This window comes from Pseudarthrobacter cremeus (assembly GCF_051857465.1).
Taxonomy (GTDB): Bacteria; Actinomycetota; Actinomycetes; order Actinomycetales; family Micrococcaceae; genus Arthrobacter.
In genome coordinates this window covers 168823-214567 of the sequence record NZ_JBPZHC010000010.1, presented here as the reverse complement: position 1 = coordinate 214567, position 45745 = coordinate 168823, and the positions used below count along the sequence as shown (strand labels likewise).

41 protein-coding genes and 1 pseudogene are annotated in these 45745 nt (G+C 66.6%); 20 read left to right on the top strand and 22 right to left on the bottom strand.

All coding sequences use genetic code 11. From position 1 onward, the window contains the following. Window positions 1–211: 211 nt before the first annotated feature. The 6 genes from abc-f (at window position 212) to ACS5PJ_RS18115 (ending at window position 7583) form a co-directional block, all read left to right on the top strand. Window positions 212–1894, top strand: a complete 1683-nt coding sequence (abc-f, locus tag ACS5PJ_RS18140; RefSeq protein WP_439436247.1) for a ribosomal protection-like ABC-F family protein — start codon at window positions 212–214, stop codon at window positions 1892–1894. A gap of 107 nt (window positions 1895–2001) precedes the next feature. Next, the gene (locus ACS5PJ_RS18135; RefSeq protein WP_439436246.1) at window positions 2002–2565 is read left to right on the top strand and encodes a dihydrofolate reductase family protein; all 564 of its coding nucleotides are present in this window, start codon (window positions 2002–2004) and stop codon (window positions 2563–2565) included. A gap of 129 nt (window positions 2566–2694) precedes the next feature. Continuing rightward, window positions 2695–3042: a molybdopterin oxidoreductase gene (locus ACS5PJ_RS18130; RefSeq protein WP_439436245.1), complete on the top strand. Its 348-nt coding sequence runs from the start codon at window positions 2695–2697 to the stop codon at window positions 3040–3042. Next, window positions 3042–5570 (top strand): nitrite reductase large subunit NirB, encoded by a 2529-nt coding sequence (gene nirB, locus ACS5PJ_RS18125; RefSeq protein WP_439436244.1) that lies wholly within the window; start codon window positions 3042–3044, stop codon window positions 5568–5570. The genes ACS5PJ_RS18130 and nirB overlap by 1 nt, the downstream gene beginning before the upstream one ends. A gap of 26 nt (window positions 5571–5596) precedes the next feature. Further along, complete coding sequence (locus ACS5PJ_RS18120; RefSeq protein WP_439436259.1) at window positions 5597–5947, top strand: Rieske (2Fe-2S) protein; 351 nt, start codon at window positions 5597–5599, stop codon at window positions 5945–5947. Window positions 5948–6122: 175 nt separating this feature from the next. Beyond that, window positions 6123–7583, top strand: a complete 1461-nt coding sequence (locus ACS5PJ_RS18115; RefSeq protein ID WP_439436243.1) for an amino acid permease — start codon at window positions 6123–6125, stop codon at window positions 7581–7583. 124 nt (window positions 7584–7707) lie between these two features. Here ACS5PJ_RS18115 and ACS5PJ_RS18110 read toward each other — a convergent pair whose 3' ends face one another. Both ACS5PJ_RS18110 and ACS5PJ_RS18105 read right to left on the bottom strand, forming a co-directional pair. Then, the gene (locus ACS5PJ_RS18110; protein ID WP_439436242.1) at window positions 7708–8442 is read right to left on the bottom strand and encodes a dienelactone hydrolase family protein; all 735 of its coding nucleotides are present in this window, start codon (window positions 8440–8442) and stop codon (window positions 7708–7710) included. 88 nt (window positions 8443–8530) lie between these two features. Continuing rightward, the gene (locus tag ACS5PJ_RS18105; RefSeq protein ID WP_108597748.1) at window positions 8531–8707 is read right to left on the bottom strand and encodes a CsbD family protein; all 177 of its coding nucleotides are present in this window, start codon (window positions 8705–8707) and stop codon (window positions 8531–8533) included. Window positions 8708–8845: 138 nt separating this feature from the next. On the opposite strand from ACS5PJ_RS18105, the pseudogene ACS5PJ_RS18100 reads away from it, so the two are divergent. From ACS5PJ_RS18100 to ACS5PJ_RS18080, 5 genes and pseudogenes are all read left to right on the top strand, one after another. Next, a pseudogene (locus tag ACS5PJ_RS18100) lies at window positions 8846–9010 on the top strand (pentapeptide repeat-containing protein); the annotation flags it as partial. A 120-nt stretch (window positions 9011–9130) separates the two neighbouring features. Next, window positions 9131–10342 carry a thiolase family protein gene (locus tag ACS5PJ_RS18095; protein ID WP_439436241.1) on the top strand — a complete coding sequence of 404 codons (1212 nt, stop codon included), beginning with the start codon at window positions 9131–9133 and terminating at the stop codon, window positions 10340–10342. Continuing rightward, window positions 10342–11169 (top strand): enoyl-CoA hydratase/isomerase family protein, encoded by an 828-nt coding sequence (locus ACS5PJ_RS18090; RefSeq protein WP_439436240.1) that lies wholly within the window; start codon window positions 10342–10344, stop codon window positions 11167–11169. Before ACS5PJ_RS18095 ends, ACS5PJ_RS18090 begins: the two co-directional genes overlap by 1 nt. Beyond that, a complete protein-coding gene (locus tag ACS5PJ_RS18085; protein WP_439436239.1) occupies window positions 11166–12041 on the top strand; it encodes a 3-hydroxyacyl-CoA dehydrogenase family protein in 876 nt (291 codons plus the stop codon). The genes ACS5PJ_RS18090 and ACS5PJ_RS18085 overlap by 4 nt, the downstream gene beginning before the upstream one ends. A 157-nt stretch (window positions 12042–12198) precedes the next feature. After that, complete coding sequence (locus tag ACS5PJ_RS18080) at window positions 12199–12807, top strand: GNAT family N-acetyltransferase (protein ID WP_439436238.1); 609 nt, start codon at window positions 12199–12201, stop codon at window positions 12805–12807. Window positions 12808–12852: 45 nt separating this feature from the next. Here ACS5PJ_RS18080 and ACS5PJ_RS18075 read toward each other — a convergent pair whose 3' ends face one another. Continuing rightward, on the bottom strand, window positions 12853–13701 hold the full coding sequence (locus ACS5PJ_RS18075; protein ID WP_439436258.1) for an SGNH/GDSL hydrolase family protein: 849 nt from the start codon (window positions 13699–13701) through the stop codon (window positions 12853–12855). A 240-nt stretch (window positions 13702–13941) separates the two neighbouring features. Here ACS5PJ_RS18075 and ACS5PJ_RS18070 point away from each other — a divergent pair, with 240 nt between their 5' ends. Further along, complete coding sequence (locus ACS5PJ_RS18070) at window positions 13942–14655, top strand: tyrosine-protein phosphatase (RefSeq protein WP_439436237.1); 714 nt, start codon at window positions 13942–13944, stop codon at window positions 14653–14655. A gap of 102 nt (window positions 14656–14757) precedes the next feature. Further along, the gene (locus ACS5PJ_RS18065) at window positions 14758–17373 is read left to right on the top strand and encodes a S1 family peptidase (RefSeq protein WP_439436236.1); all 2616 of its coding nucleotides are present in this window, start codon (window positions 14758–14760) and stop codon (window positions 17371–17373) included. Between the two features lie 16 nt (window positions 17374–17389). On the opposite strand, the gene ACS5PJ_RS18060 is transcribed toward ACS5PJ_RS18065, so the two are convergent. After that, window positions 17390–17815, bottom strand: a complete 426-nt coding sequence (locus ACS5PJ_RS18060; RefSeq protein ID WP_439436235.1) for a PaaI family thioesterase — start codon at window positions 17813–17815, stop codon at window positions 17390–17392. Window positions 17816–17970: 155 nt separating this feature from the next. Here ACS5PJ_RS18060 and paaZ point away from each other — a divergent pair, with 155 nt between their 5' ends. Both paaZ and ACS5PJ_RS18050 read left to right on the top strand, forming a co-directional pair. Beyond that, entirely contained in the window at window positions 17971–20079 is a 2109-nt protein-coding gene (paaZ, locus tag ACS5PJ_RS18055; RefSeq protein ID WP_439436234.1) for a phenylacetic acid degradation bifunctional protein PaaZ, read from the top strand. Window positions 20080–20292: 213 nt separating this feature from the next. Next, window positions 20293–20703: a VOC family protein gene (locus ACS5PJ_RS18050; protein WP_439436233.1), complete on the top strand. Its 411-nt coding sequence runs from the start codon at window positions 20293–20295 to the stop codon at window positions 20701–20703. A gap of 104 nt (window positions 20704–20807) precedes the next feature. Here ACS5PJ_RS18050 and ACS5PJ_RS18045 read toward each other — a convergent pair whose 3' ends face one another. The 6 genes from ACS5PJ_RS18045 to paaI form a co-directional block, all read right to left on the bottom strand. Further along, window positions 20808–21095: a hypothetical protein gene (locus tag ACS5PJ_RS18045; RefSeq protein ID WP_439436232.1), complete on the bottom strand. Its 288-nt coding sequence runs from the start codon at window positions 21093–21095 to the stop codon at window positions 20808–20810. Window positions 21096–21118: 23 nt separating this feature from the next. Continuing rightward, complete coding sequence (locus ACS5PJ_RS18040) at window positions 21119–22240, bottom strand: S1C family serine protease (RefSeq protein ID WP_439436231.1); 1122 nt, start codon at window positions 22238–22240, stop codon at window positions 21119–21121. 82 nt (window positions 22241–22322) lie between these two features. Further along, window positions 22323–22928, bottom strand: a complete 606-nt coding sequence (locus tag ACS5PJ_RS18035; RefSeq protein WP_439436230.1) for a TetR/AcrR family transcriptional regulator — start codon at window positions 22926–22928, stop codon at window positions 22323–22325. A gap of 95 nt (window positions 22929–23023) precedes the next feature. Continuing rightward, a complete protein-coding gene (locus ACS5PJ_RS18030) occupies window positions 23024–24376 on the bottom strand; it encodes an MFS transporter (RefSeq protein WP_439436229.1) in 1353 nt (450 codons plus the stop codon). 125 nt (window positions 24377–24501) lie between these two features. Beyond that, window positions 24502–25869, bottom strand: a complete 1368-nt coding sequence (gene paaK / locus ACS5PJ_RS18025) for a phenylacetate--CoA ligase PaaK (protein ID WP_439436228.1) — start codon at window positions 25867–25869, stop codon at window positions 24502–24504. A 7-nt stretch (window positions 25870–25876) separates the two neighbouring features. After that, the gene (paaI, locus tag ACS5PJ_RS18020) at window positions 25877–26326 is read right to left on the bottom strand and encodes a hydroxyphenylacetyl-CoA thioesterase PaaI (RefSeq protein WP_439436227.1); all 450 of its coding nucleotides are present in this window, start codon (window positions 26324–26326) and stop codon (window positions 25877–25879) included. A 184-nt stretch (window positions 26327–26510) separates the two neighbouring features. On the opposite strand from paaI, the gene pta reads away from it, so the two are divergent. After that, window positions 26511–28589, top strand: a complete 2079-nt coding sequence (pta, locus tag ACS5PJ_RS18015) for a phosphate acetyltransferase (RefSeq protein ID WP_439436257.1) — start codon at window positions 26511–26513, stop codon at window positions 28587–28589. Between the two features lie 105 nt (window positions 28590–28694). Here pta and ACS5PJ_RS18010 read toward each other — a convergent pair whose 3' ends face one another. The 3 genes from ACS5PJ_RS18010 to ACS5PJ_RS18000 form a co-directional block, all read right to left on the bottom strand. Beyond that, window positions 28695–29210 carry a DivIVA domain-containing protein gene (locus tag ACS5PJ_RS18010; protein ID WP_439436226.1) on the bottom strand — a complete coding sequence of 172 codons (516 nt, stop codon included), beginning with the start codon at window positions 29208–29210 and terminating at the stop codon, window positions 28695–28697. Beyond that, window positions 29197–30372 carry a globin domain-containing protein gene (locus ACS5PJ_RS18005; RefSeq protein ID WP_439436225.1) on the bottom strand — a complete coding sequence of 392 codons (1176 nt, stop codon included), beginning with the start codon at window positions 30370–30372 and terminating at the stop codon, window positions 29197–29199. Before ACS5PJ_RS18005 ends, ACS5PJ_RS18010 begins: the two co-directional genes overlap by 14 nt. A 244-nt stretch (window positions 30373–30616) precedes the next feature. Continuing rightward, window positions 30617–30919, bottom strand: a complete 303-nt coding sequence (locus ACS5PJ_RS18000; protein ID WP_439436224.1) for a hypothetical protein — start codon at window positions 30917–30919, stop codon at window positions 30617–30619. A gap of 153 nt (window positions 30920–31072) precedes the next feature. Between ACS5PJ_RS18000 and ACS5PJ_RS17995 the strand changes: the two genes are divergently transcribed. After that, window positions 31073–32239: an acetate kinase gene (locus tag ACS5PJ_RS17995; RefSeq protein ID WP_439436223.1), complete on the top strand. Its 1167-nt coding sequence runs from the start codon at window positions 31073–31075 to the stop codon at window positions 32237–32239. A gap of 150 nt (window positions 32240–32389) precedes the next feature. Next, on the top strand, window positions 32390–33088 hold the full coding sequence (locus ACS5PJ_RS17990) for a hypothetical protein (RefSeq protein WP_439436222.1): 699 nt from the start codon (window positions 32390–32392) through the stop codon (window positions 33086–33088). A gap of 35 nt (window positions 33089–33123) precedes the next feature. On the opposite strand, the gene ACS5PJ_RS17985 is transcribed toward ACS5PJ_RS17990, so the two are convergent. The 3 genes from ACS5PJ_RS17985 to ACS5PJ_RS17975 all read right to left on the bottom strand — a co-directional run bounded on the left by ACS5PJ_RS17985 (window position 33124) and on the right by ACS5PJ_RS17975 (window position 36865). Next, a complete protein-coding gene (locus ACS5PJ_RS17985) occupies window positions 33124–34326 on the bottom strand; it encodes an NAD(P)/FAD-dependent oxidoreductase (RefSeq protein WP_439436221.1) in 1203 nt (400 codons plus the stop codon). A 5-nt stretch (window positions 34327–34331) separates the two neighbouring features. After that, the gene (locus ACS5PJ_RS17980; protein ID WP_439436220.1) at window positions 34332–34538 is read right to left on the bottom strand and encodes a hypervirulence associated TUDOR domain-containing protein; all 207 of its coding nucleotides are present in this window, start codon (window positions 34536–34538) and stop codon (window positions 34332–34334) included. 77 nt (window positions 34539–34615) lie between these two features. Then, the gene (locus tag ACS5PJ_RS17975; protein ID WP_439436219.1) at window positions 34616–36865 is read right to left on the bottom strand and encodes a S9 family peptidase; all 2250 of its coding nucleotides are present in this window, start codon (window positions 36863–36865) and stop codon (window positions 34616–34618) included. Window positions 36866–37605: 740 nt separating this feature from the next. On the opposite strand from ACS5PJ_RS17975, the gene ACS5PJ_RS17970 reads away from it, so the two are divergent. Next, complete coding sequence (locus ACS5PJ_RS17970; RefSeq protein ID WP_439436218.1) at window positions 37606–38028, top strand: Hsp20/alpha crystallin family protein; 423 nt, start codon at window positions 37606–37608, stop codon at window positions 38026–38028. 473 nt (window positions 38029–38501) lie between these two features. Here ACS5PJ_RS17970 and ACS5PJ_RS17965 read toward each other — a convergent pair whose 3' ends face one another. Further along, window positions 38502–39236 (bottom strand): hypothetical protein, encoded by a 735-nt coding sequence (locus ACS5PJ_RS17965; RefSeq protein WP_439436217.1) that lies wholly within the window; start codon window positions 39234–39236, stop codon window positions 38502–38504. A gap of 560 nt (window positions 39237–39796) precedes the next feature. Beyond that, on the bottom strand, window positions 39797–41095 hold the full coding sequence (locus ACS5PJ_RS17960) for a Y-family DNA polymerase (protein WP_439436216.1): 1299 nt from the start codon (window positions 41093–41095) through the stop codon (window positions 39797–39799). Window positions 41096–41177: 82 nt separating this feature from the next. Here ACS5PJ_RS17960 and ACS5PJ_RS17955 point away from each other — a divergent pair, with 82 nt between their 5' ends. Beyond that, window positions 41178–41771 (top strand): GNAT family N-acetyltransferase, encoded by a 594-nt coding sequence (locus ACS5PJ_RS17955; protein ID WP_439436215.1) that lies wholly within the window; start codon window positions 41178–41180, stop codon window positions 41769–41771. Here ACS5PJ_RS17955 and ACS5PJ_RS17950 read toward each other — a convergent pair. The 4 genes from ACS5PJ_RS17950 to efeU all read right to left on the bottom strand — a co-directional run bounded on the left by ACS5PJ_RS17950 (window position 41746) and on the right by efeU (window position 45717). Further along, complete coding sequence (locus tag ACS5PJ_RS17950; RefSeq protein ID WP_131683787.1) at window positions 41746–42177, bottom strand: LexA family protein; 432 nt, start codon at window positions 42175–42177, stop codon at window positions 41746–41748. The genes ACS5PJ_RS17955 and ACS5PJ_RS17950 overlap by 26 nt on opposite strands. Before the next feature lie 132 nt (window positions 42178–42309). Beyond that, the gene (gene efeB, locus ACS5PJ_RS17945) at window positions 42310–43662 is read right to left on the bottom strand and encodes an iron uptake transporter deferrochelatase/peroxidase subunit (RefSeq protein ID WP_439436214.1); all 1353 of its coding nucleotides are present in this window, start codon (window positions 43660–43662) and stop codon (window positions 42310–42312) included. Next, window positions 43659–44822 (bottom strand): iron uptake system protein EfeO, encoded by a 1164-nt coding sequence (efeO, locus tag ACS5PJ_RS17940; RefSeq protein WP_439436213.1) that lies wholly within the window; start codon window positions 44820–44822, stop codon window positions 43659–43661. The genes efeB and efeO overlap by 4 nt, the downstream gene beginning before the upstream one ends. A 43-nt stretch (window positions 44823–44865) precedes the next feature. Then, window positions 44866–45717 carry an iron uptake transporter permease EfeU gene (gene efeU, locus ACS5PJ_RS17935; protein WP_439436212.1) on the bottom strand — a complete coding sequence of 284 codons (852 nt, stop codon included), beginning with the start codon at window positions 45715–45717 and terminating at the stop codon, window positions 44866–44868. Window positions 45718–45745 lie beyond the last annotated feature (28 nt).

Sequence of the window (45745 nt, the reverse complement as noted above, 5' to 3'; positions counted from 1 at the left end):
CGCCAACAAACTCAACAACCGGCCACGCCCCACACTGAACCTCGAGACCCCCAAACAACGTATGCGCCAACTCATCGCCGCCGCAGCCTAGCCCCAAAGTTGCAACGACCCATTGACTTTGAGAGGGAATAATGGGCCGTAAGTGACCCCGCGTTGCTTGACGGGCCTGACCTGAACCGGCAGGCCGGCCCGGGAAACCCGAGGACTTACTTTGACTGAACATCTCCACCTGTCCGGCGTTTCCCATGGCTATGGGGACCGCCAGCTTCTCGAGCGCATTGATCTGGTGATCAACGCCGGCGAACATGTGGCCATTGTGGGTGAAAACGGTGCCGGCAAATCCACGCTGCTCAGGATCCTGGCCGGACTCGAAGCGCCGGACGAAGGCACCGCGGGCAGCCACGGCCGTGTTGGCTACCTGGCCCAGACCCACGGACTGCCTGAGTCTTTCACCGTGGGCGCCGCCATCGACGCGTCCCTGGCCTCGCTGCGCGCCCTCGAAGCGGAGCTTGACCGGCTGGAGGCGGGGCTGGCCGATGCGGAGGACGAGGAGCTGGAGACCTACGGCAGGCTGCAGACCGAATACCAGCTGCGCGAAGGCTACGCGGCGGAATCCCGGGTGGAGGCCGCGCTGGACCGGCTGGGCCTGGGCGGCCTGGACCGGAACCGGACCCTCGGATCGCTCTCGGGCGGCGAGCAGGAACGCGTAGCGCTGGCCTGCGTCCTGGCTGATCCGGCGGACATCCTGCTCCTTGACGAACCCACCAACCACCTCGATGCCCGGGGAACCGCGTGGCTCGAGGACAGGCTCGCGGCCCACCGCGGCACCGTGGTGGTGGTCTCGCACGACCGCGTCCTGCTCAGGAAGGTCGCCACCACCATCATCGAGGTGGACGCCGAGCGCCGGGCCGTGACCCGCTACGGCAACGGCTATGACGGCTACCTCCGCGAGAAGGCAGCCGAACGCGAGCGCTGGGTCCAGCAGTACCATTCCTGGATCGATGAGATGGCAGCGGAAAAACGCCAGGCCGAGACCGTGGCCGGGACCATGGGCTACGGCCGTCAGCGCGACAACGACAAAGTGGGGTTCGACTTCAAGGCGGGCACCTGGCAGAAAGCAGCGAACAGCAAGGTCCGCAACGCCCAAGAGCGTCTGCGCCGTCTGGAGGCAAGCCCGGTGGACCGCCCGCCTGTTCCGTTGCGGCTGATGGCGGAGCTGGTGGCCGACGACGGCGCGTCACCTTCTGCGGCCGCCGACGATGGCGGACCTGTGCTGGCCGTCCGGGGGGCCCATGTCCCCGGCCGGCTGCGTGCCACAAATTTCCAGGCCGGCGCAGGCGAGAAGATACTCATCACCGGCCCCAACGGAGCAGGCAAGTCCACGCTGCTCTCCGTGCTCGCGGGAACCCTCGAACCCGCCGGCGGCACCGTGGTTCGGCCTGCCCGGGTGGGCTACCTGCAGCAGGAACTCGAACTGCCGCAGCGGCCCAGCCTCCGCCTGCTGCCGGCTTTCGCGGCCGGTCTGGGCGGGAACATCGATGAACATGCCGAAGCCCTCCTCCGCCTCGGCCTGTTCCGCACCAGCGAATTCCACGTCCCGGTGGGCAGCCTGTCCGCAGGCCAGCAGCGCCGCCTGGCCCTGGCCCGGTTGCTCCTGGGCGGCTACGGCACCCTCATCGTGGACGAACCGACCAACCACCTGGCTCCCGTTCTGGTGGAGCAGTTGGAGGAAGTGCTCGAGGGCTTCACCGGGACCCTGGTCATGGTCAGCCACGACCGCGCCCTGCGTGAATGGTTTGCCCGGTGCGCGCGGAAGAGCGAAAAATCGCGGACCGATGATGCCGGCCGCTGGCTCAGGTATTCAATGGACCAGGGCGTGCTCGCCCCGGCCTGAGCGCGGCCTGGCCTGGTGGTCAACTGGCCCTCGGTGCGGTCTGACCGGTGATTCTCCGCGCCGTGCTGGTCTGTACAACGGATACCCACGCACGGGAGACTGACGCCATGCGCAACCTGACCTTCGCGATGAACGTGAGCCTGGACGGCTACATCGCCGCTCCCGGCGACAACCTCGGCTGGAGCGTACCGAGCGACGAGCTGTTCCAATGGTGGTCCGACCGGGTGGGGGCGACGGCCCTGTCGCTGTACGGGCGCAAACTGTGGGAGACCATGAGCTCCCACTGGCCGACCGCCGACCAGCAGCCCGGCGCCACGCCGGCGCAGATCGAGTTCGCCCGCCGCTGGCGGGACATGCCGAAAATGGTGTTCTCCTCGACGACCAGCACGGTCGACTGGAACACCCGCCTGGTCACCGGCGACGCGGTCACCGAGATCACCCGGCTGAAGGCCGACGACGGCGGCTCCATGGACATCGGCGGTGCCACACTCGCCGCGGCGGCCATGCGGGCCGGGCTGATCGACGAGTACGCGATCGTCGCCCATCCGGTCTTGGTAGGTGGCGGCACGCCGTTCTTCACAGCCCTGGACCACTGGGTGAACCTGAGCCTGCTGGAGACCCGGAAATTTCCCGGCGGTGTGGTCCTGACAAGGTACGGGACCAGGCGCTGAGCACCCGGCGCCGCCCGGAGGCGGTGAGGTTTGCGTAAAGGAAAAGTTACGGGGTGACCGGCGTCCGGAAACATCGGCGGAGCAGGATAAGGCTGTGCCACTCTTTCCGCCGGCCGAAAGGATCCTGACGTGATCACCAAGAACCTTTTCCTGCAGGGCATCTACCCGTTCCAGGGCGTGGGCATGGAGAAACCTGTCCCCATCCACAGCGAGCTCTCCCACTACGTCCCCGACGGCGTCATCAACCAGACGCTCTACTTCCGGGGCGGGAACTCCAGCAGTGAACTTGTCACCGTGGTGCTGATGCGGAACGGCGTCCCCATGCGCTACTTCCCGATCGGGGCCAAGGGTGACGTCCATGTCCCGCTCCGGGTGGTGGAGGATATTGAGGGCGGAACGGTGATCGAGCTGTACCTGGTGGCGCCCGAAACGGCAGCCGGTTCCCTGGTCATCGACCTCGGCATGGTGGAGCACTGATGACCAGCCTCGCGGAACGGCACCGCGCCCGGCCGCAGGCAGTCAAACCCAACCGGGATACCCGGCGCCGCCTGGTGGTGATCGGCAACGGTATGGCCGGTGCCCGGGCAGTTGAGGAAATCCTGGCCAGGGGCGGTGCCGACCAGTTCAAGATCACCATGTTCGGCGATGAGCCGTACGGAAACTACAACCGGATCATGCTCAGCCATGTCCTGTCCAGGGAGGAGAGCGACGCTGATATCTTCCTCAACGCCCTGTCCTGGTACCGGGAGAACGGCATCGACCTGCACGCGGGTGTCCGGGCCGAGAGGATCGACAAGGCGACCAAGCATGTCTTTTCCAACGACGGCCGGGTCACACCCTATGACGTCCTGATCATCGCCACCGGCAGCAGCTCGCACATGCCGCCAATGGACGGCCTGTACACGCCGGGCGGCTCCGTAAAGCACGGCATCTTCGGCTTCCGGACCATCGACGACACCCGCAAAATGGTGGCCCACGCCCAGCAGGAGCACCACCGCCGGGCCGTGGTGATCGGCGGCGGCCTGCTCGGCCTCGAAGCAGCCTACGGCCTGCGGAGCTTGGGGCTCGAGGTGGAGGTGGTCCACTCCGCCGGTCACCTGATGAGCGCCCAGATGGGGCCCGACGGCGGTGCGGTGCTCCGCCGCAGCGTGGAGGCCCTTGGCATCGGGGTGCACACCGGAAGCCGCACCACCGGTGTCCTGGGAACCGACAGGGTCACCGGCGTCAGCCTCCGGGACCGGCCCGACATCGAGTGCGACATGGTGGTGGTGGCCGCGGGCATCCGCCCCAACGTGGACCTCGCGGTGCTCAGCGGCCTGCCGGTGGAACGCGCCATCGTGGTGGATGACCAGCTGCGCGTCCAGGACGAGGACCACATCTATGCCGTGGGCGAATGCGTCCAGCACCGCGGGCAGGTGTACGGCCTGGTGGCACCGCTCTGGGAACAGGCCGTGGTGCTGGCCAACCACGTGACCGGCGCCGATACGTCGTCGGCCTATCTGGGTTCCCGCACCGCCACCAAACTGAAGGTGGCAGGCGTCGAGGTGGCATCCATGGGCCTGCACGGTCCGGAACGGGACACAGACGAACAAATCGTTTTCTCCGAGCCCAGCCGGGGCATCTTCAAGTCCATCGTGGTCCGGGACAACAAGATGGTGGGCGCCACCCTGCTCGGCGACAGCCGCAAGGTGGCCTTCCTGACCCAGGCCTACGACCGCGGCATGCCCCTGCCGGAGGAACGGATCGGGCTGATGTTCGATCTGGGGACACCGGCGGAGGACGTCGGCGTGGCCGAACTCGACGACGACGCCCAGGTCTGCAACTGCAACGGGGTCAGCAAGAAGGCGCTGGTCGGCGTCGTCAAAGACGGCTGCAACACCGTGGCCGGCGCCATGGATGCCACCCGCGCCGGCAAAGGCTGCGGCTCCTGCAAGCTGCTGGTGAAGCAGGTGGTGGAGTGGGCAGCGGACGGTGCCGTGGAGGAGGACCCGGCCGCCAGCTACTACGTGCCCGGTATCCCGCTGGACAAAGCCGCGCTGATGGCGGAAATCCGTAAACGAGGGCTAAGGTCCGTCTCCTCGGTGTTCCAGGCCCTGGCCCCGGGGAGCGCCGAGGATGCAAAGTCCAAGATGGGGCTGGCCTCGCTGCTGAAGATGATGCTCGCGGACCAATACATCGACGAACGCGATGCCCGGTTCATCAACGACCGCGTCCACGCCAACATCCAGCGCGACGGAACCTTCTCAGTGGTCCCGCAGATGAAGGGCGGCGTCACGTCCGTCCAGCAGCTCCGCCGCATTGCCGACGTCGCCGAGAAGCACAACGTCCCGCTGATCAAACTGACCGGCGGGCAGCGCATCGACCTCCTGGGCATCCCCAAGGAGGACCTGCCGCAGGTCTGGGCGGAACTGGACATGCCCTCCGGCTACGCCTACGGCAAGAGCTTCCGGACGGTGAAGACCTGTGTGGGCAAGGACTTCTGCCGCTACGGGACCGGGGATTCCACCAAGCTCGGCATCGAGATCGAATCCCGGTTCCAGGGCATCGAAGCACCGGCCAAGCTGAAACTCGCCGTGTCCGGCTGCCCGCGGAACTGCGCCGAATCGCTGGTCAAGGACGTGGGGGTAGTGGCCGTGGAGGGCGGCCGCTGGGAGATCTACGTCGGCGGAGCTGCGGGCGCTCACATCCGCAAGGGCGACCTGCTGGCCACCGTGGATGACCCGGAGGAGGTCAAGGTCCTGACCGGCCGCTTCATGCAGTACTACCGGGAACGCGCCAACTGGCTGGAGCGGACCTACGCTTTCGTTCCCCGGGTGGGCATCGAACATCTCCGGGCCGTGATCGTGGAGGACTCCGAGGGCCTCGCCGGCGAACTCGACGCCGCCATCCAGGCCTCGGTCGATGCCTACGTGGATCCCTGGAGCGAGCGGGACGATCCCCTCACGCCGGGCCAGTTCCGAACGTCCCTGCCGCTGACGGTCCTCCCGCAGGTGCCGGTCCGATGAGCACCGGTCCGATGAACACCGGCCCGATGGACACCAGCCAGGCAAGCACCAGCCAGGCAAGCACCGGAACGCACGTCCTGGGGCCTGTTGACCAGATTCCGCTGGGCGAGGGCCGGGCCTTCGCCGTGGACGGCGAACAGGTCGCGGTCTTCCGCCTCCGGGACGGTTCGCTCCGCGCGCTCGGAGCAGTCTGCCCGCACCGGGGCGGCCCCATCGCGGACGGCACCATCGACAACGAGGTGGTGATCTGCCCGCTCCACCAGCGCGCCTTTGAGCTGGCCACGGGCTGTTCCACCACCGGCACGGACCCGCTGCGCGCGTACCGGGTGGGCACGGATGGGGACCGCAATCTGGTGCTGAAGACGGACCCGGTGTAGCCCGCGTCACGTACCACCCCACCCCGTCTTGTAGGATGGATACGCCGCGTGAAGCTTCGACAACACGGAAGATTCCGATCGCAATCGGTGGCCGTAGGCCCAGAAAACCGAATTTTGTGATCGGAATCATTCATGTTACGGCTGCGGCCAATCCCCCTACCCACAAGGAATTGTTGTGCCCCAAAGTACCCCCACAGAACTTGAGAGCCGCACGGCGCAACCCGCCGTCGTCGACTCCACCCTCAGCGCCGAGGGCTACGCGAAGTCCCTGAGCGGCCGCCAGGTCACCATGATCGCCATGGGCGGCGCGATCGGCGTCGGCCTCTTCATGGGAGCCGGCGGACGCCTGGCCTCCACGGGCCCCGCGCTCATCTTCTCCTACGCCATTGCCGGCGTCATCGCCTACCTGCTGATGCGGGCACTGGGCGAGCTCATCATGTACCGCCAGACGTCGGGTTCGTTCGTCAGCTATGCCGGCGAAATGTTCGGCAAAAAGGGCGCGTACCTCTCCGGCTGGATGTACTTCATCAACTGGGCCATGACCGGCATCGCCGAGCTCATCGCGATCGGACTGTACTTCCAGTTCTTCTTCCCCAACGTCCCGGTTGAACTGTCCGCCATCGCAGCGCTGCTCCTGCTGGTGGGCGTGAACCTCCTGAGCGTCAAGGCTTTCGGCGAATTCGAATTCTGGGCCTCCTGCCTCAAGGTGGGCGCCATCCTCATCTTCCTGGCCGTAGGCACCTTCATGGTCATCACCAACGCCCAGGTGGGCGGCGGCAACGCCTCGGTCAGCAACCTCTTCGCAGCCGAAGGCGGCATGTTCCCCAAGGGCGCCCTGGTGATGATCCTGGTCCTGAACGCCGTGATCTTCGCCTACAACGGCATTGAGCTCGTGGGCATCACCGCCGGCGAGATGCAGGACCCCGCCAAGGAAGTACCCAAAGCCATCCGCGCTGTCGTCTTCCGTATCTTCGTGTTCTACGTCGGGTCCGTGACGCTCCTGGCCATGCTGCTGCCCTCCGACCAGTACGTGGCCGGCACCTCGCCGTTCGTCACCGTGTTCGGCCAGATGGGCCTCGGCTGGATGGGCGACGTCATGAACATGATCGTCATCACCGCCGCGCTGTCCTCCTGCAACTCGGGCCTGTACTCGATCGGCCGGATCTTCCGCACCATGGCCAACAACGGGCACGCTCCGGAGTGGCTGACCCGGATGTCCAAGAGCCACGTGCCGTACGCCGCCATCCTGGCCATCGGCGCCGTCTACCTCGTGGGCATCCTGCTTAACATCTGGCTCGGCGGATCCTACGCCTTCGACCTCGCGCTGAACTCCGCGTCGATCGGCGTGATCTTCACCTGGGGCGCCATCTTCGCCAGCCAGATCGCGCTGCGCAAGAAGAAGGGGAAGGTCTCCTCCCTGCCCGCACCCGGCGGAACCTGGAGCAGCTGGGCCGGCCTGATCGCCCTGCTGGCCATCACGGTCCTGATCGGCTTCGACACCATGACCAGCAAGTCCGGCGAGGTCTTCCACCTGGGCCTCTGGACCCTGGCCACCATCCCGTTCTTCGCGCTGGTCCTGTGGCTGGGCTGGCAGAAGGTCCGGAACAACGAACCGAAGAGCGAGCTCTTCTGCTAGGTTCCGCTCCAGCGGAACAGCACCAGGCAGTACCGCACTGAGCAGTACGACGACGGCGGGTCACCCTCGGGCGGCCCGCCGTCGTCGTCGGTTCAGGCTGCCGGAACCGCGCACGTTGCCCGGGTCAGGAGTCTGCATCCTTGAGGTACCGGGCGAAGTGGTCCTCGATCCGCTGCCAGGCCTCGGGAGCGGATTCGGGGTCCGGGCCGACGCCCATGACCCGCATGAGCGGCCTGAGTAGCGCCGGGCCGGCGTCCGTGTCGTTGAGGAACGCGTGGCCGGCGGTGGGGAATTCCTTGACGCTGTGTTCGATGCCCAGGCCGGTCAGGGCAGTCTCGAGCCTGGCGGCGGCGCCCTTGAAGGCGGTGTCGCGGCCGCCGTAGTTGGCCACGATGGGGCAGGCCCCGCGGAGGGCCTCTTCGAGGTCCCGGGGCAGGCGGCCGTAGTTGACGGAGGCGGCGTCGAAACCGTCGCGGGCTGCCAGCAGGGCGAATCCGCCGCCCATGCAGAAGCCGATGACTCCGGTTTTTCCGGTGGACAGCGGCGAACGTGCGAGCCAGGTCCTGGCCGTCGCGATGTCCGTGAAGGCCCGGCCGGTTCCCCGGACCATGCTCTGCATGGTGCTGACCAGGCATCGCCGCGTGCCGCCCTCGCTGAAGAGGTTCACCGCCAGTGTCAGGTAGCCCGCGCGGGCCAGCCGGTCCGCATGCCGCCGCATCTGGTCGTTCAGGCCGAACGCCTCGTGAATCATCACGACGCCGGGAAAGGGGCCGGGCCCCGTTGGCGTTGCGAGATACCCGCCGAGGTTCTTCGAGCCCCCCATGACGGTGCTTTCGGCGCTCAGGTCGATGTAGGTCATGGGCCCAAGACTAACCGGGGACACAAAAAAGAACGGCGGCGAACCCCCCATGGGAATCCACCGCCGTCCGGTCGTTGGCGCTACGGGACTAGTCCCGCTTGAAGGTGTCCTTGACGTCCTCGCCGACCTTCTTTGCGTCAGCCTTGACCTGGTCAGACTGACCCTCGGCGCGCAGCCGGTCGTTATCGGTGGCGTTGCCGGCAGCTTCCTTTGCCTTGCCGCCCAAGTGCTCTGCTTCGTTACTGATCTTGTCTCCGAGGCCCATAGTCTGGCCGCCTTTCGTTCCGGTTGATCAAACAATGCATTTTCACCATAACACCAAAGCATGCTTACTACTTGGGCGGTGGGCCGCCGGCCGCCTGTTGAATTGTCGATCGCCCCGGCTAGGCTCAATGCATGGACCACCCTTGACCTGACCGGCGCACGGCTGAAGGACTTTGACCTTCGCACCACGGACTTCCGGACCATCAGCGGCCTGGGCAGCCTGGCCGGGGTGGTGATCGACGACTACCAGCTGAGCCTGCTGGCCCCTCTCCTGGCCGGGCATCTCGGCGTCGTCGTTCTCTGAAGATGGAAGCCGTTGGTCGGCTGGCGGCGGCAGTGTAGTCTTTACAGAACGAACGGTCGGTAAGTAGGGTCGGTCTTCACCGTCCTGCCGACACAGCTCCCTGGCGTAAAGGATGTTCTCATGGTCGAGGCTTTTCTTGTTGGTGGTGTCCGCACTCCTGTGGGCCGGTACGGCGGCGCGCTGTCGTCGGTCCGGCCCGATGATCTGGCCGCGCTGGTCATCCGGGAAACCGTCACCCGGTCCGGACTTGACCCGGACAGCATCGACGAAGTCATCCTGGGCAACGCCAACGGTGCCGGCGAGGAAAACCGCAACGTCGCACGGATGGCCACCCTCCTGGCGGGGCTTCCGCTCCACATCCCCGGCATCACGGTCAACAGGCTGTGCGCGTCCGGACTCAGTGCCATCATCCAGGCCAGCCACATGATCAAGTCCGGCGCCGCAGACATCGTGATCGCCGGCGGCGTCGAATCCATGAGCCGGGCGCCCTGGGTCCAGGAAAAGCCAACCGCCGCGTTCGCCAAGCCCGGCCAGATCTTCGACACCTCCATCGGCTGGCGTTTCGTCAATCCGCTGTTCCTGAAAGGCGGACTGGCCCGCGACGGCAAGATGACCTACTCCATGCCGGAAACGGCCGAGGAGGTTGCCCGGGTGGACGGCATCACCCGTGAGGATGCCGACGCGTTCGCCGTCCGCTCCCACGAACGGTCCCTCGCAGCCATCGCCGCCGGCCGCTTTGCCGACGAAATCGTGCCCGTGACGGTCAAGACCCGCAAGGCCGAAACCGTCGTGGACACCGATGAAGGCCCACGCGCCGGAACCACCCTGGAAGTCCTCGCGGGGCTGCGTCCCGTGGTGCCCGGGGGCTCCGTGGTGACCGCCGGCAACTCCTCCACCCTGAACGACGGCGCCTCGGCCATCATCGTCGCGTCCGAGGCTGCCATCGAACGGCTAGGCCTGACCGCACGCGCCCGCATCATCGACGGCGCCTCCGCCGGCTGCGAACCCGAGATCATGGGCATCGGACCGGTCCCGGCCACCCAGAAGGTCCTCAAACGGAGCGGCCTCAGCGTCGGTGACCTCGGCGCCGTCGAACTTAACGAAGCGTTTGCCACCCAGTCCCTCGCCAGCATGCGCCGGCTCGGCCTGGATCCGGAGATTGTGAACAACGACGGCGGCGCCATCAGTCTTGGGCACCCGCTCGGTTCCAGCGGCTCACGGATCGCCATCACCCTGCTGGGCCGGATGGAACGCGAAGACGCGAAAATCGGGCTGGCCACCATGTGCATCGGTGTCGGGCAGGGCACCGCGATGCTGCTGGAGCGGGTCTGATGCCGGCTCGGCAAAGCGCCACCGGGCACCTCAGCAGCCTCGACTTCACCACCCTGCTGGTCGAGGAGCGGGCTGACCGGGTGGTGGTCCTCCTCAACCGGCCGGAGGTCCGGAACGCCATCGACCAGCGCATGGTGGATGAACTTCATCTGGTGTGCGCCGCACTGGAGCAGAACCCGAAGGTCCTGATCATCGCGGGCGTGGACGGCGTGTTTGCCTCCGGGGCCGACATCGCCCAGCTGCGGGAACGGCGCCGGGACGACGCACTGCAGGGCATCAACTCCACCATCTTCGTCCGGATTGCCAAGCTGCCGATGCCGGTCATTGCAGCCCTTGACGGGTACTGCCTGGGCGGCGGTGCAGAACTGGCGTACGCCGCTGATTTCCGGATCGGCACGCCCGGTGTCCGGATCGGCAACCCCGAGACCGGCCTGGGGATCCTTGCCGCGGCGGGGGCGAGCTGGCGGCTCAAGGAGCTGGTGGGTGAACCGGTGGCCAAGCAGATCCTGCTCGCGGGCCGCGTGCTCAAGGCCGAGGAGGCTTTGGCCGTCAACCTCATCACCGAAATCCACGAGGCCCCTCAGCTGATGGATGCCGCACATGACCTGGCGGACAGGATCGGCCGCCAGGACCCGCTGGCCGTACGGATTACCAAGTCCGTTTTCCACGCCCCGGCCGAGGCACACCCGCTGATTGACCAGCTGGCGCAGGGGATCCTCTTCGAATCCCAGGCCAAGTTTGACCGCATGCAGGCATTCCTGGACAAGAACGCGGCCAGGAAAGCAGCCAAGAGCGCCCCCGAAGCAGAAAAGGCGAACCAAACATGAGCAACTCAAGACTGCCGGAGAACCTTCCCGCCACCGTAGGAGTCCTGGGCGGAGGCCGCATGGGAGCGGGGATAGCCCACGCCTTCCTGCTCAACGGCTCCAATGTCCTGGTGGTGGAACGCGACGAGGAGTCGGCCGAGGCCGCCCGGGAGCGGGTGGAGTCTTCCGCAGCCAAGAGCATCGAGATGGGCGCAACCGACGGCAACCTGGACGAAATGGTGTCGCGGCTTGCCGTCACCGTGGACTACGACGACTTCGCCGACCGGCAACTGGTGGTGGAAGCCGTTCCGGAGGACTGGGACCTGAAGGTGGCGTCCCTGCGCGGCATCGAGGAGCGGCTGCAGGCTGATGCGTATCTCGCCTCCAACACCTCCTCGCTCTCCGTCAACGGCCTGGCCCGCGAACTCAAACGGCCGCAGAACTTCCTGGGCCTGCACTTCTTCAACCCGGTGCCCGCCTCAACGCTGATTGAAGTGGTGCTGGGGGAGCGGACGTCTCCCGTCCTCGCCGCCGCCGCCAAAAGGTGGGTCGAGGCACTCGGCAAAACCGCCGTCGTCGTCAACGATGCCCCGGGCTTTGCCTCCTCGAGGCTGGGCGTGGCGATCGCGCTGGAGGCCATGCGGATGGTGGAGGAGGGGGTGGCGTCCGCCGAAGACATCGACAACGCCATGGTGCTGGGCTACAAGCACCCCACCGGCCCGCTGCGGACCACTGACATCGTGGGCCTGGATGTGCGGCTCGGCATTGCCGAGTACCTGCAGTCAACGCTGGGCGAGCGTTTCGCGCCGCCGCAGATCCTCCGGGACAAGGTGGCCCGCGGCGAACTGGGCCGCAAAACGGGCAAGGGCTTTTTCGACTGGCCGGCCAGCTGAGGCGTGAGGCTCGGGGCGCGGCTGATGTTGCCCTCCCCTTTAAAGCAACGCGGGGTCACTCCACGCTCAATCCTGGCCGCTCATCGGGCAACAAATGACCCCGCGTTGCTTTTAGTGTGACCGGATAACGCGGCGCGGGTGGGCCTAGGCTGGAGCCGTGACTTTTCTCGAACCTCTGACCCTGACCGGCAGGCACGTCATCCTGGAGCCCCTGCACCCGGAACATCACGATGGCCTGGTTGCGGCAGGCCAGGACGGCGGGCTCTGGAAGCTCTGGTACACCTCCGTTCCCGAGCCGGAGGGGATGGCCGCGGAGATCCAGCGCCGGCTGGCGATGCAGGAGAAAGGGTCCATGGTGCCGTTCACCACGCGCCTTATCGACCCCGCCACGGGCCGCCCGGGCCGCATCATCGGCATGACCACGTACTGCAATATCGACGCCGCCACGCCCCGGGTAGAGATCGGCTACACCTGGAATGCGGCATCGTCGCATGGCACCGGAACCAACCCTGACTCCAAGCTGCTGCTCCTCGGCCATGCCTTCGAAACCCTGGGCTGTCCCGCGGTCGAGTTCCGGACGCACTGGCTCAACCACCAGTCGCGGGAGGCCATCGCCAGGCTGGGCGCCAAGCAGGACGGCGTGCTCCGCAGCCACTCGCGGACCAGGGACGGCGTGCTCCGGGACACCGTGGTGTTTTCCATCCTGGAGCACGAGTGGCCCATGGTCCGTAACGGGCTCGAACACAGGCTCGCCAAGCACCGGTAGGGGTGCTTGGCGAGTTGGGTGGCGTTAGTTGCCGCGGCGCCCCTGTTAGGGGCGGGCCAACTGCTTAAGATTCACTGACGCGACCAGGGCCGCAGCATATTGAGCATGTCCCTCTTGGTTCGGGTGGAAGTTTCGGGGTTCGAAGGGATCCACTTGGGAAAGGAAAAGCCACGGGCTGAGTGTGTTGACCTCGTGGCCTGCAAACCTTGCCGTGACGTCTACATACTGGACCTGCGCCCCGTACAAGGTATTTGCCTCTGCAGCGGCCGATGCAATGGTGGCGTTCAGTCCCGCGGTTCCCGAGTTAATCAGCTCTTGCCGGTCCGCCGGAAGCACTGGGAAGCCGGCTGTATTGAACAGCATGGCGTAGCCAAGGACCACTATTCTGGCACGGGGAGCTTGGCTGTGAACGGCAGTAAAGGCAGCGATGAGGTTTGCGCGAACCTGCGGCAGAGCCTGCTGAGACGCCAGAACGGCTCCGCTGCAAGCATCCGACGTGGCCGCAATGCAGTTGAACAGAACATTGCTCACGCCGGCATCGTTAGCGCCCGCTGTCATGCTGACCAGTTCGGTGTCCTTGGAGAGATTGCCCTGCGCGGTCAGCTGGGCTATCTGATCCTCGACGCTGGTGACCCCGTCCCATGTCGGCTGTGCAAGGAGCGCTCCGTGGCATGCCGCGTTTTTCACCAGTACAACAGGGGTGGCCGTGTCCACCTTGTCGACGTAACCATTGGCAGTCTGCGTGCAGGGCAGCGTCGGCACGAAAGGGCCAGTCGCCGTCGTGCCTACGGTGTCCGCCCCGGTCCCCGCCGAGTACGAATCCCCGATCGCGACGTAATCGACGTCCCGCGGCGGTGGGGCTGTCTGGGCCGGAGCCGCGAGACTGACCGTCATAACAAGAGTGGCGAGGCCGGCCGCAAAGGTCGAGCGCCGCCGTCGTACTGTTGAAGCTGCCATCGAATTTCCCCTTTTTCTGATCAACGGAACAAAATGACACAGGCACGTAGTGTCACCGTACGCCTTCAGTGAGGGCCGGTCACTGGCACCGGGTACCTGATTTTCCTACCGGCTACCTGCCCGGGTACTTGCACGCCGGGCGTGCAGGTGGCTGCGGCCTTGTGGTTAGCTGGCCGAATGGAAAATGCCGGGGGAGCTGTGGGCTGGGACGGTGCCGTGAATGCGTGGCATGTTGCCGGCGGCGTCTTCCGGATGGGCCGCCGTGAGTGGCTCACGGAAACGGGCTGGCGGAACGCGTACGACGACGGCGTCCGCACGGTGGTGGACCTCCGTAACCCCCATGAGGCGCGGCGCCGGGACACCGATCCCTCCGTGGCCGGATCGGCTTGGTCCGGCGTCAGGATTGTCTCGGCCCCCACCGAGGAGCCCGACGATCCCCGGCTCTCCGCCGTCTGCGGACCTTACCTCAACGATCCGGCCCACTACCTGCATAATGTCCGGCTCTACCCGGAGAAATTCGTGGACCTGTTCCGCGCCATCGCGTCGGCACCAGCGGCAGTGGTCATCCACTGTGCGGCAGGCCGGGACCGCAGCGGGATGGTGGCGGCCATGCTACAGGACCTTGCCGGTGACTCTGACAGGCTGATCGCCGACGGCTACACAAAGGCGGCCCGCGGCATCAACGAACGCTACCGGACCCATGGCCCTCCCCACGCCCGCGAACGCTACATGGAGGACGACGAACTGGACCCTTTGCTGGAACGTCGCGGACGGGCGGTGGTGGAGTTCGCCCGGGGGCTGGACACCCGCTCGTTCCTGCTGGAGCACGGCCTGGGCGCAGCGGACCTGGCCGCCCTTCTAAAACTGCTGACACGTCAGGTACGGTTGTGACTGGTGTGACCCATGTGACGCCAGTGAGGTGACGGTGGCCCTGTTCGCGGCCCACGTCAAGGCGGACAGACGTGAGTGGGACGAACGGAAATGACGACCCGAATGAAAAAAGTTCTTGCCGCAGGTACCGTAGCCGGAGTTGCTGTTGCGCTCGGGCTTGGGGCCGTCCCGGCTGAGGCCTTTCCGGCTGCCGCTTTCCCGGTGTCGGCCGTTTCGGAAAGCCCGACGGCGGGCGAAACAGGGGCCGGCGCGACCTCCGTGAGCGCTCCGGAGGTTTCAAAGACAGGCCTTTCGAGCGCGGGCCTTTCAGAAGCCGGCCCTTCAGAAGCCGGCCTGAACGAGGCTGTCCTCCGGGATCTCGGCCTGACTCCTGAGGAGTTCAAGGCCGCCGGTGAGTTGGGCAAGCGCGCGGCCGAAGCGGTGGCCGCGCTCCGCGAGGTTCCCGGATACCTGGGGGTCCGGCTGCAGGACGCAAAGATCATCGTGACCGGCACGGGACCGGAACTGGGCGCGGCTGCAGCCAAACTCGCTGTGGCCATCCCGGGCCTCGAAATTGAATCCGCAGCGCCGGATGGACCGGCCGCCGCCCCCACGAACAGCGCCGTCCCCGCGGCACCGGCCCAGGGCCCCGGCCGCCCGGAGCTGGCGCTCACCACCGGGCAGCTCTTCCAGGACTACCTCCGCGAAGTGGGGCCGGAGGGACTGCAGGCGGTGGTCACGTCGGGCGGGAAGTTCGTTATCCGGACCGGCGGAACCAATGCCCCTGAGTCCGCGCCGGAAGCCGCCACCGGCCCCATTACCGGGACCGCAGGCGCCACGGGCACCGGAAAGATCTCCCCCTCGGAATTCGTCTCCAGGTATGCCAATGTATCGCTCGACGACGGCGCCCGGCTGGCGCCCGAGGCGGACCTTCCAGGGGGCCTGGGATACCGCGCGGATACCTGGGTCTGTTCCACCGGGTTCTCCGCCTTTGACCCGTCAGGCCTGCCTGCAGTCCTGACGGCCGGCCACTGCACCAATGACGGCGCCGCCAAGTCCGCAATCCTGGAATTCCAGGGTACGCCGGCCGGCCAGCTCGGACAGTTTGGTTTCAGCCAGTTCGGCGGCCCTGCCAATTCGCCGGTCCTGCGCCCCGGCAACCTTCAGGACCCGGGAAACGTGGGGACGGACATCGCCGTGATCGGCGACCTTCGCCAAGACCTGGACCCGTCGCCGGCCGCCAGCACCTGGGGCGCACCCCCTGCGCCGGACGTTAAAATCATCGGAACCGCGACCCCTGTCGTGGGCATGCCCGTCTGCCGCTCGGGCCGCTCCTCGGGCTGGTTCTGCGGTCACATAGCGGAGGTGGGGATCTTCGTAGCGGGAGGTGCCGGCTACGCCGCCAATCCGGCCGATCTTCGTGCGTTCACCGGCTTCCTCTCCTTCGACGTCCAGTCCAGCGGCGGCGATTCCGGCGGCCCGTGGCTCAGCGGAAACTACGCGGTGGGAACACACACGGCCGGTGACACTCCGGACAAGAACGGCAACGTCGTACAGAACTTCGCGGTGGCCACCACGCTGGAAGACGCCTTGAAGGTGTTGCCCGGCTACCAGTTGGAACTCTTCCTCAACAAGCCCGAACTCACCGGGCCGGCGGACCTCACGTTCGCCGCGGGCACGCGCATCACCGGGCGTGTTCCCGCAGCCCCTGCCACGGCGGTAGCGGCTCATTCAAAAGTCCGCATCACGGTTCCCGGCCATCAACCACTCGAGGTCCCGGTGGACGCCGCCGGCGAATGGTCCTTCACGGCTCCGCTGCCGGCCGGGCCCTTGACGTTCACCGCTGAAACGGTCAACGGTTTCAGCCGCTCCGGCACCGTCTCCCTGACCGCCGTCGTGGCGCCGGCGCCGCTCGCGGCCCCCACTATCACGACGCCGGCCGGTCAGCCCCTGACGGAACTCAGGAGCCTTGAGGGCAGGGGGGCGCCCGGGGCCACGGTGACGCTGACCGGCGATGTTGCGGGATCGGGAACGGTCGGTCTGGACGGGCAATGGTCGGTTTCCCTGACCGGTCCAACGGTTTACGGCAGCGTCGCGGCGGTCGCCGTGCTGTCGTCCCCGGGCCTGGCGGACAGCCCCGCGGCCTACGCCACATTTTCCGTGATCCCGCCGGCCCCCGTCCTGGCCGGCATCACCGACGGGCAGCACGTCAGGCAGGATCAGCTCCCGGAAACCATCGCCGGGAGCGGGGTTCGCGGCGCTGACGTGGCGGTGGTTATCGACGGACTTCCCGTGGCCAATGCCCGGGTCCTCGCGGACGGCCGTTGGAGCGTGCCGTTCCCGGCCGGGCTGGGCCTGGGCGCCCACACCGTGTCAGCCACGCAGGCCGTTGACGGAGTCACCTCTCCGCCGGCCGTGGTGTCCTTCACCATCGACGCCCCTGTGCCCGCCGCGTTAGCCCAGAGCCCGGCCCCGGCAGAAGCGCCGGCGGCCGCGGTGCAGGCCGCGCCAACCCAACCGACGGCTGCCGTTCCTTCCTCGCAGGGTGCCGTTACCCCGGCGGGTGACACCGCCGCCGTCGTCCGTTCCCCGGTGGAAAACCCGGCTGAAAATCTGGCCGCCACAGGCGCCAGCGGGCTGCTGCTGGCCGCCGCGCTGGCCGGCCTGGCCCTCGTGGCCGGCGGCGTGCTGTTGGCGCTCAGCCGGCGTCGGAAGCGGGCACGCGCCACCAACCGGTGATCCGGGAGCTAAGGAGCTACTTCCGGTCCATCAGCAGGTTGGTGATGCGCAGCGTGCACAGGCGCTGGCCGGCGTCGTTGGTAATCAGTACCTCGTGCGTGGTCAGCGTGCCGCCGAGGTAGATCGGCGTGGCCGTGATGGTGATCACGCCTTCGCGGGCGGAGCGGTGATGCGTCGCGGAAACGTCCACGCCCACGGCGGTTTTGCCCATGGTGCTGGCGTGGATGACGGCGGCCCAGGACCCCACGGCCTCGCCGACAGCCAGCGAGGCGCCGCCGTGCAGCAGCCCGAATGACTGCCGGTTGCCCTCCACAGGCATGGTGGCCACCACGCGTTCCACGGATTCCTCAACGATTTTTACGCCCATCTTCTCGTCAAGTTCGCCCAGCGTGATCTTCCACAGGTCCGCGGTGGAGGACCCTTTGGATGATTCCGTGGTCATGATGTCTCCTCAAGAAGTGGATGGCAGCTGCCCGAAAAGCCTAACTGCCAGTGTGCAGTACACCGCGGTCATGTACTGTAGACATGTTACCGAACGAACGGTCAGTAAAGCGCTGGCCGTGTGTGTTTGCCCCGCGTTGGAAGGACCCGTCAACGATGACCACCACTGCAACAGCCGAAGCCACACTCGAGACCGTCGAGACAGTTCCCAGTTTTGTGCAGGACTCGTGGTGGACTCCCGACGCCGCTGCGGCCGCCGACGCCGTCCCCGTACGGGATGCGAGCACAGGCGAAATCCTCGCCAAGGTGAGCACCAGCGGACTGGACCTTGCCGCCGTCGTGGATTACGGCCGCACCGTTGGCCAGACTGAGCTCGGCAAACTGACTTTCCACCAGCGCGCACTCAAGCTCAAGGAACTCGCGCAGTACTTGAACGCCAGGCGCGAGCACTTCTACACGTTCTCGGCACAGACCGGCGCCACCAAGATCGACTCGATGATCGACATCGACGGCGGCATCGGCGTCCTGTTCACCTTCGGCTCCAAGGGCCGGCGCGAGCTGCCCAACTCCCAGGTGGTGGTGGACGGCCCCATGGAGGTGCTGTCCAAGGACGGCTCGTTCGCCGGCGAGCACATCTACACCCGCATCCCGGGCGTGGCTGTGCAGATCAACGCCTTCAACTTCCCGGTCTGGGGCATGCTGGAAAAGCTCGCGCCCGCCTTCATCGCCGGGGTGCCAACCATCGTCAAGCCCGCCACCCCCACGGGTTATGTGGCCGCGGCCGTGGTGAAGGCCATCATCGAATCCAACATCCTGCCCAAGGGCTCGCTGCAGCTGGTTTCCGGTTCCGTCCGCGGGCTTCTGGACGTCCTGGACTACCGCGACCTCGTGGCCTTCACCGGATCCGCGTCCACTGCGCTTTCGCTGAAGTCGCACCCCAACGTGGTGCAGGGCGGGGTCCGGTTCACCTCCGAAACGGACTCGCTCAACGCCGCCATCCTCGGCCCGGACGCCGTGGAAGGCACGCCGGAGTTCGACGCCTTCATCAAGTCCGTGGTCACCGAAATGACCGTCAAGGCCGGCCAGAAGTGCACCTCGATCCGGCGCGCTATTGTGCCCGAGGCACTGGTGTCCGCGGTGATTGGCGCCATTGGAAAGCGCGTGGAGGAGCGAGTGGTCCTGGGCGATCCCCGCGCCGAAGGCGTGACCATGGGGGCGCTGGCATCGGTGGAGCAGCTCGCTGACGTCCGTGCCGCCGTGCAATCAATGCTCGACGCCGGCGGTGAGCTCGCGTACGGAACCCTCGATTCGCCGTCGGTCACCTCTGTGGGTGGTGCGACAGGAGTCGTGGACGCGGGCGCGTATATGTCCCCGGTGGTGCTGAGCTGGGACGATCCCGAGGCAGACGCAATCCACTCGCTTGAGGCGTTCGGACCGGTCGCCTCCGTCATCGGCTACAAGGACCTGTCCGACGCCGTCCGGCTCGCCGCGCGCGGCGGCGGCTCGCTGGTGGCCTCGGTCTGCACCAACGATCCCGACGTGGCCCGTGAACTCGTCACCGGCATCGCCGCCCACCACGGCCGTGTCCTGATGCTCAACCGTGAGGACGCCCGCAGCTCCACCGGCCACGGCTCCCCGGTCCCGCACCTGGTCCACGGCGGACCCGGCCGGGCAGGCGGCGGCGAGGAACTCGGCGGCATCCGCTCGGTCATGCACCACATGCAGCGCACCGCCATCCAGGGCTCGCCCAACATGCTGACCGCCGTCACCGGAGTGTGGCACACCGGCGCGGACCGGAACTTCACCGTGGAGACGGAGGGAACGCACCCGTTCCAGAAGCCGCTGGCAACGCTGCGCATCGGCGATGCCGTCCGGTCCGACCTGCGCCAGGTGACCCTTGAGGACATCACTGCCTTCGCCAACTCCACCGGCGACACGTTCTACGCCCACACCAACCAGGAAGCCGCGGAAGCCAACCCGTTCTTCCCGGGCATCGTGGCGCACGGCTACCTGCTGCTGGCGTGGGGTGCCGGGCTGTTCGTGGAGCCGGCGCCGGGCCCGGTCCTGGCGAACTCGGGCCTGGAGGGTCTTCGCTTCGTCACCCCGGTGTCCGCTGGTGATTCCATCCGGGTGACCCTGACCGCCAAGCGCATCACCCCGCGCGAGACGGACGAGTACGGCGAGGTGGCCTGGGATGCGGTCCTGACCAACCAGAACGACGACATCGTGGCCACCTACGACGTCCTCACCCTCGTGGCAAAGTAACCCCCGGCCCCGACGCTCTGGCACTTCCTGCATGTTTTTGGCGGACGCTCTTTCACCGCTTTGTGGGTGCTGCCAGAGCGTTTGGGGGATTCTGACGGGTGCTGCCAGAGGGTTGGGGGAATTCTGACGGGTGCTGCCAGAGCGTTTGGGGGGTGCTGGACGGATCTTTCCGGGCGGCCCAGGCGTAAGATTTCCTCCGTAGGAGGTGGCGAAATGAACCTAGCCCTGACCACTGCCACAACCATCCTGCCAGTCGATGATGCAGCGCGCGCCCACGGTTTCTACACCGAAAAACTGGGCCTCCCGCACCGCGGAATGACAGACGATGGAAGCGAATTACTCGGTACGGACGGCGGCCCTATGCTGCAGTTGATGCCGGTCTCGGACGGCAAGCACTCCGAGCACACCGCCCTGAGCTTCGAGGTGCGGGACATTGAGCGGATCGTCCGGGACATGGAATCCAAAGGGGTCCATTTCCAGGACTACGACCTGCCGAACCTGAAGACGGAAAACCACATCTGCACGACGGACTCCGAGAAGTGCGCGTGGTTCATGGACACCGAGCACAACATTTTGTGCGTCCATGAAACCCTTGGCGCGGCCCAGGTTGAGTATCAGCTCTGAGCTGGCGAATCGGCGCTGAGAATCTGCGCTGAGAATCGGCGAAGCAGCAGGAGGGCCGCCCCAGCGAACGGGGGCGGCCCTCCTGCCTGCCGACGCAAGGGCCCTTAGGACTCCGCGCCGCCGTGGAGGCCGTCGTCGCTGCTGTCATCCGACGGGCCGGTGCCGGTGTCGGTCAGGTCCATGTTGCCGCGCGCTTCCTCCATGGTGGGGCCGCCGCGGGGCACGCTGTACGTGTCGGGGCGGATCCCGTGGGACTGCTCCTCGATCAGCGCCTGCTCCTCGCTGAAGCGGATGACGTTCGCCTCGTCACCGGCGTCCCCCGGGCTGTTCTCCCTGAGCTTGGACGGATCGGGAATGATGAATCCGGGATCTGCCTCTTTAGGGTTCGTCATGACGTGCTCTCCTTTATTGGGGATTACTGGCCTCTCGGCCGTTCGGTGAGTTCGGCTTTCAGATCCAGGTTCTGGTCTCCGCGCTTCACCTTAAACCCAACAGTATCCCCAGGGTTGCGGTTCCTGAGCTCAGCCAGCAATTTCTCAGGGGCTCTCAGTTCCACGCCTTCCATGGTCTCCAGGACGTCACCGGGCCGGATCCCCGCACGCCCGGCGGGTCCGTCATTGTCTACGGACAGAACCACGACGCCGGCGGTGGCGTCTATGCCCAACTGCTCGGCAATCTGCCGGGTCAGTTCGCCGGGCGTGAGCCCCAGGTAGGCGTGCTTGACGGTGCCGTTCGCCAGTAATTCCTCGGCCACCTGTACGGCGGTGGCGGCGGGGATGGCGAAGCCCAGGGCCACTGCCCCGGACGACGGCGGTATGTAGGCCTCGCTGATGCCCACCACCTCGCCGCGCATGTTGATCACGGCGCCGCCCGAGTTTCCGGGGCTGATGGGGGCATCGGTCTGGATCAGGTCCACCAGGGACAGGCTGTCCTGGGCCGAGCCGGGAATGGACCGGTGCAGGCCCGAGATGATCCCCGCCGTCGCCGTGTTTTCGAAGCCAAGCGGTGAGCCCAGGACTACGGCACCCTCACCCACCTTGGGCAGCGTGCTCTGGTAGGTGGGCTTGGGCAGGCCGGTCCGTTCAGCCTGTACCAGGGCGAGGTCGGTCACGGCATCCGTTGCCTTGACCGTGCCGGCCACCCGTTGGCCGTCCGCGAAGGCGACCTCAACCTTGGTGCTGCCGCGGACCACGTGCTCGTTGGTGAGGATCAGGCCATCCGCCGAATACACCACGCCGCTGCCCAGGCCGCCGTCGGTGAAGATGGTCACCACCGAGGGGGCGAGGTCCTCCACGATCTCCGTGATCGGTGCGGCGGTGCCCTGGCCGGTACCCTGGCCGGAGTCCTGGGTGGTACCGGGAGCGGGGCCGGGTGAGGCCAAAGCGGAGGCCGCAGGGGATGCGGGCGAGGAAGCCGGAGACGGTGCCGGAGCAGGTGTCCCGGTACAGGCGCAGAGGCTCAGTGCTGCGCACGCCGCCAGGGCCCAGGCCCGACGGCGTGGCACGCTTCGGTGCGAAAAGCTGGCTGGCGGCTTCATTGACAACCTCCCGGCGGACGCTGGCTCCCGCATCAACCGTAGCCCGCGGGAACCGGGCGCCGCCACTCCCGGGGGCTGACTGTCAGCGCTGGGCGTGGAGCCCGTCGAACGCGATGGTGATGACGTCGTCGGCCAGTTTCTCGGGGGAGAGGGAACCGCCCGGTTTGTACCATTCCACGATTGAGTTGATGGTGCCGAACAGGAGCCGCGTCACCGTGCGGGGGTCGATGTCCTGGCGCAGTGAGCCGTCGTCGCGGGCGGCCGAAATCAGTCCGGCCACCTTGTGGTCGAAGGCGCGGCGGCGTTCCAGGGCGTCCCGTTCAATCTCCGTGTTGCCCCGCAGCCGCAGCAGCAGCGTGACGAACGGCAGCCGGTCCACCAGCACTGCCACTGTCTGGCGCAGCACGAATTCCAGGCGGGCGTCAGCCGGTCCGCTCTGCGCCTCGGGCTGGTCAAGAATCGCCTCGAGGCCCCCCAGTGCGTGGTCGAGGGCCAGCTTGAGCAGGTCGCCCTTTGACGGCACGTGGTGGTAGATCGCGGACTTGGAGATGCCAAGGTTCTCGGCGAGGATGCCCATCGAGGTGGCGTCGTAGCCGTGCTTGTTGAAGACGTCGACGGCGATCAGCAGCACCGATTGCTGGTCGTAACCGGGACGGCCGCGCTTGCTGGGGGCTGCTGTAGTGGGCATACCGGCTATTTTCTCATGAACGTTCGGTAATTCATGCAACGGCACAGGCAAAGACGGCGGCCTCACCGGGTGGGCCGCCGTCTGTCCGTTTCGCGCTAGCTGGCGTTTTCCTCCAGCGTGAGGTCGCGGTCGCGGGTCTCAGGGGCCTGGACCGCCTGGAACAGCGAGATGCCCACAACGATCATCATGTAGACGGCGATGGGCCAGTAGGAGTTCGTGGCCCACGCCAGCAGCGCGGAGCAGATGATGGGGGCGATGCCGCCGCCGAAGATCGCCGAGAACTCACGGGCGATGGCCACACCGGCGTACCGGTACTTGGAGCCGAACAGTTCTGCGTACATCGCCGACTGTGCCGCGATGCCGCCCTCAACCGCGAAGGTGAAGCCCACCGCGTACACCAGGGCAATCAGCCAGATGTTGCCGGTGCTGCTGAGCCAGAACGCCGGGAAGGAGAACAGGAAGAGGAAGGCCAGGATGAACACGTTGACGGGCTTGCGGCCCCAGCGGTCGGTGGCGCGTCCTGCAATCAGCGCCGCGGGGATGGCGAAGAGGCCGCCCATGGCCAGCATCTGCGGGATCAGGGCCTTGTCGATGTTGACCACGGAGATCAGGAACGTGCCCAGGAACGCCTGGTAGATGTAGGAGTGGGCGTGGGTGCCCATGTTGATCAGGAAGACCTGGCGCAGCGGGCGGCGGCCCTTCTTGAGGACCTCCGAGACCGGGGAAGCAGCCTCGACGTGTTCCTTCTTGAGTTCGGCGAAGACCGGGGATTCCTTCATGTTGCGCCGGATCAGGTACGCGGCAACGGTCACGATGGCGCTGGAGAGGAACACCAGCCGCCAGCCCCAGGATTCGAGGTCCTCGCGGGGCATCATCTGCACCAGGATCCAGGCGCCCGAACCGAAGACGGAGCCCACGGCGGCGCCGGCCCAGACCAGGGAGGTCATGGCGCCGCGCTTGCCCTTGGGCGCAAATTCGGCGAGCAGGACGACGGCGCTGGCCATCTCGGCGCCCGCGCCGAAGCCCTGGATGAAGCGCAGGACGGTCAGGAGGATGGGGGCCAGGATGCCCACGGATTCATAGGTGGGGAGCAGTCCCATGGCAAAGGTCGCGGTGCCCATGAGGGCCAGCGTGGCCACGAGGACGAACTTCCGGCCGATCTTGTCGCCGTAACGGGAGAAGAACAGGCCGCCCATGGGCCGGGCAATGAAGCCGACGGCGTAGGCGCCGAAGCTGGCGATGAAACCCACGGCGGGGGAGACGTTCGGGAAGAACAGGGTGTTGAAGATGATGGCCGTGCCGACACCGTAGACAACCATGTCGTAGTTTTCCAGGACGGTGCCGATGAAGCCGGCCCAGCCGGCGCGGCGCAGTTCGGCTTTGTTGGCTGCGGCGGGGTGGAGGGCGCCGTGGGGTGGGGCTCCTGTAGGCAAGGGCGTGTGCGTCATTGCGTTTTCCTGTTCTGAAGGGGGCGCCCACGACTGTGTTGGCGCTGTCCCACCCTAAAGGAAAAGGCAACTCAGTGCAACCGGTTGCCAATAACTTGGCAACAAGTTGCACTGAGTCCGGCCGGCTACCCCTTCGGCCGCAGGTCGTAAATGCGGCGCAGCTTGCCGTTGGACCGCTCGAGCGAGCCCGGGTCCACCACGTCCACGCGGCACGAAGAACCCACGTGGATCTTGATCTGCTCCTGCAAGGTGCGCGCCGCCGTCGTGCTCTGCTCGATGGTGACGGTCTCACGGCGTTCGATCTTGACCGTCATCTGGTCCATCCGCTGGTTTTCCGGGCGGGTGAGTTCGAGCTGGAAGTGCGGGCTGAGCTCCGGGATGCGGAGCGCGATTTCCTCGATCTGCGACGGGAAGACGTTGACCCCGCGGAGGATGATCATGTCGTCGCTGCGGCCCGTGATGCGGCCCATCCGGCGGTGCGCGGGGCGTGCCGTGCCAGGGAGCAGGCGCGTGAGGTCCTTGGTGCGGTAGCGGATGATCGGCAGTGCTTCCTTGGTGAGCGAGGTGAACACCAGTTCGCCGTGTTCGCCGTCGCGGAGCACGTTTTCCTTGCCGACTTCAGGGTTGAAGGCGTCGATGATTTCCGGGCGGAAGTGGTCCTCCCAGATGTGGCTGCCGTCCTGCGTCTCCACGGCCTCGCCGGCGACGCCCGGGCCCATGACCTCGGACAGCCCGTAGATGTCGCACGCCTTGATGTTCATGGTCACCTCGAGCTCGTGCCGCATCTCCTCGGTCCACGGCTCGGCGCCCAGGACTGCGTACTTCAGGGAGGTCGACGTCGGATCGATGCCCATGTGCGCCATGGCGTCGGCGATGGTCAGCAGGTACGTGGGGGTGGCCAGGATGACGTCAGGCTGGAAGTCCTGGATCAGCTGGATCTGGCGCTCCGTCTGCCCGCCGGAGATGGGGATGACGGTGCAGCCGAGTGCCTCGGCGCCTGCGTGGGCGCCCAGGCCGCCGGTGAACAGCCCGTAGCCGTACGCGTTGTGGACCTTCATGCCGGGCCGGACGCCGGAGGCGCGCAGGGAGCGGGCCACCAGTTTGGCCCAGTCGGCGAGGTCCTGTTTGGTGTACCCGACCACGGTGGGCCGGCCCGTGGTGCCGGAGCTGGCGTGGATGCGGGACACTTCGTTCTGAGGCACGGCGAACATGCCGAACGGGTATTCCTCGCGCAGATCGTCCTTGGTGGTGAAGGGGAAGTTGCCCAGGTCGCTCAGTTCGCGGAGGTCATTCGGGTGGACGCCGGCGGCGTCGAACTTGCGCTTGTAGAGCGGCACGCGGTCGTAGGCGTAGGCCACCGTGTGCTGCAGCCGGGCAAGCTGAAGGGTCTCGAGCTCGTCGCGGGAAATGGTTTCCTCGCGGTCCAGGACAGCGTCGGTTGCCTGGGTGGCGGCGGTCCCCTGCGTGGGGGATTCGGGGGCGTGGAGGGTCATGATTGTCCTACTTCTTGGGGATGGTGCGGCTGCGTCCGCGGAACTCAGCGATGAGTTCACCCGGCTGCTGCGCATCGGCGTCGGCGGCGAAAATCTGGATGTCGTACAGGCCGCTGCGCCCGGCGCTGGAGCGGCGGTCGGCGACGGCGGTGACTACCTGGCCGCGGAATGCCGGCTTGAGGAAGTTGATGTCGACGCCGGCGGCAACGGTGATGCTGCCGGCGTCGCCGGGGCCCGGGTTCACCGGGTTGCAGGCCAGGGCGAAGGCGGTATCGGCGAAGGCGAAGATCATTCCGCCGTGGGCCATGCCGAAGCCGTTCAGCATTTCCTGCCTGAGGGTCATGCGGATGGTGGCGTGCCCGTCGCTGAGCGCGAGGACCTCGATGCCCATCCATTCGGAGGCGTAGTCGTTTTCCAGGATGGGGTGTGTGGCCCCGGAGAGTGCTGCTTCAGCCATGCGTCATTGCCTCCAGCTTTATTTACCGAATGTTCATTAGGTAATCCCATCGGCCGGGTATGTGTCAAGGCCTGTCCGTGTTTCAAGGCCGCCACCACGTCCGCGATCCGGCCAAACGCTGCCGCATGCCCGGCGGAAAGTGCAAGGATGGTTGGACCTGCACCAGCACACCAAAGGGCGGACCATGGCCAAAGGCATTTACGTCAGCGCAACCACTCCGGGCTCGGGCAAATCGCTCGTGGCACTGGGGCTCGCTGACACCCTCCACCGGCATGCGGACCGGATCGGCTTCTTCAAGCCCGTTGTCCACGGCCCCGATGCCGCGAATGACCCCATGGTGGCGCTCATGAAGGCCCGCTTCGCGCTCGACGACGAAAGGTGCCGCGGCGGGTTGACGTTCGCCGAGGTGCGGGCCCTGCTGGCCGAGGGCAGGCGTGCCGACATCGATGCCCGGTGCGTGGAGATCTTCGCCGAGATTTCCCGGCATTGCGACGTGGTGATCGTGGAGGGGACGGACCTCACCGGCCAGGACGCCGCCGTGGAGTTTGACCTCAACGCCCGGCTGGCCAACAACCTGGCCGCACCCGTGGTTGCCGTGGTGGGCGCGAAGGGGCGGACCGTCGCGGAGACGGCTGCCGCCGTCGAGGTTGCCCGCAAAGAACTGGTGGCCGAGAAGTGCACACTGCTGGCCATCATGGTGAACCGCGCCGACCCCGAACTCCTCGAAGCGATCACCGCCGAGATCAAGCCGGGTGCCTCCAAGCGGCCGGTGTACGTGCTGCCGGAGCTGGAGGAGATTGCCCGCCCCACCACGGGCGAAGTTGCCACAGCCCTGGGTGTCCGCCAGATCGCCGGCCGGGCCGACATGGAACGCGACGTGCGGGACATCAAGGTTGCGGCCATGAACGTGGGCCACTTCCTGAACGTGCTCGATGAGGGCGCCCTGGTGATCGTCCCCGGTGACCGTGCGGACGTGATGGTGGCCTGCCTGGCGTCCTCGTTCTCACCCGAATTTCCGGTGCCCTCGGCGCTGATCCTGACCGGTGGCCTGGCCCCGGATGACAACATCTACCCGCTCCTGGCGCAGGCTCCCTTCCCGGTTTTTGCCACCACTGACGATACGTACACCACCGCCAAGCGCGTCTCCGAGGTCCGCAGCGAAATCTGGTCCGGGCACCGCCGCAAGGTGGCATCCGCGCTGGGCCTGTGGTCAAAGCGCGTGGACGAGGCCGAGCTGGTGGAACGCCTGCACCTGCCGCGCCCCGAACGGATGACCCCGCTGCGCTTCCTCCACGACCTCATTGAACGTGCCCGCTCCCAGCGCCGGCATGTGGTCCTGCCCGAAGGGACTGACCCGCGGATCCTGCGCGCCGCGGAAATCCTGCACCGCCGCGACGTCTGCGATCTGACCGTCCTGGGCCCGGAATCGGACGTCCGGGAGCTCGCCGCCTCCCGCGGGATCGACCTGTCCGGGATCAACATCGTGGACCCGGCCACGTCCGATCTCCGGCAGAAGTTCGCCGAAAAGTATGCGGAACTGCGGGCGCACAAGGGCGTCGACGTGCCCAAGGCCCTGGAAATCATGCAGGATGTCAGCTACTTCGGCACCATGATGGTCCAGCTCGGTGTGGTGGACGGCATGGTCTCCGGCGCCGCTCACACCACGGCGCACACCATCCGCCCGGCCCTGGAATTCGTCAAGACCCGCGAGGGCGTCAAGATCGTCTCCTCAGTGTTCCTGATGCTGATGCCGGACCGGGTTCTGGTCTACGGCGACTGCGCCGTGAACCCTGACCCCAACGTGGAGCAGCTTGCCGACATCGCGCTCGCCTCCGCCGAAACCGCCCAGCAGTTCGGCGTGGAGCCGCGGGTTGCCATGCTGTCCTATTCAACCGGTGGTTCGGGGGCGGGGGAGGCCGTGGACGAGGTCCGGCAGGCCACCGAACTGGTCCGGAGCCGCCGCCCCGATCTCGCCGTCGAAGGCCCCATCCAGTACGACGCCGCCGTGGATGCCTCCATTGCGGAGTCCAAGATGCCGGGCTCGTCCGTGGCAGGGCAGGCGACCGTTTTCATCTTCCCCGACCTGAACACCGGCAACAACACGTACAAGGCGGTGCAGCAGAGCTCCGGGGCAGTCGCCGTCGGGCCTGTCCTGCAGGGGCTCCGGAAGCCGGTCAACGACCTCTCGCGCGGGTGCACGGTGGAGGACATCGTGAACACCGTGGCCATCACGGCCATCCAGGCGCAGTCGCCGGCGTCGTAAGCGTTTCCAGGAGCAACGCGGGGTCACTCCACGCCCGATGTGGGTCCTTTATCGGGCGTGGAGTGACCCCGCGTTGGGGTGGCGGGTCAGCTGAGGCCCTTGCTTCTAGCCGTTCCCGTTGCGGCGGTTGTCGCGGGCCGCAGGGAGGTCGCCGAGACGGTCCACCTGCTCGGCCAGGGCGTCGATCACAGCGCGCAACTGGACCTGCGCCACCTTGGTGTAGGTGCGGACATACTCGATCTCCTGAATGGGGGTGGTGTACTCCGGTTCAGGGGCGGCCTGCACCGGAACGCCCTGGCGTGCAGCCACGGACTCCTCAGCGCGGCGCAGGATTTCGTTGTACTGGGTGCGGGCGCTGGAGACGAGGTCTTTCGAATACTGCTCGGCCTCGGACACAAACTTCTCCGCGAGCATCTGAGCCTGCGTGATGACCTTGACCATTTCGTCCTTCGCGGCGGGGCTGCCCGCCGCCGGATGACGCTCATCGGCTTCCAGTTGCTCCGCAACATTGCGAAGGAACTCGTGGACGGCGTTCCTGTCGTACCCGTGTCCCACTACCTCAAACGAGGCGTTGCGGATGTCGGAAGGGCTGATGCGGCCCTGGGGGCTAGCGGTGCTCATGATATACCTCTTCCTGGTCTTCGCCGGTGGCAGAGGAATTGTCCTCGACGCCGGCGTAGTCTTCGTATCGAATGTCGGCGCGCGGCGTGCCCGCGGCCGCGAGTTCGCTGATGGTGTGCCCCACCATCGCCGTCGATCCCGCCACGAGGGCCAGACGCCGGGATGCCTCAGGGTGTGCCGCGGCCGCGGTGCCCACATAGCCCCGGGCGCCCGGGAACGTCGCGTCGTCTGAGACGACCGGGTGGTAGCTGAACCACGGCTCCACAGAGGCCAGGCCGGCGAGCCGTTGCTGGTCGTAAAGGTTCCAGGGGACGCGTGCCCCGTGGAAGAGATCCACCCGCGGTCCTGTGCCATGCTCGTGCCACTGCTGCCGTGCGGCGTCGACCATCGCGGCCATCGGGGCGAGCCCGGTCCCGCCGGCAACCATGAGCACGTCCCGTGAAGCCTCGAGGGCGAGCTGGTCCCCCACGGGAGCGCCGATGCGCACTGCGTCGCCCACCTTGGTGCGGCGGACGGCAGCGGTGCTGAAGAGGCCGCCAGGGATCAGCTGGACATGCAGCTCGATTGTGCCGTCAGGGCGGGGAGCATTGGCGGGACTGAGGTAGCGCCAGGTCCGGGGGAGCGCGGGAACCTCCACCGCGGCGGACTGGCCGGGCGAGTAGGTGAAGCCGTCCGCCACACGGATCTCCAGGACTGTCACGTCCAGGCTGCGGCGCTCGACGGCGGTGACCTCGCCTTCCCACCACGGCGGCGTTGTGTCCGAGGCCTCCTCGGCAGCCATGACCATGACCTTGGCGATCAGTCCGTAGGCCTCGGCCCACGACTGCGCAACCTCTGGGGTCCATGCCGAACCGAGGTACTTCTCCAAGGTAGCGAGGAAGGAAGCCCCGACCATCGAGTATTGCTCGGGCTTGACGGAGAAGCGACGGTGGTCGCGGCCGAGCTGGCCGATGAACCCGGCCACCTCGTCAATCCGGTCCGCGTGGCTGACTATATGCCCGAGGGCGGCGAAGAGTTTGTCACGCTGCCCGGCCATCGACACCGGGAACATTTCGCGTAGCTCCGGGTGGGACATGAACAAATGCGAGTAGAAGTATAAGGGGACCTCGTCCCCTAGAGCGGCCGCTAAGGACCACGTCCTCTTCAGCCCACCGGCGTCCATCGAAAGGCCCTTCTGTTGGGGTCGGCGTCCGCCGGTTCCGGCGGAGCGGGCCCCCCACAGCACCCCGGCAAACCTACCGCATTCCCGACGGGAAGGTCCAATACACAGATGCCTCCGGCACTCGGTCCGGAAGCCCCTTTCCGGCACCCCCAATTGGACAGCGGCCGGCACTGCCTAAATAGGCCGACGCTGCTTTAAACGCACGACGACGGCACTCAAAAGAGTGCCGTCGCCGAGTCGAAGGTCAGCTGTTGTCCGGCTTGGCCAGACTGTCATCATCCTCTTGTTTGGCGGGCTCGTCGGACAGTCCCTGCGGAGTGAGATCCAGGTCCTCGGGGTTTTCCGGCGGCTCGGGCGCCTCGCCCACTTCCGCCGCCTTGAGGTTGCCGGTGTCGTCGAGGGCAGGGTTGGCGCCTTCGACGCCGGTGGGGTCCTTGGTGCCTGAGCCTGAGCCTGACTCCGATCCGGCTCCCGTGAGGGGCGCGGTGCTGCTGGACCCCGTGTTCGTGGGGTCGTTGTCCTCGGCTTGAGTGGTTTCGTTCGTCATGGAATGTCCTCTCGGCGTAGGTGCAGCTTGTCAGCCGACTCTAGGCGCAGCCGTCCCGTGTCCGCAAGGAACGTCCTGCCCGCGGCGGCAACTCAGTGCGGCAACTTATAGTGGGAGCGGTTGAACTGCAGAAGCAAGGCTCAGGAGGCCCCCATGCTCGTGCTCGTCATCAATTCCGGCTCGTCCTCGCTCAAGTACCAGGTGCGCGACGTCGCGGCCGGGTCGGTCCTGACCGAGGGCCTGATCGAGAAGATCGGGATGGGCAACGGCGGCGACGGCGACGGCGAGATCGAGGGGCCCCGGGACCATGCGGAGGCGTTGGAGCAGGTTGACGCGGCCATCCACCAGGAACTCGGCGAGCTCGAACTGGCAGCGGTGGGGCACCGGGTGGTCCACGGCGGCGAGCGGTTCGCAGAGCCGGTGCTGATCGACAACGAGATCACCCGCGCCATCGAGCGGCTGAACCCCCTCGCCCCGCTGCACAACCCGGCGAACGTGCTGGGCATCCGCGCCATCAGCAAGAAGTGGCCGGACATGCCGCAGGTTGCCGTGTTCGACACCGCTTTCCACCGCACCCTGCCTGAACACGCGTGGCGCTACGCTGTCCCGGACGAGCTTTACACCAACCACGGGATCCGCCGCTACGGCTTCCACGGCACCTCCCACGAATACGTCACGCACCGCGCCGCCGCGCTGCTGGGACTTCCCGTGGAAGAGTTCGACGGCGTGATCGCCCACCTGGGGAACGGCGCCTCCGTCACGGCCATCCGCGGCGGTCATTCGGTGGACACGTCCATGGGCTTCACCCCGCTGGAGGGCCTGGTGATGGGCACCCGCTCCGGCGATCTGGACCCCTCCATTTTGGTGTTCCTGGGCCGGGCCGGCTGGACCCCGGAGGACCTCGACACCATGCTCAACCGTGAATCCGGGCTGAAAGGCCTCGCCGGAAACAACGACATGCGCTCCGTGGTGGAAGCTGCCGAAGCCGGCGATGCCAAGGCCGCCACCGCGCTCGCGGTAACGTCCTACCGGCTCGCCAAATACATCGGCGGCTATCACGTGGCCGTGGGCGGCGCGAAAGCTCTCGTGTTCACGGCCGGCATCGGGGAGAACTCGCACCAGTTCCGCGCCCTCGTCGCCGACAAGCTGGGAGCCCTGGGGATAGAGCTCGACGCCGGCCTGAACGGCCAGCGGTCCAAGGAACCGCGCGTGATTTCCACGCCGGAGTCCGCCATGCCGGTTCTGGTGGTGCCCACCGACGAGGAGCGCGCCATCGCGGAGGCAACTGCCGCCGTCGTCCGTTCATCGGTCGCTTCGTAACCGCCTTTTCGCCGGCCCCAAGAAGGGCGTCGTGAGGGCCGCCGGCGGTTCTCACAGCGGGTCTTTGTGCCCTATGTCAGCCTCCGGGCCGGACCTAGCCTGAGATAGGCAGAGCAGCGCGGCCGCCTGCCGAATCCCGGGAGGCAAACAGTGAACTCTGCAAAGACAAGCATCATCGCAGGCATAGTCCTGATGGCGGTCGGCGGGCTGTTGCTGCTGGACCTGCTCAACGTGGTCGAGAGTGCCGCCTACATACCGGCGCTGATCTTCGCGGCGGCCGGGGTGGTTTTCCTGTCCGTCTTCAGCCGCAGCCGGGAGAACTGGTGGGCCGCCATCCCCGGGTCGGTGTTCCTCGGCCTGGCCGCGGTCATCACGGCAGCGCAGCTCACGGCCGGCCGCTCGGGCGCAGCCTTCCTGTTCCTGTTCATGGCCGCCGGATTTGCCGCAGTCTATTTGCGCGAGCAGGCTAACTGGTGGGCCCTGATCCCGTGCGGGGTGATGTTCACCCTGGCAGTCATCGTGGCACTCCCTCAAGGCCTACCGGGCATGACCGTACCTGCCATCCTGTTTCTTGGCCTGGCGGCCACCTTCGGTGTGCTTTCCCTTGTCCCGGTCAGGGCAGAGGGGCACACTGCCCGCATGAAGTGGCCCCTGATTCCGGCTGCCGTTCTCGCCGTTATGGGCGTGATCTTCGGGCTCCAGGCGGCGGCGCTGCTCATCTCCGGTGACTTCGCCGTCCCGGCCGTCATGATCCTGGCAGGGATCGCGTTGCTGGTCTACGCGTACTTCGCCCGGCACGACCGGCAGCACAAGGCGCCTGGCCAGCTGGGACCTCCGTATTCCCGGTAACGACGGACGTACCGGACGGACGGGGCCCGGACGTCCTAGGCCCGGCCCTTGAGGATCAGGTTCCAGTAGACCTGCGGGAAAACGTCCCGGTCCACCACCCAGGCGGCGCGGCTTTCCTTCCACAGGGGCACCTTGGGGATGGTGGGCATTGGCTGGTATGTGGCGTCGAACTCGGCAAACACAACGGTGGACCGGGACACCGTGAACGGGCACACCGCATAGCCGTCGTACTTTTCCTTTATTGGAGTGCCCTTCCGTGCAGCCACCAGGTTCTTCGCCAGCACCTTGGCCTGTTTGCGCAGCGCCCCGCCGCACTTGGAATTGGTGGTGGCGGCGGCGTCGCCCAGGGACCAGACGTTCGGATAACGCACATGCCGCAGGGTTTCCGGGTCCACCTGCACGAACCCGCCGTCGTCGCCGGCGGCCGGCAGATCCGTTGCCTTGAGCCAGTCCGGCGCGGACTGCGGCGGCACGGCGTTCAGGACGTCGTAACGCAGTTCCTCAGTGGAACCGCTGGCGTTGTCCCGGATCAGGACAGTCTGGGCGCTGGGATCCGCCGCGGTCACCTCGCTGTTGAGGCGAAGCTCTATGCCATACGCGCCGATCTTGCGGTCAAGCTCCTCATCCACGCCGGGTACCCCAAACACCGTGGGATACGGCTGGACCATCACCACGCGGATGTCCTTGAGGACACCCTGCTCCCGCCAGTAGTCGCAGGCCAGATACATGGGCTTCTGTGCCGCGCCTGCGCACTTCGCGGGGCCGGCCGGCATGGTGAACACCGCCGTGCCTGACTTGAGGCTGCTGAGCAGGGTCCAGGCCTTGGGTGCAAGGTCGAACTCGTAGTGGGACGCCCCGTGCGGCGATTGGACGGCCGCCGCCAGCCCGGGGACCATATCCCAGTCCAGCTGCAGCCCGGGGCAGACCACCAGTTGGCCGTACGTGAGCACCGTACCTGACGCCAGCGTCACCGTGTTGGCCGCGGCGTCGATGCCTGCGGCGCCGTCGCGGATCCATTCCACTCCCTGGGGAATGACCGAGGCCTGGGGGCGGATGGCCTCGGCCGCCTTCGCCCGCCCGCCGGCGATGTGGGAGAAGAGCGGCTGGTAGAGGTGGTGGTCTTTGGGTTCCACCACCGCGATGTCCTTGACGCCGTAGCGCTGCAGGCGGGCGGCCAGGGAAATCCCCGCGTTGCCGCCGCCAATGATCAGCACTTCGTGGTGCTTTTGGTCCGGCATTGCGCCTAGTCCTTCTCGGTCAGGGCGGATGCCTTGTGGGCGGCGCGGGCCCCGGTTTTGGCGGACTCCACAACGTACTGCGGTTCTGATTCAGTGGCCCGCTGCTGGTTCCCGTCCAGCTCGAAGTCGCTGGTCTTCTTCTCCACGATCTTCCCGTGGGTGGGGCCCTGCGGCGTGTTCCATTCCACGGACGTACCCTTGCGTAGCGACATCCCTGCTCCTTCGGCCGGACCCGGACCTGACACACAATAGTAAGCATGATGAGTTTCGCGGGTCACTGCCGAGGGGGTTATTTCAGGCCGGCACCCGGAAGCAGCTCGGTGGCGCCGAGTGAATCGGCGATGAAGGCGTAGTCCCAGGCCCGTTCGCGCCACTGGACGTACCGGCCGGACGCACCGCCGTGGCCGCCGTCCATTTCGATCTTCATCACGATCGGCTCCGTACCAGTGGTCTTGTTCCTCAGTTCCTGGACCCACTTGGCCGGCTCCACGTACAGCACACGGGTGTCATTGAAGGACGTGACCGCGGCGATCTTGGGGTAGGCCACCGCCCGCACGTTCTCGTACGGCGCGTAGGACTTCATGTATTTGTAGACCTCGGCGTCCGTGATGGGGTTGCCCCACTCTTCCCATTCCAGGGCAGACAGCGGCAGCTCCGGATCGAGGATGCTGGTCAGGGGGTCCACGAACGGCACCTGCGCCACCACGGCGGCGTACTTCTCCGGCGCGAGGTTGGCGATGGCACCCATGAGCAGCCCTCCGGCGGACCCTCCCAGCGCGGCAATCCGGGCCGGGTCAACCCAGCCGGACCTGGCCAGCCAGTCGGTGGCGTCCACAAAGTCGGTGAAGGTGTTCTTCTTGGTGAGCTTCTTCCCGTCCTCGTACCAGTGCCGGCCGAGCTCGCCGCCGCCGCGGATGTGGGCGATCACAAACACCACGCCCCGGTCCAGGAGTGAGAGCCGCGCAATCCCGAAACCGGGGTCCATGCTCAGCTCATACGAGCCGTATCCGTACACCAGGCCCGCCGCCGTCGAATCCTGCTTGACGGCCTTGTGCCGCAGCACCGACAACGGGATTTTGGTACCGTCCGCGGCGTCGGCCCATTCACGGGTGGCCACGTAGTCGGCCGCGGAGTAGCCGCCCAGCACGGGGCTTTCCTTGCGCAGCAGCAGTTCCCCGGCCGGCTGCGCCGGCGTAGGCAGCACGAAGTCGTAGACACGCGACGGCGTGAAGTAGGACGTGTATCCCAGCCGGATCACGGGGGCCTCGTAGTCGGAACCGCCCACCCCGGCCGTGTACAGCTCTTCGTCGAAGGCGGGCTCCACCGGTGCCTCCTGCGCGGGCGTGCCGAGCCCGGCAAGGCCCATCACCTGGACGCGTTCGATGGTGTCCTTGCGGACGGAAACGATCAGGTGCGTGGACGTAACGCCGGCGCCGTTGATACGGACGTCGTCGGAATGTTCGACGACGGTGTCCCAGTGCTGCTCGGCCAGCGGCTTGGTGAGCTCGGCCGGGTCAACGAGGGAGACCATGGAGTTCACGGCATTCCGGTTATGCGTGACGATGATGCGCTCCTGCTTTTCGCCGTCAGGTCCGGTCAGCAGGAACGGCTCGGCCTCGTAGAGCACGCGCTCGTCCCGCGAAACCACGGTGGTGAGGGCCGCCGCCGGGTCGTCAAAACGGAGCAGGCGGGTCTCGCTGTACTCGGAGCAGCCGATGCCCAGCACGAGGTGGCGCCGGTCGGAGGAGAGCTCAAAGCCCAGCCACATGGCGACGTCGTCCTCCTGGTAAATCACCTCATCATCGGTGACCGGCGTACCCAGCACGTGGGACTTGACCTGGTACGGGCGCCAGGACTCGTCCACCACGGTGTAGAAGATCCGCGTACCATCGGGGGAGAAACTGACGCCGTAGAAGACGTTCTCGATGACGTCCGGCAGGAGTTCGCCCGTGCGGAGATCCTTGATGCGGAGCGTGAAGCGTTCGTCGCCGGAGTTGTCCACAGCGTAGGCGTAGAGGTTCCCGTCCACCGTGACCGCCGAGCCGCCCACCGAAAAGAACGGCTTGCCCTCCGCCTCGATGTTGCCGTCCAGCAGCACCTCCTCGCCGGGGATCCCGACGCCCGCCTCCACGGCCGGGGGAGTCCAGTCGGCCACGGGGTTGCCGGTGTCCGCGGCCCTGACGCGGCACTGGATGCCGTACTCCTTGCCCTCGACCGACCGGCTGAAGTACCACCAGCCGTCCTTCCGGTTTGGGACAGACAAGTCTGTCTCTTGGGTGCGGCCCTTGATTTCCTGGAAGATGGCCTCGCGCAGCGGCTCCTGGTGCGCGGTGACCGCCTCCTGGTAGGCGTTCTCGGCCTTCAGGTGCTCCACCACCTCGGGGGATTCCTTTTCGCGCAGCCACTCGTAGTTGTCCACGAAGGTGTCGCCGTGGTGCGTCCGCTCGAGCGGAACCTTCTTGGCGACGGGAGGCGCTGCCGGCGCGGGGGAAGCGGCGGCGGCGGAACTGGCGGAATCCTGCAGCGGAGTCTGGGTCATTCCTTCAATATATAGAGCCGGACCGACAATGGCGGCTGCGTTCGCTACCGGGGGAGCCCGCCCCGAAACGCTCTTTCACTTCCTGCGGCTTTTCCGGCGACGCTCTTTCACTTCCGGCACCAGGCCGCGGTTCCCTGCGCCCGCTCCCGGACGGCTGTGGCCCCCGGAAGGTGCCAGAGGGTTTGGGAAAACACGGCAGAAAGTGAAAGAGCGTTGGAACCGGGTGGCGGCAAATTGTCCTAGAGCGAAAAAGACGGACAGGCGTATCCTGATCACGCGAAGGCGCACCCGCCCAGCGTGAGAGGGGAAGTTCCATGACCATCCCGCCAGTGCACGAACCCGAGCCGTTCCCGCCGGAACCCGGCCCTGACCCGTTTTCGCCGGATCCGACCCAGCCGGGGCACCCGGGTCCGGAGCGGCCAAGCCCGGTCCCGACCCCGGAACCGCCGGGACCGCTGCCCGTCCCCGACCCGGGCCCCGCCCCACTCCGCCCGGACCCGACGCGGAGCTGACCCGGCGCAACACTGACACCACGCAAACTGAGCCAGCGCGGACTTTCCCTGCGCAGGCCTCAACGTGTTGAAGGCCTTGCGTTGAAAGGGAACAAGTTGGCCAGGACAGCCAAAAAGGCCCTTCGGACCGCTTGCAACAACCTGCTGTCAGTGCTATAAAAAATCTACATCAGCCAATACAGATCGGCTGGTGGATGTGTTGGACCGTCTCTTACGAGGAGGGAAGCCATGTTGATGCGAACCGATCCGTTCCGTGAGCTGGACAGGCTGGCCCAGCAGGTACTCGGTACGGCAGCGCGTCCCGCAGCGATGCCCTTGGACGCGTGGCAGGAGGACCAGGAGTTTGTGGTGGCCTTTGATCTGCCCGGTGTGAAGCTGGATTCATTGAATCTGGACGTGGAGCGGAACGTCCTGACGGTGCGGGCCGAGCGCCCTGATCAGGCAGGCGAGAACACCGAGCTGATCGCCTCCGAGCGGCCGCGCGGCGTGTTCAGCCGCCAGCTGATGCTCGGGGACACCCTGGACACGGACAACGTCAAGGCAACGTACGACGCCGGTGTCCTGACAGTGCGGATTCCTGTCGCCGAGAAGGCCAAACCGCGTAAAATTGAGATCGAGGCGAAGGGAGCAAAGCAGCAGATTGCCGCGTAACCTGAGCGTCCTTCAACACAGGACCGGGAGGTCCGGACGCTATAGTTGACTGCCTTTTGGGGCGATTAGCCACTGCGTGCACGCCACAGCGCCATTCAGCGCACCGGCAGCAAGCGTTGAACCTCCCTTAGGATGGCCCCCGGATTATCCGGGGGCCATCCCCATGGGAGCTAGCCTTGCTCAGTCCGGTGGTGGAGCCCCGGCCAGGGGGCGCATGCCAGTTCGTTCTCATCCGGGACCCATGGTGCCGGCGGCTGCTCCCGGATGCTCATCCATGGTTGCACATCGCGTCTGTCCTGGGGATCACGCGTGGCACGCAGATCAGGCTGCGGGTGCAGGGGTGCCGGTCATCAGGGCGGCGAGATCATCCGGCTGCAGGAACGACGGCGGCGGCGTCCGAGGCCGTTATCACGACGCAGCGGCCAAGTCAGCAGTGCCTGGTTCGTCCGTCCCGTAAGGAGATCGCCATCGCATCAGCTGCTCACTTGTCGGAGCTTGAACACGATCGAATCGAAGACGGCGCGTGCCTCTCGTGTCAGCTCCGGATTGATCGATTCGTGGAATTGGACCACCCAGAACATGGCGCGCCGGCCGTTCAGGTTGACCACCCGGTAGGTTTCGCGCTCAGCGACGCTCGAGTACCAGCGGGTGCATAGGTTCGAATATTCTGAGTGAACGCAAAACTGACCATTGTCGCAGGCTTTGATATCCACGTCGCCCTCGACGGAGTGGTCGAACTCGACGCCGGAGTAATCGCCCACCACGACCTCGACGGGAGGGGTGCTCGCCGTTGACGTCTGCGCCGTCAACGCGTCGACGAACGCCTTAGCCGATGGTTTGACCTCGACGAGCGCGCCCTGCCATGCGCATGCGTCCCTCGGCACATGGTCCGAGGGCCACCAACCCACGAAGGCCGCCATTTCATCCGGGTGATCCGGGTCGTCCTTTTCCACGCCGGTGCCGTCTTTACTCACCCAGCCGTCTGGGACGGTGATCTCGAAATTCTCTGCGAAGCTGGTGACGAGGTATGTACCGGCGTCGATGTCGCCGCTCTCCGGCAGCGGTGGGACCGTGGGCAACGGCGGGACCGTGCGGGCCTCCGTAGTCGGTGCGGGGGATGGCGCCTCGGCGACGGTGCAGCCCGAAAGGCCAAGGCAGACGGACAAGATTAAGGTCATGGAGATGAAATGGCGTAGCAGCACACGCATGGAGGCCTCCAAAGGCAACCCTTATGCTGCGGACGTTACGCCCAGCCAACACTGACCGCAAGAGACGCCAGAAGCCAACGCTCCCCCATTTTGGATAACGGGAACGGATGGTGAGTCCCGCCGCCGGATCCGCTACGGGAGAGCGAGGTCCATGATCGGTGTGAAAACCATCTCCTCGGTAGGATCGCGCTCTTCATAGCTGGTCACATGACCCCGGACCCCCGAGCCGTCCGGAACTAGCACCTCGAACTCATGCCACTCGGGAAGTAGCGCGCGTTCGTCGCTGACGAAACAGCCGGCATCGTTATCAACGCAGCAGCACTCAGGGGAGTCACGTATCCCGACGACCTGCCCGTCCTGGCCTTCCTGGCTGACGACAAGTCAGGCTCGATCGCCACCAAGGCAGCCGCGACGCAAGACCTGCTGAAGAACGTCAAGAGGCAGGAGATCCTCACCCTGGAGGGCGGGCACTACCAGCACTGGACCCAGGCCAAGCCAATGGCGGACGCCATCCGGGCTTTCCTGTCCGGGACGGATTAGCCGGGTCTGTTGAAGTACGGCTAGGCAGCCTTGACGAGCGGAAGCTCATCCCAGTGTGTGGTGTACCGGGGCGAGAGCATGTCCCGTTTCATGGTCCAGTCCGGCCCGCCCCTGATCCCGGCGTGGCCGAGCCCGATGGAGCCGCGTCCGTACCGGCGGGCCACGTCCTCCAGGAGGGAACCGACGCGGCGCTCCTCGTGCGGATTCTCGAACAGCGGTAACGGCGCCTGGTTTCCGGTGGGCCGGAGATCGGTGACCATGATTCCGGCCCTGGCATACTTCACGCCTTCGTGGATAAGGGGCAGCAGGGCGTGGGAGGCCTTGGCCAGGGTCACCGGATCCGCCGTGGGCATCGGCAACGGGATGCACACCGAGGGATAGGAGGTGTCCTTGGCATTGAAGTGCGACGTGCCGGCGAACGCGGTGAGGACTTTGGCCTGCAGCCCGTGTTTGGCCAGCCGTGCCGAGGCCTGCTGCCCATAAACGCTCAGGACCTGCCGGATCCCTGCTGCCGTGGTGATCGGCGTGGCGAACGAGCGGGAAAAGATCAGCTGGTCCCGGCCGATCCGCTCTTCCTCCATCGGGATGCAGGGAGTTCCCTGCAGTTCGAGGACCGTGCGCATCATGACCACGGAGAAGCGGTCCCGGATCATGACCGGATCGGCCCGGCACAGGTCAAGGATCGAAAAGATGCCCAGGACGTTCAGCCGTTTGGTCAGCCGGGTGGCCACGCCCCAGATTTCGATGACCGACAGGCGCGCCATCAAACCCTCCCGTTCGACGGCGGGCACCGAGTCCCAGTGGCAGACCCCATCGAACCGGGGGTTGTTCTTCGCCCATTTGTTGGCCAGCTTGGCCAGGGTCTTCGTCGTCGCGATCCCTACACAGACCGGGACGCCCACGTTCCGGCGGACGGCGGCCTTCATGGCCCGGCCCAGCGTCAGGAGCTCGGCCGGGGTGCCTTTGACGCCAAGGAATGCCTCGTCGATGCTGTAAACCTCCAGCCAGGCAGAGTAGCGGCCCAGCAGTTCCATCACCCGGGCGCTGATGTCCCCGTAGAGCTCGTAGTTGCTGGACAGGGCAACCAGGCCCCATTCCTTGGCCCTCGGGGCGAGCTTGAACCAGGGCTCACCCACCGCGATGCCCAGGGCTTTGGCCTCGGGGGAGCGGGTGACCGCGCAGCCGTCGTTGTTGGACAGCACCACCACGGGCCTGCCTTCAAGTGACGGATTGAAGGCCCGCTCGGCCGAGGCATAGAAACAGTTCACGTCCACGTGGGCGATCTGCGGCAGCCGCCGCATCACGGCCGGCTTAGACATGGCCGCCAGCTGAAGGCGAAGGACCGGAAAGGCCCCGAAGCAGGCAGCCGGACTGCCCGCAGCCCTCGGTAGAGTTTCGGTTATGAATACCCGGTTCACGGTCCGTCGCGCCCGCGTCGAGGACGCCGCGGAAATGGCCCGCGTGAATGTGCAGTCGTGGCGTGAGACCTACCGCGACGTGATGTCCGACGGCGTGCTGGACGACCCGGGCCTGCCCGCCGCCCGGGAACGGTTCTGGACCACCGTGCTCAGCGATGAGCGCTACTGCGCCAACCGCGTGGCAGTGGCCGAGCACGGTGGCGGCATGATCGGAATCGCGATGGCGGGGCCCTCGCAGGGCTCCGGTTCGCAGGGCTCCGACCCGCAGTGGGGCACGCACCTTTATGTGCTGTACGTCCTTGCTGCTGAGCACGGGACCGGCGCCGGCGCCGCCCTCCTGGACGCCGTCGTCGGCCCGCATGACTCGGCAGCGCTGTGGGTGGCCGATCCGAATCCCCGGGCACAGGCGTTCTACCGCAAGCACGGTTTCGTGGCGGACGGGACGGTGAACGTGGACGACGGCGTGCGCGAGCTCCGCATGGTGCGCCTCCTTTCCGGGCGCGGCGGGCGCCCGGACCCGTCCTCTGGCCCGGACCCGTCCTCCCGGTCCCCTAAACATGGTGAAGGCACCGCGTAGCAACACCCCAGATAACCAGGTCCGCCAGGGCCGGGACCCGGATGTCCGGGTAGGCGGGGTTCTCCGCCTGGAGCACGACGCCGGTGCCCGTGATCCGGAGCCGCTTCACCGTGAGTTCCCCGTCCAGGACCGCGACGACGACACATCCGTCGCGTGGTTCCAGGGCGCGGTTGACGATCAGTTCGTCGCCGTCGCTGATGCCGGCACCCTCCATGGAGTCCCCGGACACCCGCACAACGTACGTGCTGGTGATGTCCTTGATCAGGTGCTCATTCAGGTCGATCCGGCCATCAAAATAGTCTTGCGCGGGCGACGGAAACCCCGCCGCAACCGGGACGGGTGAGATCAGTACCGACAACAATGACATGCCCGCGTCTATCACACGGGGACCCACGATAACGCCCACAACACACCTTTATTCGAATATATGTTCGATTCATTCAGTGTAGCGGCAGGCGCAGACAAACAGCAGACTCCGGCTGGTTGCATCCGGCGGCACGGGCACTCCGGAAGTGCCCGCGGGCGGTTTAGGCGGCGGTCAGCTGAAGAGGCCTTCGCCGACGAACCCGCCCGGCTGGATGCCGGGAGGCACCGCTGCGAGGGCCGAGCCGGTGTGCTTGAGGTACTCCAAGGCAAGCGTGTCCTGCTTGGCCATGGCCATCTGCATCGGAACGTAGTGCGTGCGGGGATCCTTGACGAAGGCAACGAAGAACAGGCCGGCGTCGAGGTGTCCCAGCCCGTCGGAACCGTCGGTGTAGTTGTAGCCGCGGCGGAGCATCCGCACGCCGTCGTTCTGGTCAGCGTGCGCAAGCCGCACGTGCGCGTCCATGCCGATCAGCGGCTCGCCGTCCTTGCCTTTGAGGGAGAAATCAGGAGACGTGAACTCCTTGCCCCCGGACAGCGGCGATCCTTCGGATTTGGTCCGTCCGATCAGCCCCTCCTGTTCCCGCAGCGAGGTGCGGTCCCAGATTTCGATGTGCATGCGGATGCGGCGCGCCACCAGGTAGCTGCCGCCCTGCATCCAGGCCTCGCCGGACCGGGTGCCCGGGCCGGCCCAGACGTGTTCGTTCAGCAGGTCCGTGTCCTCGGCCTTGAGGTTGTTCGTGCCGTCCTTGAAGCCGAAAAGGTTGCGCGGGGTCTGCTGGTTCCGGGAGGTGGAGGACGTCCGGCCGAATCCCAGTTGGGACCAGCGGACCCGGGCCTTGCCGAAGCCGATGCGGGCGAGGTTGCGGATCGCGTGGACGGCCACCTGAGGATCGTCCGCGCAGGCCTGGACGATGATGTCGCCGCCGCTGCGGTTGGCCTGCAGGTCGTCCCCGGGGAAATGCGGGAGGTCGATCAGGGCGTCGGGACGGCGCCCCTCGAGGCCGAAGCGTGCCTTGCCGTCTTTTTCGAACAGGCCGGCGCCGAACGCGAAGGTCACGGTGAGTTTGCCGGCGCTGAGGCCCAGCGCTTCGCCGGTGTCTTCGGGCGGTGCGTCATAGGGACCGTCCACCGCACCGGTTGCTCCGGTTTCGCGGCCCTGGGTCATGGCCTCGGCCGCGGCTGTCCAGTCCTTCAGCAGGCGGATGAGGGCAGCCCGGTCCTCGGTGGTGACGTCGAATGCGGCCATGTGCAGGCGGTCCTGGGCGGCGGTGGTGATGCCGGCCTGGGTGGACCCGTGGAACGGCACAAGGTCACCGGTTCCGGCGTCGGCCGGGGCGGCCACTGCAGCCAGGGCGTCCTGGGTGAGCAGGCCCGCGGCCAGGCCGGCGACGGCTCCTGCGCTGCCCACCCCTGCCAGGGCCAGCAGGCCCCTGCGGGACAGGCGCGACGCCGGTGCTTCACTCTGTGCGGGGTCGGTAGTCTGTGCGGGGCCGGGCTGGCCGCCGCTGAATGGGCAGCCGCTCACAGGACGACGGCGGCGGTCAGGTTGGACAGCGGCTCACCCAGCGCATCCACCAGGGAGGCGAGCTTCTGCACCTGTTCCGGGGTCAGCTGGTCGTAGTATACGAAGCCGTCACCGCGGCCGTGCTGGGTGAGTTCGGCCTGGAGTGCGGCGAACTTCCCGTCCAGCGAGGCGGCCAGTTCCGGGTTCTTCTGCTCAAGCACGGGCTTGAGGTTCTCGAACGCGATCCGCGCGCCGTCCACGTTTGCCTGGAAGTCCCAGAGGTCCGTGTGCGACCAGATTTCCTCCTCGCCGGTGACCTTTCCGGTGGCAACCTCGTCGAGCAGTTCCTTGGCACCGTTGCCCAGTTTGTCGGCGGTGAGTTCAACGGTGCGGGTGCGGCCGGCCAGGTCCTCGGTGTCGGCGACCAGCTGGGCGGCGAGGGTGCTCCGTTCGGCGGCGGTCAGGGCGGTGAAACCGGCGGGCGGGAAGAGGTCCTTCTCGGCGCGGTGCCAGCCGGTCCACTCCTCGCCGGGAGCGAGGTCCGCTTCCCGGGCGTCCAGCTTCGGGTCCAGGTCCCCGAAGGATTCGGCCACCGGTTCAATCCGTTCCCAGTGCATGCGTGTGGCGGCGTAGAGGTCACGGGCCTTGGCCGCGTCCCCGGCGGCGTAGGCTGCGGCGAACTCCTTGGTACCGGCCAGGAGCTGTTCGGTCTGGTCCTTGACGTAGGCCAGGTACTGGGCCGTCGCGGTGTCCGTGAGGGCCTTGATGTTGGTGTCCGCCGCGGGCTTGTCGCCGGATTCGGTGATCTCGAACGCGGACCGGATGCCGTCGCCCTGCATGCCGGGCTTGCACGCCGTCGTGTACTTGCCGGCGGGTGCGGTGAGCACCAGGTTGCGGGTCAGGCCCGGGCCGATGTTCTCCACTTCGCCGACGATGCGCAGGCCGTCTTCGGCCAGGAGGTAGAACTCGGTGACCTGGTCGCCGTCGTTCTGGATCGTAAACGTGACGTTCCCGCTCTTGGTGGTCGGGCTGGACAGCGAGCACACGTCGTTGGTGCTGGACACTTTGATGGGGCCGGTGGCTGCCGGCGCACTGTTTTCAGTACATGCGGCGAGCGCCAGCGGCAGGACGGCGGCGGCCAGCACGTACCGGAGGCGGGTGGTCTTGGCGAAATTGGGCACAGGGTATTCCTTTGGGGATGTGATGCGGGTGGGGAGGGGTGGATCAGGAGACGGCGGAGCTGCGGACCGGTTCCGGAATGGCGGCCGCTGTTTGGTTGCGGCGGTGGGACCGGAAGTAGAAGAACATCACCGGCGGGACGTAAAGCAGCCAGGCGGCCGCTTCAAGCCAGGTGGTGGCGGGGGAAAAGTTCAGGGTGCCTTTGAGCAGGGTTCCGTACCAGGACGACGGCGGCACCGCGGCTGAGACGTCGAAGGCCAGGCTGTGGAGGCCCGGAAGGATGCCGGCCTCCTGGAAATCGTGGACGGCGTACGCCAGGACCCCGCCGGCGATGATGATCAGGGCGGCGCCGCTCCAGGTGAAGAACTTTCCGAGGTTGACCCTCAGGACGCCGCGGTGCAGCAGGGCGCCGAGGGCAACGGCTGTGGCGAGCCCCAGCAGCGCCCCGACCAGGGGTGTCGTGGAAGAACCGGTGGACCGCGCCGCCGCCCAGAGGAACAGGGCCGTTTCGAGGCCTTCGCGGCCCACTGCCACGGCACCGACAACCGCAAGCCCCCATCCGGATCCGGCGGACTTCCGGTCCACCCGGGAGCGGAGGTCGCTGCCCATGGTCCGGGCAGTACGCGCCATCCAGAACACCATCCAGGTGACCAGGCCGACGGCGATGACGGACAGGGTGCCGCCAATGGCTTCCTGCGCCTCGAAGGTCAGGCCGCGCGGCCCGAAGCTGAGAAGGGCCCCGAAGGCCGCCGAAGCGGCCACGGCGATTGCGACGCCGGTCCACAGCCTGGGGAGCAGGTGGGTACGGCCCGTCTTGGCCAGATATGCCATCAGGAGGACGACAATGAGCGTCGCCTCCAGACCTTCGCGGAGGCCGATCAGGTAGTTCGCGGTCATAGGGAAGTGCACCTCGGCTCGTGGCAGC

What these genes read in the sequence shown, in the direction of transcription:
- ACS5PJ_RS17955 (WP_439436215.1), top strand. Translation starts at nt 41,178, where the DNA reads ATGAATACCCGGTTCACGGTCCGTCGCGCCCGCGTCGAGGACGCCGCG.
- ACS5PJ_RS18135 (WP_439436246.1), top strand. Translation starts at nt 2,002, where the DNA reads ATGCGCAACCTGACCTTCGCGATGAACGTGAGCCTGGACGGCTACATC.
- ACS5PJ_RS18065 (WP_439436236.1), top strand. Translation starts at nt 14,758, where the DNA reads ATGAAAAAAGTTCTTGCCGCAGGTACCGTAGCCGGAGTTGCTGTTGCG.
- paaK (WP_439436228.1), bottom strand. Translation starts at nt 25,869, where the DNA reads ATGACCCTCCACGCCCCCGAATCCCCCACGCAGGGGACCGCCGCCACC.
- ACS5PJ_RS18030 (WP_439436229.1), bottom strand. Translation starts at nt 24,376, where the DNA reads ATGACGCACACGCCCTTGCCTACAGGAGCCCCACCCCACGGCGCCCTC.
- ACS5PJ_RS18000 (WP_439436224.1), bottom strand. Translation starts at nt 30,919, where the DNA reads ATGACGAACGAAACCACTCAAGCCGAGGACAACGACCCCACGAACACG.
- ACS5PJ_RS18005 (WP_439436225.1), bottom strand. Translation starts at nt 30,372, where the DNA reads ATGGACGCCGGTGGGCTGAAGAGGACGTGGTCCTTAGCGGCCGCTCTA.
- ACS5PJ_RS18095 (WP_439436241.1), top strand. Translation starts at nt 9,131, where the DNA reads ATGGTCGAGGCTTTTCTTGTTGGTGGTGTCCGCACTCCTGTGGGCCGG.
- ACS5PJ_RS18045 (WP_439436232.1), bottom strand. Translation starts at nt 21,095, where the DNA reads ATGACGAACCCTAAAGAGGCAGATCCCGGATTCATCATTCCCGATCCG.
- ACS5PJ_RS18110 (WP_439436242.1), bottom strand. Translation starts at nt 8,442, where the DNA reads ATGACCTACATCGACCTGAGCGCCGAAAGCACCGTCATGGGGGGCTCG.
- ACS5PJ_RS18010 (WP_439436226.1), bottom strand. Translation starts at nt 29,210, where the DNA reads ATGAGCACCGCTAGCCCCCAGGGCCGCATCAGCCCTTCCGACATCCGC.
- ACS5PJ_RS18090 (WP_439436240.1), top strand. Translation starts at nt 10,342, where the DNA reads ATGCCGGCTCGGCAAAGCGCCACCGGGCACCTCAGCAGCCTCGACTTC.
- ACS5PJ_RS17980 (WP_439436220.1), bottom strand. Translation starts at nt 34,538, where the DNA reads ATGTCGCTACGCAAGGGTACGTCCGTGGAATGGAACACGCCGCAGGGC.
- ACS5PJ_RS18105 (WP_108597748.1), bottom strand. Translation starts at nt 8,707, where the DNA reads ATGGGCCTCGGAGACAAGATCAGTAACGAAGCAGAGCACTTGGGCGGC.
- ACS5PJ_RS18120 (WP_439436259.1), top strand. Translation starts at nt 5,597, where the DNA reads ATGGACACCAGCCAGGCAAGCACCAGCCAGGCAAGCACCGGAACGCAC.
- ACS5PJ_RS17965 (WP_439436217.1), bottom strand. Translation starts at nt 39,236, where the DNA reads ATGCGTGTGCTGCTACGCCATTTCATCTCCATGACCTTAATCTTGTCC.
- ACS5PJ_RS18060 (WP_439436235.1), bottom strand. Translation starts at nt 17,815, where the DNA reads ATGACCACGGAATCATCCAAAGGGTCCTCCACCGCGGACCTGTGGAAG.
- ACS5PJ_RS17970 (WP_439436218.1), top strand. Translation starts at nt 37,606, where the DNA reads ATGTTGATGCGAACCGATCCGTTCCGTGAGCTGGACAGGCTGGCCCAG.
- ACS5PJ_RS18035 (WP_439436230.1), bottom strand. Translation starts at nt 22,928, where the DNA reads ATGCCCACTACAGCAGCCCCCAGCAAGCGCGGCCGTCCCGGTTACGAC.
- pta (WP_439436257.1), top strand. Translation starts at nt 26,511, where the DNA reads ATGGCCAAAGGCATTTACGTCAGCGCAACCACTCCGGGCTCGGGCAAA.
- ACS5PJ_RS17960 (WP_439436216.1), bottom strand. Translation starts at nt 41,095, where the DNA reads ATGTCTAAGCCGGCCGTGATGCGGCGGCTGCCGCAGATCGCCCACGTG.
- nirB (WP_439436244.1), top strand. Translation starts at nt 3,042, where the DNA reads ATGACCAGCCTCGCGGAACGGCACCGCGCCCGGCCGCAGGCAGTCAAA.
- ACS5PJ_RS18050 (WP_439436233.1), top strand. Translation starts at nt 20,293, where the DNA reads ATGAACCTAGCCCTGACCACTGCCACAACCATCCTGCCAGTCGATGAT.
- ACS5PJ_RS17985 (WP_439436221.1), bottom strand. Translation starts at nt 34,326, where the DNA reads ATGCCGGACCAAAAGCACCACGAAGTGCTGATCATTGGCGGCGGCAAC.
- ACS5PJ_RS18085 (WP_439436239.1), top strand. Translation starts at nt 11,166, where the DNA reads ATGAGCAACTCAAGACTGCCGGAGAACCTTCCCGCCACCGTAGGAGTC.
- ACS5PJ_RS17975 (WP_439436219.1), bottom strand. Translation starts at nt 36,865, where the DNA reads ATGACCCAGACTCCGCTGCAGGATTCCGCCAGTTCCGCCGCCGCCGCT.
- ACS5PJ_RS18040 (WP_439436231.1), bottom strand. Translation starts at nt 22,240, where the DNA reads ATGAAGCCGCCAGCCAGCTTTTCGCACCGAAGCGTGCCACGCCGTCGG.
- ACS5PJ_RS17995 (WP_439436223.1), top strand. Translation starts at nt 31,073, where the DNA reads ATGCTCGTGCTCGTCATCAATTCCGGCTCGTCCTCGCTCAAGTACCAG.
- efeU (WP_439436212.1), bottom strand. Translation starts at nt 45,717, where the DNA reads ATGACCGCGAACTACCTGATCGGCCTCCGCGAAGGTCTGGAGGCGACG.
- ACS5PJ_RS18070 (WP_439436237.1), top strand. Translation starts at nt 13,942, where the DNA reads ATGGAAAATGCCGGGGGAGCTGTGGGCTGGGACGGTGCCGTGAATGCG.
- ACS5PJ_RS18075 (WP_439436258.1), bottom strand. Translation starts at nt 13,701, where the DNA reads ATGACGGTCAGTCTCGCGGCTCCGGCCCAGACAGCCCCACCGCCGCGG.
- paaZ (WP_439436234.1), top strand. Translation starts at nt 17,971, where the DNA reads ATGACCACCACTGCAACAGCCGAAGCCACACTCGAGACCGTCGAGACA.
- paaI (WP_439436227.1), bottom strand. Translation starts at nt 26,326, where the DNA reads ATGGCTGAAGCAGCACTCTCCGGGGCCACACACCCCATCCTGGAAAAC.